Genomic DNA, 57,671 nt, shown 5'->3' on the forward strand with positions numbered 1-57,671 from the left:
TTCAATGCTGAGAGATGGTGTGATGTGGCAAGCGCCAAAAGCTCAAAATTAGCTATTGACGCCATAGTCTCTTGTTATGTAACGGGTTCGCTTGTATCTTTTAGGAAACTACTCTGATATTGACTTAAGAGTATTTTAAGTTCTATCACTCTTAGCTCTGTAATTATGATTCTCAAAATTAAGTTGAGCACGATTGCACCTTGAATTACAGCTATCGTTACATCTGAGGTCAAAGATGAATGGATAGCTAGAGCACCAATTACGGTTGCTAAAATGGGATCTAGAATTTGATTGTAAGAGTAATTTATTCGCTTTCGGCTTAAATCCCAAGACAGACTGAGACTATTCGCGAACCAACCAAGTTTGACTTTTAGTCCATTCTTGGCGACTTCAGACTCATACCCATGATTTTGTAATACTTCCTGTATTTTAGCTCTGTCCATATTCTCTATTCCATAAGTATCAACTTTGAGTGACATAACATTTATATAGTGCGCATGCGCACATAATGGGATTAACGCGCGTGCGCATTAATTTTGAAGATGTTGAAATATGCGCATGGTTAACTGTCTGTATTTCATTAAGTTAACAAAGATTGCACCAATACACCACCTGGTTAAATGCGCAGAGTGTGACAACTTGTAGAATCCAAGTTTTTAGTATTGATTAACGTCGTGGCGTTTTATTAAATAATCATTTTTAAGTTGAACGTCGTGGCGCTTCGCCCACACCCGACGAAAGGGAAACAACAGCATTTCCCTTTTCGATATCCCTTGCCGTTCCCACGAAGTGCTAATCCTCATGCTACAGAGTGAATTCACTAGCGCCTCATAATCGCCATCCATGGCTCATCTGAGGCTATGTCGGCGTCCTGCCTCCATCTCGTGAATTAACTCAACGCATTCGGGCACTTCCAAGGGAATCCGTTGAACCTGTAGGTGCATTGGAACTGTTTTGATGTTTATTCGAATAAGACCGAAACAACCTACAAATGAAGCTAAAAGCTGGATCATTCCCATATGGAAATCTTTCGCTTCTACTTATAATGAGCCTGAAAATTTTGCGATGGTCGGCTGGCCAAATTTTTGCAAAGAACCAAGAGGGTATAGCTGTTGATACTCTCTTGCTCGGGTGTGGGTTGAAAACCCACGACTTTGATGTTTATTGCCAATAGGCCAAACGAAGTTTGGTGTATAGGTTTGTTAAGACACAATCAAATACTGTTTTAAAAACTTATCAGCGATTAGTCGCTGCTGGAAAACCAAAGAAAGTGGCAATAATTGCCTATATTAGAAAGATAGTTGTAACACTGAATTCGATGCTAAGAGATGGTGTGATGTGGGAAGCGCCAAAAACTCAAAACTAGCTATTGACGCCATAGTATCTTGTTATAATCCATTTGTACGCCTTATCCTAACAAAATAAATGAGCTCATATAGTGCAATAACGGAAAAACCCACAAGAATCACATTACCCATTTCTAGCAATTCCGGCCTACCACACATCCCTCCAGGGCCAGCAATACCCTCCCAATACAGTACGTATTGCAGAATAGGAAGATAACCAAATGAGATTCCGAATAGAGTAGGAACCCATAAGCGAGATTTCTGGGCGAAAAACCTAAAAACTAGAGCAAGTAAGAACAGCAAAAAACCTATTCCAACCTTCTGAGAAAATATCAACTCATGACTTTCACCCAAGCCTTCAGGTTGAACAAAGCAGCCAATGGCATTTGAGGAAAACAAAACAGCTAAAAAAATGAATATTATTTTCAAGTTCAATACACCACACTGAATGGGTTATAACAGCGTATTAGCGAGAATGCTGGTTTAAACCATTAACATTTGGCTAAAAACTCATTCTGCTTTGCGATTTTTAATTAATTATTTTAATAACTTACCAGCCTTTCTTAGCTTGTTCAATTATCCATTGGGGTAGGGGAAACCGAGACTGTACTTAACCGAGCTTTTTTGGCTCGTTATGTAAATTTACACGAGAGTCATCCATTTAATAATCAGTAACACAACATTGTACCGAAAAGTAAACCGAGAGTTATTCGTTTTACATAACCAGAACTGAAAAGGGGCAAAAGGCTACATAACCCCAGATCGGTTTAATCCACTATACAACAGTGGTTTTAGCGCTGTTTTTATCATCTATCAGGAAGACACTTGGGCTTAATGCTTTAGTTGCTGAGGCCAGCGTGCTAAATTTGACGGCTTTTTGTTAGAGTTGTAAAGGTGAGTTATGTTTGTCGGGTTTGACTATGGTAGCGCTAATTGCTCTGTAGGGATTGTCATAGATGGCCAGGTTGAGCTATTGCCATTGATGGATAACTCTCACTATATGCCTTCAACACTCTATGCTTATGACAGAGACTTAATCTGTCAAGCTGTGTATCAGCAGTTACCTGTATCTGACCAAGCTGAGTACGCATCTTTGCGTGCTGCGCAATTGTCTCATGCTCAACGAGTGCGCCATGAACTCGACCTTAGTGCAGATGAACAAGCCGTGTTTGTCGGTAAGCAAGCCCAAGAACACTATCTAGACATGCCCGAAGAAGGCTTTTATGTCCGTTCACCGAAATCATTTTTGGGGGCGACTGGGTTACGTCAAGAACAAGTGGCCTTATTTGAAGATATCGTCACGCTAATGATGATGTTTGTAAAAAAACGCATTGATCACATACTGGCAGAGAAAGGTTTAGGTAAAGCGACCCATGCAGTGATAGGCCGACCCGTTAATTTTCAAGGTATTGGTGGTGAGCAAAGCAACTTACAAGCCGAGGCCATATTAACGACTGCGGCAACAAGGGCAGGTTTCGAGTCAGTGTCATTTTTGTTTGAACCGTTGGCTGCAGGAATGGACTTTGAAAGCCAGTTAACTTCGACGCAAACCGTGTTAGTGGTTGACGTTGGTGGTGGTACCACTGACTGCTCAGTCGTCAAGATGGGGCCTAACCAAAGTCAAACTTCAGACAGAAAAGCCGATTGCTTTGGTCATAGTGGTCAACGTATTGGTGGTAACGATTTAGATATCGCACTGGCAATGCAAGGTGTGATGCCGCACTTAGGTTCAACTTGCCAATTAGTGACGGGTAAGCCATTACCAAAACAGCCTTTTTGGAATGCAGTCGCTGTCAACGATATCAGTGCTCAACGTGACTTTGCGAGCTTGAGTACCAAAAAGTTACTCGATGAGTTGGTTAAAGATGCGGTGAAACCTGAACTGATAAAACGCTTACAAAAAGTGCAGCGTGACCAGTTGGGTTATCAAATCGTGCGCCAAGCAGAGTTAGCTAAAATTGCCTTATCTGAGCATGCGTCTACTCAAGCTGATTTGGCGTTTGTTGAAGCCGACTTTACATTAGACATAAGCTTATCTCAATTTGAAACCGCTATTACTACGCCTTTGGCACAAGTGGAAAGCTTAATGCGACAAGCCGTTGATGCCGCAACTGAGTCGATGAGTGGTAGAACTTCGCCAGATGTTGTCTACGTGACTGGCGGAACGGCAAAAAGCCCGGCAATCCATCAGAAAATCTCAGCGGTTTACCCTGAAGCGCAGTTAGTCGTGGGTGATCACTTTGGTTCGGTAACGGCAGGCTTGACTAAGTGGGCACAAAGAGTGTGGTATTAAACATTGCTCATTGCGGTGATGTGAATAGTAATAGAATTAGCTTATTCTTTATTTAAAGCATGCAAATGGCTAGCAAAAAACTTGAATATAAAAAAAAGCTAACAAGCTTTTTATAGGAAACAGATTAAATGAAAACTTCTCAGCGTGTATTACTTGCCTCACTTGTGATTGCCTCTATGGTGACTATTTCAGGCTGTAGTGACGATGTAGGCAAAGTGAGCTTAGGCTTATTTACCACCAAAGACATTAAACTGAATATGATGAATGATCCTATTGTTACTGGTGTGACATGCCATGTTGCTAGCATTGAAGCTGATTTAAGCTTAGCCGACCCATCTGATTCATCTATTTCATGTCGTCAAACAGGTGAAATCACACCGCAGATGATTGCAGAAATTGATAAAAGCCGATCTGGCGATGTGGTGTTTAAAAAGTCGAAAAGTATCTTTTTTAAAAGCATGAAGATCCGTCGTATCTATGATGCAGATAATCAAACCCTGATGTATGTGTCATATTCGACCAAGGAAACATCTGGCAGCTATAAACACAGTTTATCGACAGTGCCATTGTGGGGTACAGCGGCTTACAAAATGCCAGTGACGACTGAAGTTAATTAAGAGGTCAACTAATACCTTTCTGAACAGTAAGTTAAGCCCAATAAACAGCCTTGTTAGATAACAAGGCTTTTTTGTGGTGTTTTTCTTTTAGATTGGATTAGATTAGATGCATTTTGCAGGTTTCGGTAACCCTGCTATCTTAGTGGCTTGCTTTGCAGGCCCCACTGGGAAGAGGGTATAGAGGTACTTTGAGTTACCTTTATCGGGGCCAAGCTTTTGGCCAATGGCTTTTACAAGTACCCGAATGGCTGGACTGGTGTTAAATTCCAAGTAGAAATTACGTACAAAATGAATGACCTCCCAATGGCTATCAGTCAATTCAATGTCTTCGGTAGCCGCAATCACAGGTGCCATGGCTTCTTGCCAGTCAGAGGAATGCTTTAAATAACCTTGATGATCCGTTTCAATCTGCTGGCCATTAAATTTAAAAAAGTTTACCACGTAATCACCTTGTCATGGGTTAAGGTTAGTTGCACAAATTCATTATAATCAATCACCTGAATAGATAAATCAGTGATTGCTGCTAGCTTATCGTTAAGGCCTCTTGCTTGAAGGTCGCTAGTTAACACCCGCACATTTTTGCCCGCAAGCTTTGCCCGCCATTGGCTAGACATAATGGCATTGACCGCATCACCGGCCAGTAAAATGGTGTCGCTAGGGCGGCTGTATTGTAAATACAGGCTAAGTGCATTGTCGCTAAATACTGATGTTTGAAAATGATGTAAATTCAAAATACTAATACCTCATCAGCTGCATCAATATTATTGGCAATCACCTCGGTTGAAACAACTTCACCTAAGGTTAACTCATCCGCTTGAAGTCCAAGTTCTGACAAGGATTGCTGACACACTAAAATAGTGTCGATATCGTAAATGGGCATGGCTTTAAAGGTCGCGGTGTAGTTCTTTGAGCCGCTTAGCAATGGTTGCTGATTAGGCAGAAGGTGCAAAAGGGCTTCGCCGATAAAAATAACACTGACCTGCTGTTCAAAACTGGCGCTCAGTAACGCAAAGTCTAAACCTTCACGGCTAGCAGTCGTGCCGTAAGGGCTATGTCTAAAAATGATGGTAATCTTCTTCATTTTGCGCGCAAGGCTCCTTAAAAACTCACCAAACGGTCAGCTTGCTCAATCCCGGTGACTAACTCACCTAGGCCACCTTGAATGAATTGTTCGTGACAATTCGATTGGCTTAAGCCGTTTTCTTTGGCATCTTGAGTTGACACTACGCCGCGTCTTAGCGCCGCTGAAACGCAATTGGTTAGCGGGAAGTTATGCTGCTTGGCCAGTTCAGTCCATAATTGTTGTACATCAACTTCATCAGAAGCAGGGCAAGCCAATGCATTGGCGTTACTCACACCGTCTTGATAAAAGAAAACGTTTACTATGCTGTGGCCCTGTGAAATGGCTGCCTGAGTAAATTGCAAGGCATGAAAGCTGGCGTTGCTGCCGTAATTCGCCCCATTTACTTGGATGATAAATTTGTTCATTGCAATAAAAATGGCTCCTACTAAGGGAGCCATTTTAGCTTAGATACTTGATCAATCACAGTGTTGTGGAGAATCAAGTGCGCCTAAGTTTAGTCATCACCACCCATACCAAGAAGGTGCAGTAGCGCCATGAATAGGTTGATGAAGTTTAAGAACAGTGAAATCGTTGCGCGGATGTAGTTAGTTTCACCGCCATTAACGATACGGCTTGTATCATAAAGGATTAGACCAACCATAATCATTGCTACTGCAGCTTGTAGTGCCATGAACATTGCGCTGTTTTGCACAAAGAACATGTTGATCAGTGATAGGCCGATAACCACTAAAAGACCAGCAAATAGGAAACCACCCATGAAGCTGAAGTCTTTTTTGGTGCTGATTGCATACATAGATAACGACACGAAAATCACCGAAGTTAAACCAAAGGCTTGCATGATAAGTTCTGGGCCGTTTGCCATGCCGACATAGTGGTTCAAAATGTAGCCAAGTGACGCACCTTGCATACCTGTAAAGGCAAATACCCATGCGATACCTGAAGCATTGTCTGCTTTTTTCAAGGTGACCATCATGACAACAAGGCTACCTAAAGATAAACCGATTGACATGAATGGGCCGATATTCATCGCCATTGCTACACCTGCCATTACGGCAGCGAATGCTAAAGTCATCGACAATAGCATATAGGTGTTTTTAATCAGCTTGTTGGTTTCCATCGTCGTAGCTTGTTGGCTAGACAAAGTGTGTTGATTCATAACTGTCTCCAAGACAAAAGTTTATGTTCGCAGCCCCTGTGGCTGAAACACAAATATTAAGTTGTGCTTAAATCGATGATAACCCAGCTTTGGATTAGCATAAAGTGTTCTAAGTAAAGAATACGTGTTTGCTGATGAAAAGCATTAGTATTTCACTAAGTGGTTAATTTTGTAGCTTGTTTAATTAGTTAGCTAGGATGAGATAGCTAAACAGTCAGCTAAACAGTCAGCTAAACACAACACTGTGACTAGCTAAACACAAAACTGTGACATTACAGTGAGAATATACAGCGTAATCCCAATGCAAAAAAGCGGCTCTGTTATAAAAGCGACTCTGTTATAAAAGCGACTCTGTATAAAAGAGACTGCGCTATATGAGCAACAGCGTAACAAGTTATATGAGCAATAGCGTAACAGCGCTACTTTCAAAAATAGAGTGATTTAACATATGAGCAAATCACGTTTATTTAAATCAATGTGATTTATTGTTATCAAACTAGCTTAAATGAAAATTAAAATGTATAGGCTTTTGGGGTAAATGTGCGGTTAACCTAGCCATTGTTTATGTAATTGTTCAGTATCGCCGAGATAATCCAATACCCATTGCAATGCTGGAGACATCCGCTGTTGATCCCATGCTAAGCAACAAGGGCTGGCAGCTTTCGGGTTCTCAAGGGTTTTCTCTACCAATATGCCTGACATCATAAAGGGCTCAGCCAAGTGTATGGGCATATAACCGACGCCTAACCCAGCTGTGAAACAATTAATGGCACGGATCCAATCAGGTACCACAAGGCGACGCTGATTATCTAATAACCAAGTTGTGCGCTTAGGAATTTCTCTAGCGGTATCTTCTAGGCAAATCGCTGGATACTGGCGTAAATCTTCATCACTAAGTGGCCCTTCGACACTGGCTAGCGGGTGCTTCTTACTTACCAAGAATGCCCATTGAATGTCCTTCATATCACGGTATTGATACACTCCACCGACAGGAATTGCAGTCGTAGCGCCAATGGCAATGTCACTTCGGCCAGTAGACAATGATTCCCAAACACCATTAAACACTTCAATACGGATGATAAGTTCAACATCATCAAACTCACGGTAAAAGTCAGCAATTAATGCGCTGATCCTGTCTGCACGCACAATGTTGTCTAACGCGATTGATAAAGAAGGCTTCCAGCCATTGGCAGCACGTTGGGTTTCTGCTTTGACTTCTTGCATTTGTCTTAGCAACTCTCGTGAGCGTTGTAGGAATAATTTGCCGGGTTCAGTAAGTGTGACTGAGCGGTGATGGCGTTCAAACAGCACCACACCCATATCGGTTTCAATTTGTTTGACTGCGTAGCTTACCGCTGAAGGGACTTTATGTAGTTCATTGGCCGCGGCAGTGAAGCTGCCTAATCGAGCAACGATGTCTATCATATGTAAGGATTGTTCAGAAAGCATGCTTATCCCTTGCTGTGACTAATTTTGAATGCAGTGTGCAAAATATATCGTTTCACGGCCAAGGATAGCATCATTACAATGCCGGCCTGATTGTTAACTGAATAAACGAAACAGTAATGCGCACATCTAAAACTTCATCAATTATAGGCCAATGGGGCTTCTTTCTCTATCTCACAACACTCAGTATGTTGGGATTTATTGCAACAGATATGTATTTGCCTGCATTTAAATCAATTGAAAGCACACTTTCTACAACCACGCCATTAGTGGCAATGTCATTAACCGTATTTTTAGCGGGGTTAGCAGCAGGTCAACTCTTGTATGGCAAGTTAGTTGAATATTGGGGTAACAAACGCTCACTGCAGTTTGGATTAATGATTTTCATTGTCGCCACAGCAATGATTATGCTGGCTGACAATATCGTCATGTTCAATATTGGCAGATTTATGCAAGCGATTGGTGTGTGTAGTGCAGGCGTCATTTGGCAAGCACTGGTTATTGAAAAATATGATGAAAGCCAATCTCAATCTATGCTCTCTAGCATCATGCCGCTGGTCGCTTTATCGCCTGCATTGGCACCGATTTTAGGGGCATTCATTCTTAATGGTTGGGGATGGCAGGCTATTTTTGCTTGTTTGGTGTTGATAGGGCTGTTGTTGATGGTGGCAACGCAAGTGCTTGTTGCTGGAAAGCCGACAGTTCAGCTAGATGTGAACCCATCAGGCAATCAAGTGAATGTTGTAACTAATGAGGTTAAAGCAAAAACGAGTGGAAAAACGGGTTTTGCTACCATGCTTGCGAATCCGTTTTACCTGGGTAACGTGCTGATTTTTGCTGCTTGTTCTGGTGCATTTTTTAGTTATTTGACCTTGTGGCCAGCGGTAATGGGCAAGTTTGGGTTTGACGCCACCGCGATTGGCCTTAGCTTTATTCCGCAAACATTGATGTTTATTGTGGGCGGATATGGCAGTAAGAAGCTCATCAACAAGTATGGTGCGAACAAAACACTGACTATTTTGTTGGGATTATTTTTCAGTTCTACCGCAATGATTGCGATGATCACACTAACGGGTATGACGACGATTTACCCACTATTAGTGGTATTTGCCGTGATGGCCTCTGCTAATGGCGCGATATACCCAATAGTGGTGAATAGTGCTTTGCAAACTTTTAAACAAGATGCGGCGAAAGCGGCAGGCTTACAAAACTTTATTCAAATATCGATTGCCTTTGCTGCTTCGAGCATTGTGGCGTTATTTGCTCATGTATATGAAGTGGCTATTGGGCTGGGTATTGTCGCGAGTGCGCTATTAGTCATGCTGGCATACTGGATCCGTGGTTTGAATAGTTGGCAACAACTAAAAAGTGATTTTGTTATGCCCGATCCTGCTAGGTTAGCGATACATAATAATGAGCGTAGAAAGTAAACCAGTCTTATTAGCTGGCTGGAATATCTAGTCTTGCTTGTGAGGTGTCATTTGCAATAGGTATGCGGCAAGTTAATCAATGATTAAAAACATATATGATGTTTTATTAATTTAAACTTGTTTAATCGCGTTAACGCCCCCATTATACAGTTATAGCTAATAAAACTAAGGCTATAACTGTATGTTTACTGCATTTTTGATTTTCTTAGGTGACTCATTTGCTTAGAAATTGGTTATTAACTTGCTTTATGTTGTTGTCACTGAATATTTTTTCAGTGAGTGCGGCTGAGCGCATGATTAATAATGACAGTTATGCAGTATCAGTGAGTGCATATCAGATCAATGACCGCTCAGTTGAACATCACTTTGTATCAATGACTTGCAGTCAATCTATTGGTAATACTTCAGATACATATGGTATGAATGCTGAGTCAGTTTTAATCTCAAATTTATTACAAAGTAATCCAAAAGCAAAAGAGTCTCCACCCGTGTTTGATGAGATAGCAAAGCAGAATATGCTGTTTGAGCATAGACGCTTTGTTAGCGCTGATCACCGAGCGGGTAATGGTAAGGAGCCTGAATTCTTCTTGCTGATTGCTTTTGCTGAGCCGCAATTAAATAAGCTTGCTTCATCGCCTGTTTTAAGACCTCATTTTAGCCAACATTGGACCAGCCAGTCTGCCTCTGGTGTGTCACGTCTGTCTGGTTGGAAAGACACTAATTCTCTCTATACCCACCTACATCGCCGATTTAGCTAACTTTTTATCTTCAATGCTACACACGTAGCCAATGTGTCAATTTACTATACGGTCAGCTGTAGGTAAGGCCTTTTGCCTGTATCAAAAGCGTTACCGTGTAGGTAATACCAATCGTGATTGGTATAACAATTGACGTCGAAAGTGACAGATAAAGAGAATTTGATTGTGAAAAAATCAACACGACGTTCGAATCCAAATCGGTTGGCGGTTTGGAAATATTTAGTATTACTATTTACCTTAATTATTATGAGTTTAAGTGCCTTACCATCATGGTATGGCGAGCATGGCGCTGTGCATATTAAGCAAGATGCTAACACCAGCATTGATGCAGTCAGTATTTCAGATACCTTATCTCAGGCTGGTATTCCAGTACTGTACGTAAAGCAGCAAGAAGATCACACAGTGGTGGCGCTTGCTGACTCACAACTGCAAAGCCAAGCGCGTGCAGAACTCAGTAAACACTTCCCAGCAGAATCACAATTAACCCTAGCAATGGAGCCTGCTGCACCTGCGTGGCTGACCGACCTTGGCTTTAAGCCAATTAAACAAGGGTTAGATTTACGCGGCGGAGTTCAGTTTTTGTTAGAAGTCGACATGGAGCCTGTTTATCAAGCACATCGGCAATCTGTGATTGATAGTGTGCGAAGTGAATTTCGCACTGTGCGAGGTCAGCAGCAAGACAATGGTGTGCGAATTACTGTCACAGAGTCTAATAGAGCAGATGTCATTAGTTTTATTAAGCAGCAATTCCCAGAGTGGCAATTGCGTCATCAAGGTTCAAGGCTACTGTTGAGTCAAACAGATGAACATATTGACTCATTAAGACAATTAACCGTCACGCAAAACCTACAGATCATGCGCAGTCGTATCGAGCATTTAGGTATCACAGAAGCATCAGTACAACGTCAGGGAGCTAACCGAATTCGGATAGAACTCCCTGGTGTTCAAGATCCCGCAGCGGCAAAAGATGTGATTGGCGCGACAGCTTCTTTGTCATTTCATGGGATGAACAATCGTCAAGGGTTGGGGGCGATAGAATTGCCGTTTCATCAAGAACAAGTGGCGGTTGATAGGCGTGAGGTACTCGGCGGTGAACATATTATTGACGCACGTGCCAGCATAGGTGAAACCAGCATGCCTGAGGTTAATATTGTGCTGGATTCCGCTGGTGGTCGTAAAATGGCGAATTTTTCACGTGATAACGTGGGTCAGCCAATGGCAACTGTGTATCACGAATATGCAACAGCGAATGATGGCAGTAATGTGCAGCAAAGTAGCATCATTAGTATTGCCAATATTGATACTCAACTTGGCAGTCGCTTTCGTATCACTGGCGTGGGGACGTTACCACAAGCACAGGAACTCGCCTTATTACTTCGAGCAGGTTCATTAACCGCCCCAGTGACCATTGTTGAGGAACGCACAATTGGTCCATCTTTGGGTGCCGAAAATGTCAAAAATGGTTTTGCCGCTTTGGGATTAGGGTTAGCAATCACATTTACTTTCATTGGACTGTGGTACCGACGTTTAGGGTGGGTTGCCAACGCTGCATTGTTATTTAATTTGATCAGTTTATTGGGGCTGATTGCACTTATTCCAGGTGCGGTACTGACTTTGCCAGGAATTGCTGGCTTGGTACTCACCGTTGGCATGGCGGTGGATACCAATGTGCTTATCTTTGAGCGAATACGGGAAAAAATGGCAGAAGGACGTAGTTTTGCTCAAGCCATTAATACTGGGTTTGAGAGTGCTTTCTCATCCATTTGGGATGCGAACTTAACTACTATGATTGTTGCTATTGCACTGTACTCCATTGGAAATGGTCCCGTACAAGGCTTCGCTTTGACACTGGGCTTAGGCTTATTAACCAGTATGTTTACAGGCATTTTTGCCTCAAGAGCCATGATTAATTTGATTTGGGGCCGTGATAATCGCCGTGAGGTAAAAATATAATGAACACATTAATTAATAAGTATTTCACGACAGCATTTGGTCGTTTGCGCTTTTTTATGTCGGCAACTTCTCTCGGGTTGGTTTTATTGTCATGTAGTTTTATTGGCTGGCAAGGCTTTAACTTAGGTCAAGATTTTACCGGTGGCGTGGTGGTTGAAGCGCAAGTTGACCCTCAACTTTCCTTAGAAGATCTTAATCGCCATTTAGACACGCAATTGGGGCAAGATGTACAGCTAGTGCAAGGCAGTGAAATGGGACACTGGCAACTTCGATACAACCATCATGGTATTGAGCATATGCCAATTGCTGAGGTATTGGCCACGTTTAGTGATAATGTGCTGATTACCAGTAGTAGCATTGTTGGACCACAAGTAGGGCAAGACATGGTGGAGCAGGGCGGATTAGCCATTATGACTTGTTTGCTATTAACCCTCGCTTATTTGAGCATCCGCTTTGATTGGCGATTAGCCACGGGAGCGTTGGTTGCACTTAGCTGTGACATTATTATTGTACTTGGGGTATTTGCAGCCTTGCAGCTTGAATTCAATTTGACTGTGTTAGCGGCTGTATTAGCTGTGTTAGGTTACTCGTTAAATGATTCGATTATTATTGCAGATAGAGTGCGTGAATTAATGCGAGCCAGAGCGAATGGACAAAGTGAAACGATTATTAATGATGCGGTAAAGTCGACATTTTCGCGCACCATGGTCACGTCAGGGACGACATTAGCAACAGTGACATGCTTATGGTTATTAGGCGGTGACAGTCTACAAGGGTTTGCGATTGCCTTAATGGTTGGCATTGTATGCGGTACTTGGTCATCCATCGCGCTTGGGGTGACATTGCCACAATTACTTAATATTTCACCACAACATTATCAGGTGATTGATTATTCGGATGACGCTTTGAATCCGTAACCCCATTCGTAAATGCTTATAATCAGCTTTAAAGGGATAAATTTGCGCTTTTTTGTTCAAAGTGATCTTAAAGTGAACAATTGAACAGGTGATGTAAAAAATCCCTTTACAGCTAAATTTGGTTAGCATATTATTCGCGGCGTTCGGAGAGATGGCAGAGTGGTCGAATGCACCGGTCTTGAAAACCGGCAGGGGTTTGTAGCCCCTCTAGGGTTCAAATCCCTATCTCTCCGCCATATTTAGAGAAAGCCCGCTGAGAAATCAGCGGGCTTTTTCGTATCTAGGTCTAGAGGTTACTGTTTGTTCAAACTAGCTGCTGATAGTGGCTTTGTGATTGGAACTTGGCAAGGTTCAGAGGCCAGCCAATCCGTCTGCAACAAACAATAACCTTATTGCTGCCTCTGTATCTTTAGATTCCTCAGCTTCACCTTTCATTATCTTCACTTGTTATGCTCATTTAGACTTTAAGTATGAGTCTTAGCATACATCCTCTTACGGTAATTATTTATATATCTGAATTACAAATGATTTTTTGCCTAGCAAGACACATGAAACCTTAAATTGGTTGTTTACCTTCACTGGGAGTGACTTGCTAGCTGGTCCTCATTAAATAGCAATGAATTACCAGATCTTAACCTCATGCGTGACTACCGACATCAAGCCTGAAATTGACACTATAAGTCAAAATCATGTGTGTACCTTTAGGTGTGCTGTTAACTTTTGAATTGTTAGAAATGATAGTTTGAAAGTGATATTTAATCATATTTATCAGAGCTAGAAAGTCTCGACTGTTTGAAATAGTGTTTCGTAATAAGAACAGGCTCGTGCTTTTATTTTTCGTTACTGTTAATTGAATAGCTAAAATCCTTTGATTTTACCCTGCTATGGTTGTTTTGTTACGATTTTACTAATCTTTATTGTTCTTTTCTTAGAACGGGTGGGGCCTTATTTTATTGATCGCTCATTTGTGTTGTTTAATTTTTTATATTTACTTATTTATTATTTAAATAATATGAATCTTTATTTGCATAATGTGGCGATTTATTTGATTAAATAAATATTGGCATTATTTGAATTGTTGTTATATATCAAGCTGCATGTTTTTTGAACAGGTTTTCGTCTGTTTTTAGCTACTTTGACTTCCACTGCCGGCTTTTGTAGTCATATCTGTTGAATAATTAATTTATTTGTGGGTATCTCATTATTTTAAATGGGTTGTTTGTATTGTAACTCCCTAATTAACAATGTTAATTAAAAGTTTATAGTTTGTTTGTGTGATAGTTATCACAATATTTAACTTGCTATGTAACTTTTACTTACATAGCATTGCAGTTGTTAATTAATGGGGTTTTATATAATAAAACATTGGAAAAGTGTTGTGAGCTTGTAATTTCAAGGAAGTTAGTTGTACGTGCTCTACTTTATAGAATGTTAATATTTGCTGTCTGGTGATTTTTTATTTTCTTGTTGAGTAATTATCACCATAACCAGCATGCACTCATACTATTCTTCTATTAAAAATACGCATTGCTTACTCTTTTGTAATTTAAGTGCGCTTATCATGTAGTCACATCGATGAGCTGATTTAGCTCTTCCCTGCCTTTAAAAATTAACATCACTAAATAACGACTTAATTAAAACCATGCCCAACTAAATCTGGGCTGAGTTTACTAAATGGAAATATTTGCGATGCTTAGAAAATCAGCTGTTGCAATCGCCTTAGCTTCTTTGTTTTGTACTGCTGCCGCGAGTGCTGTGACTTTGAAAGAAAGCGATAATGGAGATTACATTCGCCTATATGGTGAAGTGGGTGTTGGTGGTCATTTTGCTACGAGTTCAGACTATAACCATGATGAATTCTATGATGCCAAAGGTTATGTGGATGATAGTTTTGCCACGATGGGCATTAAAGGACAAAGAAGTAATTACATTTACCGTCTAGAGCTGGATTACCAGCGCAGAAACTGGCGTGGTGGTGATGGTGAGTTTGAGTTGGCCATTGACAAAATGTACGTCGGATATCGTTTTGATAACACACATGAAATTCAACTTGGTTTAACTGATACAGCATTTGACCGATACGATCATTATGGTGATTTCACCTTTAATAAATCAGTAGAAACCGGTGAAGCAGGAGATCAGGAAAACACCGTTAAATACGAAGCTAAATTCGACAACCTAGTTTATGGCCTGTCTTATTCCTATGACGGTAAGCACAAGAATGGTTCTGCACAAGGCGATATCGTTAACGGTTATGTCGGCTGGATGAACAGTGTGGTAACCGCAGTTGCTGGTCTTGAAGCAAGAGCGGGTTCAGATGGCGAATCTAAATACGGTGAACAGAAATTGTTTGGCTTTGGTATGCGAGTTCAAGCAATGGAAAAACTGCACTTTGGTTTGAATGGCTTTATTGAGGATGAAGATCTTGCTACTCGTAAGAGTGGTGATATTTACCTTGCCTATGAAACTTTCCGCAATTATGGCATCACGCTAAGTGCCAAATATGAGTTAAACCAGCATTGGGACATCATCGCGTCCGCAAATCACGAACAATATGAAAGTTGGGATGTTGAAGGCCCTAACTTTGATTACTCAGGTTTACCGCCAGCTTACGGTAAAGAACGTCGCTGGGGCAGTTTAGGTGTGGATTATCGTCCTGCAAGAGATATCGAATTGTCGATTGAAGGCAGAGTCGGTGAAGCGCCAGAAGCCGCTTACGCTTATGCACGCATGTACTTTTAGTCCACCGTCAGTTAACTAAATATCGAGTTTACTATGAAGAAAACGTTTATTTCACTGGCCATTGCCAGTTTAATTAGCACGAATGCATATTCAGGTGTTAACGATCTCCTTATCACTGAAATGGTGCAAAAAGACTATGGTGCCGAGTATGGCTCCGTTGAAATTTCTAATACTCATGCTACCGAATCATTTACTTTTACAGATGATACTGCCGCATTTATTTGGGGTAACGGTAAGTATGAAAACCAAATGCTCAATGAGAGCGGAGCACCGATTCTAACCGGTATCACGCTAGAGCCGGGTAAATCTTTAGTTGTGATCAATAAAGATGCAAGTGATGAATATAAGCAAATTATTACCAATAACGGTGGTGCTTATGTTATCGGAACTGGTGACCCTGATACGAGTTACTCAGATTTTTACCTCAGTGGTAATGATGGATTCTACATCAAAGATGGTAGCACCATTATCGATAGAGTGGGTGCTGCAGATAACACAAGTGTTTGGGCGCCTGATACAACACTACGTCGTCGCCAAGACAGTGAAGGCAATGCGCCAGCTCCTTCTGCAACATTTGATGCATCTCAATGGGAAGTCATTAGCCCGTTAGATATGTCTACAGTGGGTACGCCGAATCTAGCTGAATCTTATGAGCCGTTTGTATGTGCTGATCTGAAAATGATCAGTGAAATTCAAGGCACGGGTAGTTCATCTCCGCTGAAAGGCGAAAAGGTTGCGGTTCAAGGTGTTGTCACTGCTTTTGTTGAAATCCCTAAAAAAGGCTTTTATCTACGCGATATCATTGCTGACGGTAACCCTTTGACCTCAGATGGTATTTTTGTAGAAAGTGGTAATGGTTCAAGTTCGCTTATAGGTCAAACTCTGTGTTTGGGTTCAGAGGTGTTTGAATCATATGGCCAGACTCAACTGACTACTGAAAGTTGGGAAGTGTTGGATAGTGGTTATACGCCAACCACTGCAACTAATATTGAAATACTGGATTCTGATGGTGGTTCATTTGAAACCACATTAGAGCGCTACGAAGGGATGTTGGTCAATTTACCTGAAGACCTAAATCCAATGCTGGAAGGCAATCAGGATATGCGCGTGTCGCGTAGCTTTAGCTTCAATTATGATAGCTACAGAAACAATATGACACTGGCATTCATGCGTCCGAACATGCAGCCTAACCAACACAATGTTGCTGGTACACCTGAATCTCAGGCTGCTGCAGATCAAAACAACGATTATCGTTTGATTGTTGAAAGTGCCACTAAAGCGGGTAATGGTGATATTCCATACTACCCTGATTTTGGAGTCGATCCTGCGCAAAACTATATCCGTATTAACGACAGTGTTGTGGGTATGGAAGGTGTGATTAACTACAGCTATGGTGATTACAGCCTGACTGTGACTAATGAGTTAAAGAGTCATAACTTTATTCATAATTACCCAAGAACTGATAGTCCTGACATTGATGAAACGGTAGAAGAACATCACTTCCCAATTCGCATTGCAAGCCAGAACTTATTTAACTATTTCAACTCACCATTTGGTGGTGCGCAGAACCAATTCGGTCAAAGCCGTGGTGCCGACACTCATGATGAGTTTATCCAGCAAAAAACCAAGTTAGTTGAAGCCATTCGTGCGCTTGATGCTGACGTAGTTGGTTTAATGGAAATGGAAAACAATGGCTTTGGCTTGACCAGTGCTATCGCTGATTTAGTTAATGAAGTTAACGTTTACTATAACGATGAGTGGGCTAATAACCATGATAAGCCTTATTCAACTGAAAATCGTTATGTGTTTGTTGGCTTTGACCACAATGGTAACCAAATTCTTGATGATCTAGACGCACTGGGTTCAGACGCGATTGCCACCGGTATTATTTACCGCCCAAGCAAACTGAGTATTGAACGTACTCGAGTTGTGACTATGCCACAGCAAAAAGCGCCGACCATTGTTAATGACAACAACGAAGTGATTAAAGATGGCAGAGATGAAATTCTTGAAAGTGGCCAGAACTATCACCGTGATGCATTGGTAACCACATTCCTAATTAACCAAACTGGTAAGCGATTAACACTGGCTGTTAATCACTTCAAATCGAAAGGTTCTACATGTTGGGAAGACTGGCAAGGCGTTGAATTTGGTGATGCAACAGTATGGACATCTGATGCGCCAGATCTTGACTTCCAAGGTTCTTGTTCAGAGTTCCGTATTTCTGGGGCTGTACAATTAGCTGAAGAATTGAAAACAGTACAAGGTGATAAAATCATCTTGGGTGACCTCAATGCTTACGCTCAAGAAGACCCATTGTTAGTGTTAACTGAAAATCCACGCAACAAAACTCTTGTTACTGCTAGCCACACATTTGTTGGTAGTAAACCACAGTTTAATAGCAGTGGTGCGCCAGTGACGATTACTGAAACCTATGGATATGTCGATATCATTTCTAAAGTGTTTGAGCAAAAGGGTAAATCTGCTTGGAGTTATTCGTATAACGATGAAGTGGGCTCTTTAGACCATATCCTTATCTCTCCTTCGTTAGAAGACCGTGTGATTGATGCAGCTGATTGGCATATCAATGCCGCAGAATCAAACCTGTATGATTACAACATGGAATACAAAGGTGATTACAACAACTTAGTGAATAAGTTCTATGCACCGGATCATTTCCGCTCTTCAGATCATGACCCAGCGTTGTTGACTCTCAGTTATCTTCCAGGCGAAGCCGATGCTGGTCGTTCAATTTATCTGACTAAGTTGAACAAGTTGATCAACGTGCCATATCAAATCCCTCAAGAAGCAGGCGCGCTAGCTGGTGATGTTGCCACCATCAAGCTAAGCCCCAAACCTACAGATGAGCAGTTGGATCTAAGCCAACTTGTTGAGCCAGATATTGTGCTTAAGCAGGATGAGCCTGGCCAAGTGAGCTTCGAAGTATTTGGTGCTCCTTCTGCACACTACACCGCCAAAGTGCAATTACTGCGCAATGGTGAAGTGGTACCTAACTCAACTGTCTCATTTGATTTGCAAGTTGCTAGCAGAGACTCATTAGTCGCTGATATCAAGCAAGAAGAAAAAGATAACACTGGTGGTAGTACAGGTTTCTTTGGCCTGCTATCACTTCTTGGTTTATCACTGCTTCGTCGTCGCAATCAAAAGTAATGGCTTTCAATGACCAAGCGCCTGCTTAAGGGCAGTGCGCTTCTCATTCACAACGAATAAAAGATATGACTATGAATAAAAAAATCAGTGCAGTCGCTTCGGCAATTACCTTATTGCTAGCAACTGTTTCAACTGCTGCTCATGCTAATCTTGTTATTACAGAGTACGTAGAGGGTGGCGGTAACAATAAAGCCGTAGAAATTTCTAACTTAGGCACCAGTGATATTGACCTTGATGCATCACAATATGTCCTAACTTTGTACTCAAATGGGGCAACGACTCCAGGTAACACTGCAACATTAACTGGCACACTAAAACCTGGTGAGTCAGTTGTTTATCACAATGCTGGTGCAGATGATGAGTTTAAAGTTGGCATTGAGTCAACCGTCACTTATTTCAATGGTGATGATGCATTGGTACTCACTCAAGGCGGTACAGTAATTGACCGCGTGGGTAAACGTGGTGAAAGACCTGATGGTGCGTGGACCGATCCCAATGACCCTGACTTTTCGACTAAGGATAAAACCCTTAGACGTAAAGAAAGTGTATTAATTGGTGATACCAATGCAGAAGCAGACTTTCCTGGCACTGACAACCAGTGGGTAGTGTTTGATAAAGACACTAGTGATGGCTTAGGTTGCCCTGGTGTGAGTGCTTGTACTGTTGAACCGGGCGTATTGATTATCAGTGAATACGTAGAAGGTAGTGGCAGTAACAAAGCTATTGAGTTATCAAACGTAGGCGGCAGTACACTTGATTTAGATTCAGCTGAATATAAGCTGGAGCTTTATTTTAATGGTGGTACAGATGCTGGTCGTACAGAAATTCTTTCTGGTCAGCTTGCTGCTGGCGAATCTATCGTATTTCACAACGCTAGTGCAGATGATGAATTTAAAGTCGGTACAGCGTCTGAAATCACTTATTTTAACGGTGATGATGCGTTAGTACTTTACAAAGATAATGTTGCCATTGACCGCTTTGGTAAACTTGGCGAAGATCCCGGTTCTGCTTGGACTGACCCTAATGATCCAGAGTTTTCTACAGCAAACAAAACCTTAAGACGTAAAGCCAGCATCACTGCAGGTGACACAGATCCTTTAGCTGACTTCCCAGGTTCACCAAATCAGTGGCTCACTTTTGATATCGATACGGCTGATGGACTAGGTTGTAATGGTGAAGAAGCTTGTCCAGAAATCCCAGTATGTTCTAACTGCCCAGAGCTTGACCCTGTGGCAGATCCTGACAGCTATAATCGCGAAGTTTATTACTCTGATGTATTGAATGGTTCATTTGAAACTGCAGAAGATATGAAAAATGCGATTTCAGCAGTGATAGCGAATGGTCACAAGCAATTGTCATATAGTGAAGTATGGACTGTCGTGACTTATTCTGATGAAGATCCTGCTGATAGCATGAACATCCTCGAGCTATACACGGGCAACTCAACGGCTAAAAACAGTAATGCTGGTAACGGTGGAAGCTGGAACCGTGAGCACGTTTGGGCGAAAAGTCATGGCTTCCCTAGTGAGTCGCAACTTGGCTATACCGATGCTCACCACTTGCGTCCGACTAATGACCGTATCAACTCAACCAGAAGTAATTACGACTTTGATGAGTGTAGTGATACTGGCGTAGAAGTGGAGGGGGCTCCGGGTAACTACCTTGATACTGCTAAGCGTTGTTTTGAGCCTAGAGATCTAGTTAAAGGTGATGTTGCGCGTATGATCCTGTACATGGATACACGTTATCAAGGTAATGACAGCAATATGCCAGATCTAGTGGCCGTTGACTATATTACGTCTGCTGAGCAAATTGCCAATAATGAGCCACTCATTGGTAAGCTATGTACTATGTACAATTGGCACTTCCAAGACCCAGTCAGTGAAACAGACATGCAACGTAATGATGCTGTTTATACTTATCAAGGTAACCGTAACCCATATGTCGATAACCCAGAATGGGTGAAAGAAGTATACGGTGAACAGTGTGGTCCTAAACTCGATGTTGATGTAATTATTGCAGCACCTGAGCAAGTGAACGAAGGTGAAGCGTTAGTGATTGATGCATCTGACACAGTGGCAGATGACGGTACACCATTAACCTTTAACTGGGTGCAAACGGCCGGTCCTGAAATGAGTTTTGATGCTAGCTCTGCGACATTAAACTTAGTCGCCCCAGAAGTAACTGAAAATACTTCACTGCAGTTTAATCTAACGGTCAGTGACGGTAGCTTAGAAACGTCTGAAGTTGTCAGCGTGACGGTTGTAAATGTACCGTTCGATGTGGACGTGACGTTTGACGGTATGACTGAGTTAAACGAAGGTGAAGTGGCGACTATCACGGCAACGATTGCGGATGAGCCAGCTGGTCTAACTTACAAGTGGAACCAAGTGTCTGGTGAAACAGCAGAGTTTAGTGCAGAAGGTCTCGTGTTAACTGTGACGGCGCCTGATGTCACTGTTGATCAATCGCTAGTGTTTGAATTAGTGATTAATGACGGCACTGAGCAAGTGAGTAAAACTGTCAGCCTGATGGTGATTAATGAGCCTGGCTCAGGTTGGACTAAGCCAGATGGCGCGGGTAGCCTAGGACTGGGTTTACTTATGCTATTACCTTTAGCTTGGCGTCGTCGTCAAAGCTAAAAACAATTTAGTGTAACGGTTATCCAGCAGTATGAAATCATATTTTGTACTGCTGGATTTTTCATATGCAGGACAAGTTACGGATTGTCTTTTATGTTTTGGCTCGAGGCCTAATCGATAAACGGGTATACCATGAACGACTCAATTAACTTTAACTTAGTGACTTCGACTCATCAGGCTGCACGAATAGTATTGCTGGCCGTTGGGTTGACAGCGCTAGCCGGTTGTAACAAAGAGACGGTAGACCCGCAGGCATGTGCTCAAGCGGGTGATGAATGTGTCAAATTGACCGTATTACACACCAATGATCACCATGGCCGATTTTGGGCTAATGACAAAGGTGAGTATGGTATGGCGGCCAGAAAAACCTTAATTGACAATATAAGAGAACAAGTGACATCTGAAGGTGGCCAAGTATTACTGCTTTCGGGCGGTGATATTAACACAGGTGTACCTGAGTCAGACTTACAACAAGCTAAACCAGACTTTCTTGGCATGAATCTGTTGGCTTATGACGCCATGGCTGTGGGTAATCATGAGTTTGATAATCCACTAGATGTTTTAGACGGTCAAAGAGAACTCGCTAATTTTCCAATGTTATCTGCCAACATTTACCGTGAAGTCAATGGCCAATGGCAGTCATATTTTGAGCCTTATAAATTATTTACCGTTGGCGACTTAAAGTTAGCCATCGTGGGGTTAACCACGGAGCAAACTGCACAAATTGGTAATCCCGAATATGTGAAAAAATTACGTTTCACACCGCCTCAGATTGCAATGAAAAATGCCTTGTCGATATTAAAACATACAGAGAAACCAGATATCGTATTTGGTTTAACCCACATGGGCCATTACGAAAATGGTCGACATGGTAGTAATACGCCAGGCGATGTATTACTGGCAAGAAGCTTAAGAAAAGGCCAGTTAGATGCCATTATTGGTGGCCATTCACAAAATCCAGTGTGTATGGCTGATAAAAATCAGTATGCGGTGATTAAACCGGGAGATGAATGTCGTCCAGACAAACAAAATGGCACTTGGATTATGCAAGCTCACGAATGGGGTAAATATGTTGGCCGCGCTGATTTCGAGTATGTTAATGGCAAATTATACCTAGCAAATTACCAACTGATCCCAGTGAATTATGCCGAGGGGAAAACGTTGACGACAGAAAGGATTGCAGAAGATGCTGATATGATTGAACTACTCAGGCCATATCAGCAACAAGGACAAGAAATCCTCAATGAAGTGCTGGGTTATACTCAGTCAAAGCTTGTGGGTGATCGTAAAGTTGTACGTAATCAAATCAATGAATTAGGTGTATTAATTGCACAAGCGCAAAGCCGAGAAGTGGAAGCAGATTTTGGTATTCTCAATTCTGGTGGTATTAGGGCATCCATTGCCCAAGGTCCAATCAGCTATCGCGATGTGTTAACAGTGCAACCGTTTGCTAATCTATTAACGGTCACCAGAATGCAAGGTGCTGAACTGAAAAACTACCTTGCTAGTGTCGCCACACAAACCCGTGGTTCAGGTGGTTTTGCCCATTTCAGTGATATCGAAATGACCGTGGATTGCCGACGCAGCAAAGTCGAAATCGCAAGTGTTAATGGTAAAGCATTCGATATAAATCAATATTATAGCTTTAGTTTACCAAGCTATAATGCATCGGGCGGTAATGGCTATCCCGTGTTAAAAAATGCCAAGGTGACCGATATTGTTGATGCCGATGCTTTAGCGCAATATTTGAAACAACATGATCAAATTAATATTGCTGATGGCACTTATCAGCATAAGGTGACATTTGTTGGGGCTGACACACCTTATGGTTGCGGTGGTTAGTCAGCACCTTAATGTCTAGCAGTTAAGTAATATTTTATGCTCGATTGAATGACCAATTGTTTAGCTTTTAAAGGCTTCTGAATTTATTCAGGAGCCTTTTGTTTTACAGTGAGCTATCAAATTGCTTCTTATTAATGTGCGCTAAGAAAGAAGGCTTAAATTAAATGAGCCTTGTTTCATCTAGGTGCTGATGTTGTCAGTTATTCATTCCAGTATTCATTTTTAATGGTGTTGTATGGAAGGTAGTAACTTTATCTCTTAGGTTCGAGACAGAGCACAGGCATTTAGTCACAGGCATTTAGTCACAGGCATTTAATGACTGTCATTCAATAGACCTGCCTGTGAATTGTGCTAGGTTAGGTAAAAATATATTCATCGAGGGAGCGAATGAAACTACTTAAATCTAGTGGAAAATATCAGCAGGCTTTTGACTCAAAACACAATGATGTGACCGCTTTTCACTCATCACCATCTGATATTAGCTTGTTCGATTACGCGCAAGCACTGTGGTTTAAAGTGCCAGCTTTAGTGCTAGGGCGTAGTTATTATCGAATTGTGCGCCATTTTGATAAAGGCCCGTCAAAGGATTTAGACCCATCTTCTCTTTACCAGTTGATTGTTACTACGGGGTTAGCGAGATATGTTAGGCACGATTTGTTAGACCTTAAGTATTTCGCCAATATCGGGATGCAAACAGCGCAAATTCTCTTAGATCATCAAAAGGCGATTGCGATGCCTGATAAACGCGAAAATGAGGATAGCATGCAAGCAATGGACAGAGCCCAGCGTGCGTGCTTTCTTGCCGTGCCAATACATTATCATTCATTTGTGCATTTCCATGCGCCGACAGCGATGGCGGTATACGCTGCTAATCTCAGTGCGAGTAAATTTAAAACTTTTTTAAGAAGACATAGCCGTTATACGCTGATTTATAACAATGGCGGTATTGATTTAGCCAGTTCAAATTACATGTGTCAGACTTTATTGCCCGATTACAGTAATCATCGTGCCAGTGATTCAATATTGGCGAGAGTACAGCAGTTTTGGAATATTACTGAGCAGACTAATCCGCAAATGCCGTTAGCGCGTACCATAGCTAATCCTGACAATTTTGTGATGGATTGGAGTGTACAAAATGATGCTAGCTTGCCATTTGAGCAGAAAATTCACCAATATTATCCCTATATACACGATTATGTGGCGCGGCAATCTTTCACTACTGAAGAGTTAACTGCCTTTAGCCGCTGGTTTAGTGCGCATATCTATCCAATACCTGAGCAATTACAGGGCACAATCGTGCCACTGACTTATCTTGTATGGAGCAATTCTGTGGTGCATTCGTTGGAACATGCTGAGTACTATAAGTGGAAAGCTTATGCTCGCTATGGTGATAAGCAGGCTGATGACTCATGGTATCGCTACTTCATGAACGCATTTACCAAGCCATATGGTTCATACTTTCGCGATGAGCGGCTAGTTAAATATCTACCAGAAATTGCACATTTAGATGGCGCTGATGATTGCTATGTATCGATACAGTTTTAATTCAATGCTCAATGTTTATCACCATTAGTCATGTGACGAACAAAATTATTTGTCATTGCAGGTGCGTTAATGCTCTTGGCGCTGTAAAGCTGAATCGCCCTCATGTATAATCGCCACCAATTTTGCGTAGCCTTTGAGTGAGCATCCCTGATAAAGCGGGTTACTCACTTCAATCTTGACTATGCTTTAACTTCTCATTCGCTCAGTATTTAGTGTAATTAAAGGAAATTTAAGTGATTTATAGTAACAACATCACCATGCAATTTGGCACAAAGCCGTTATTTGAAAATATTTCGGTGAAATTTGGTGGTGGTAACCGCTACGGTCTGATTGGCGCCAACGGATGTGGTAAATCAACTTTTATGAAGATCCTATCTGGTGAACTTGAGCCGACTAGCGGTAATGTCGCTATTGATCCAGGTGAGCGTATTGGTAAATTGAATCAGGATCAGTTTGCTTACGAAGAATATAGTGTTGTCGATACTGTGATCATGGGTCACAAAGAGCTATGGGAAGTTAAGCAAGAACGTGACCGCATTTATGCTTTACCAGAAATGAGCGAAGAAGAGGGCATTCGTGTTTCAGAGCTTGAAATGGAATTTGCCGAAATGGACGGTTACACCGCTGAATCTCGCGCAGGTGACTTATTAATGGGAGTGGGCATTGGTGTTGAACAACACTTTGGCCTAATGAGTGAAATCGCACCAGGTTTTAAACTTCGTGTTCTGCTTGCTCAAGCACTGTTCTCTGATCCAGATATTTTATTACTAGATGAACCTACCAACAACTTGGATATTGACACTATTCGTTGGTTACAAGAGATGCTTAACACCCGTAATAGCACCATGATTATTATTTCCCATGACCGCTATTTCTTAAACTCAGTTTGTACTCATATGGCTGATATCGATTACGGTGAGCTACGTGTTTATCCAGGTAATTATGATGAGTACATGACGGCTGCGCTTCAAGCTCGTGAGCGTTTGTTATCTGACAACGCTAAGAAGAAAGCGCAAATTGCAGAGCTACAAACGTTCGTATCGCGCTTCTCGGCTAACGCTTCAAAAGCGAAGCAAGCGACTTCGCGTGCGAAGCAAATTGACAAAATTAAACTGGATGAAGTTAAAGCATCAAGCCGCGTCAATCCGTTTATTCGCTTTGAGCAAGAGAAAAAGCTATTCCGTAATGCTTTGGTTGTTGAAAACCTAGCGAAAGGTTTCGATGAAACCCTATTTAAAAACCTAGATATTATCGTTGAAGTGGGTGAGCGTGTTGCAATCTTAGGTGAGAACGGTGTGGGTAAAACAACACTACTTCGTACCCTAGTACATGATTTACCACAAGATGAAGGTACGATTAATTGGTCAGAAAACCATAACATTGGCTACTATGCGCAGGATCATGAAGCGGATTTTGCTAATGATATGAACTTGTTTGACTGGATGAGCCAATGGCGCAAACCTGAGGATGATGATCAAGCTGTACGTGGTATTCTAGGTCGTATGCTGTTTGGTGCCGACGACATTAAAAAGTCAGTGAAAATTCTATCCGGGGGTGAAAAAGGCCGTATGTATTTTGGTAAATTGATTATGCAAAAACCAAACATTTTGCTACTTGATGAACCAACAAACCACATGGATATGGAATCGATTGAATCGTTAAACAATGCGCTTGAACTTTATGAAGGTACATTATTCTTCGTATCCCATGACCGCGCATTTGTTTCATCACTGGCTAATCGGATTATCGAAATTACGCCTAATGGTGTGACTGACTTTAAAGGTACTTATGATGAGTTCCTAGCGAGCAAGGGCATCGAAGCATAATTTAGCTAAAACGCCATATAAAACCGCCTATTTAAATAGGCGGTTTTTTTATGTGTTATTGATAGTAAGAGATATATTGAATAAAAATTAACTCATTAACTGGTTGAAATGTTGTCAATTTTTTCATTAAAGTTCAGAATGGTTCTGCCGATATCTATAATACTTATTAAGGCTTTGTGAGTTATTACAAATTTTCATCAAATAAATACGCCAATAAGTTTTTCTACATTGAATATGGTCTATGATTATATTCAATGGATTGAAGTATTTACTCAAGAAAGAGGTCAACAATGTTCAAGCAATGGATTGGCAAAATATCAATTACCCAAAAACTCGCCCTGTTAATTCTTCCTCCTCTTCTAGCTTTTATCGTTTATGGCAGCCTTTATGTTAATAATCGTGTTGAAAGCAAACAACAATATCAAACTGTACTGCAGTTAAGTGAACTTGCCGTCACTAACAGCGCTTTAGTGCACGAGCTTCAACGTGAGCGTGGTATGAGTGCTGGCTTCATTGGCTCAGGTGGACAATCTTTTACAGATACTTTACCTAAGCAACGACAGCAAACCGATTTACAGTTAGCAAACTACCAAAAGTTTGTCTCTGAACATGAGCTGCCCCAAGAATTTGCTTCGCGATTAGATCAAACCGCTCAGGCCATTTCACAAATCAGACAAATCAGACAGCAAGTAACAGGGCTAACAATTTCAGTGGGCGACAGTGTTAAGTTTTATACTCAACTTAATAAGAATTTACTTTCTTTGGTCGATGATGCTGCAAGAGAAAGTCAAAGTAGCGATATTTCTTTGATGATCAAAGCCTTTAGTGCGTTTATCCAATCTAAAGAGCGTGCTGGCATTGAGCGAGCTGTTCTATCGAGTACTTTTGGCCAGCCAGGTTTTAAGCCAGGTATGTTTCAGCGTTTCATTACGTTAGTGTCAGAGCAAAATACCTATGGTGAACGCTTTGAATCTAGCGCTAGTATGGATTTTATTAACCAGTACCAGCAATTACTAAATCGCCAAGCAACACAAGCAGTACTCGCCAAACGTAAGATTGCACTAAGTCAGGATGCAACTGCTATTGCTAACCAAAGCGCTGAAGAATGGTTCAGAATTTCATCTGCACGAATTAATGAGTTGTCTGAGTTTGAAAAACGCTTAAGCCAAGACTTGATTAATACCACTAAACAAGCCTTGTCGGATGCAAATTTAGTGCTGAACTCATCACTACTATTGTTAGTCTTACTGTCCATTTTTGTTGTGTTGCTGAGCATCACACTGTCTCGTTATTTACATGGCAATTTGATGTATATAAAGGAAAAGGTTCTTTACGCAGGCCAGAATGCTGATATGTCTATAAGATTAACCCAACAATCTTCAGATGAGTTTGGTGAAATTTCAAGCGCGTTTAATCATATGATGGATGATTTTGAATCGATTATTGCTCAGGTTAAATCTACTTCATCTGAGCTTATTCAGGTAGTTGAACAAGTTAATTCCCACACTCGTACTATGAAGTCTGATGTTGAATCTGGTCATATGGAAGTCGATCAAGTTGCTTCAGCAATGACGCAGATGTCTGCTACGGTCACTGAAATTGCTGATAATGCAGTACAGGCATCGGAAGCAACAACAATGGCAAATGAAGAAGCGCAATCTGGCAATTCAGATGTCAGTAAAACCAGCGATGCAATCAAAGTATTGGAAACTGAGATTTCACAATCAGCTAAATCAATACTACAGCTTGATAAAGATATACAAGGCATTGTGACTATTTTGGATGTCATTAGTGCTATTGCTGAACAAACAAACTTATTGGCATTAAATGCCGCAATTGAAGCTGCACGAGCTGGCGAACAAGGCCGTGGTTTTGCGGTTGTTGCTGATGAGGTGCGAACTTTGGCACAGCGTGCACAGTCATCAACAGATGACATCAAAAACATGACCGAGAAATTAAAATCAGGTGCAACCATCGCGGTAAATGCGATGGAGCGAGGGCAAAGTCAGGCACAAATGAGTGTTGATGAAGCATCGCATGCAGGTCAAGAGCTTAAATTGATTGTTGAACATATTGGTACTGTTGATGCGATGAACCAACAGATTGCAGCAGCAACTCATGAACAAACTGCTGTAGCCGAAGAAGTCAGTAAAAACGCATTGAAAATAAGTGACTTATACAGACATACTCATGAACTAGCTGAGGAGATTAGCCAGCTTAATCAGTCATTATTGACGGGGGCCGAATCATTGAATCAACAGGTCAGTAAATTTAAGACGTCATGATGTTTACAAGAGTTGTATTCACTGAATGTTAAGGCTTGAACATGTCTGATAAACAAGATAAAACCAATGAGAATAGCGCAACTGCGTTAAATGCTCAGGACTACTTGGCCATAAATCAACAAGGGTGGGACAGCCGAGTTTCGACCCATGTTGAATCACGTTTTTATGATGTTGTAGGCTTTAAAGCGGGTAACTCTAGTCTTAATGGTATAGAGCTTGAACTATTAGGTGATGTGACAGCGAAACGTATGTTGCATTTACAGTGTCACTTTGGCCTAGATAGCCTTTCTTGGGCTCGGTTAGGGGCAAAGGTCACAGGTGTTGATATTTCACCAGCCGCGATAGCGCAAGCAGAATCACTTAATATTGAATGCCAATTAGATGCAGATTTTATCTGCAGCGATGTTTATCAGAGCGTCAGCTTTGCCAAAGCCGAGTATGATATTGCCTTTACTTCATATGGCGCGCTTTGTTGGCTGCCTAGTATGGAACAATGGGCTCAAACCGTTGCCGCACACCTTAAACCCGGTGGCATAGTTTATTTGGTTGAGTTTCATCCATTGCATGATGTGTTTGATGGTTACCCTTATTTTCATCAACAACAGCCTGATATCGATGTTGAAGGCACTTACACTGAAAATTGTGATGGAAGCGAGGTCACCTTGATGACTTGGGCTCACCCTGTCAGTGACGTGATAAATGCATTAATTAATGCCGGATTGGAAATCATGGCATTTAATGAATATGACTATAGTCCGTATCCTTGTTTTGAAGGTTTAGTCGCCAAAAACCACTCAAATGGCCAAGAAGTGTATCAATATTTCCATCAGCAACAGGCTGTGCCGCTGACTTACAGCATTAAGGCCCGCAAAAAGTGAATATCGCTTTATTAAAAGATATTCATCTATGTTAATCATTGGTTTGTTGTTTGTTTTTAGCAATTGATTGTATTGCAAACTTTGACTTGTTATGCCCCTATTTTAACTCTTATTAAGATTAAATTAAGTTTTGACTCATAGAATCCGCCCTCGCTTATAACAGACTGTGACAATTGTTACAGCTGGCGATATCAAGCTGGCCGTGTAGAGTTAAGTACTGCTAGTGAATTCATTAAGGTTGTTGAGGGGCACCACATGATGAAATTCTTTTCAATTGCAGCTGTGACTGTAATGATGTTTACCACCACGGCTTTTGCTGCTGAAAATTCTGAGAGCAACATCGACATTGAAGTACCGCAACGTTATGAGCGTATGTTTCCCATTTGGGCACAAGATGCCATTGATTTAGGTCATGAATTACCGAAGCCTTTTGGGTTTAATTTTACCCATATGGCGATGGACCAACCATTAGTTATCGACTCAATATCATTAAACGGTTTAGGCCCAGTCTTAGATGATTTAATTCAAATCGAAGGCAATGATGCCGTTCAAGATTCTGAAACCGTCACATTCAGAGCTGACATGTGGTTATTGCCTTTTATGAATGTGTATGGCGTTTTAGGTTATACCGAAGGTAATAGTAAAGCTTGGGTCGACTTAACCATTGGTGATAGTCAAACTATTGCAGTGCCTTTTGACTTAGAATTTGAAGGGCTTACCTATGGCGGCGGTGTCACTTTAGTGGGGGGCATTGGCAATTGGTTTGCCATGGTTGATACTAATTATACTTTGACAGACTTAGATATTTTAGATGGTGAGATCAGCTCACTAGTTATTTCACCTCGAACTGGTATTCGCACCCAAATTTTCGGTAATGAAGCACAAATGTGGGTGGGGGCTATGTACCAACGTGTGCAACAAACGTTTGGTGGATATTTAGGTGATATCATTCCAGCTTTAGGGAATCTAAGACCTGAAGCGCGATTTGAAGTAGAGCAGCACTTAGAAGATCAATGGAATGGCTTAATCGGTGGTCAAGTCGCACTGGGTAATGGGTTTGATTTACTTGTCGAGGGCGGTTTTGGCACCCGCAAAAGCCTGATGATTGCACTTGGCTATAGGTTCTAATTTATGCGCTTAATTGTTGTCTGCATATTGAGTATATTTCTGTCGGGCTGCTCAGTAGTAAAAATGGTTGAAGATGGGCAGCGTAAGCAGCTTATTAATCAAGGGTTTAAGACTGACATATTAGCCTTAGAGCATGGTGGTGAGTTAAGCTACATCCACAGTGACGATAAGTCTAAACCTGCACTTATTCTACTTCATGGTATAGGTGGCACGGCGCTCAATACTTGGTTTGATGTGATTGAGCTACTTCAAGATGACTTTTATATCATCGCACCTGATTTAGTATGGTTTGGCCAATCATATAGTGCTAAACCAGCAACGCTTCAAGCGCAAACTCAGGCTATTTCTGAACTGATACAACACCTTGAGTTACCTCAGACATTTATTGCAGGTTTGTCCTATGGTGGATTTGTGACATTTGATTTAATGATCAATGAACCGCATATTGCTAAAGCGGTGATGCTTGCAAGTCCTGGGGTATTTATTACAGATGACGATTTATCACAATTAACCCTGCAATTTGGCCAAACAGACATTGCAGATGTTTTTGTGCCTCAAGACCGTCAAGATACACGATTACTGCTCGAACATTCTTTTGCCAATTACCCTTGGTATCCTTGGTTTATTGATGAGCAAATACATCAATTATACTTTGCACCAAATGCTGATGAAAAACGTAATCTAATTGACTCCTTACCTGAGTATCGTGATGAATTGTTGAGCCTTAATATTACTGATGACTTACCGCCATCCATGTTGATTTGGGGAGAGAGTGACAACATATTTACTTTGGCTCAAGGACGTGATTTTGCACAATACTTAGACAGTGAAATATTGGTGATTGCTAAGGGTTCACATACCTTATCCAATGACTTCCCTGAACAGGTGAGTGAGGCTATAAGGAAGTATTTTTTAGATGAATAATGCTGCTGTCGCTAAATTTGCCATCATAATCATAATGGGGCTGTTTTTCGCTGCTTGTTCTAATAATGACTGGCGTGTACAAGCAACGCCAACTGAAGCAGCCGTTGCCACAGCATTAGATGATGTGCCAGATCCTGCTGTGCTTACTCAAGTCGATTTACCACATCAGCCTTTGATGAGTTTACCCAAAAAAGTACGCCCTTGTTGTGCGTTTGGTTATAACCAAAAAGTGAATATGGCAAACTTGCCCGTGCCATTTGTGCGTATTGCTAATACAGTAGCATTGCAAGATATTGGCGCACATGCATACGAGGCTGGCACCTTCAGTTTTCAACGTCCTGCGCCAGATGCAAGTCGTCGTACGGAAGCTAATGGACTCATATACACCCTACGTGGGGGCTTTATTGATTTAGCTCACGTAAGAGACACGGCAGATAATACCGTTGCGCTGTTTTATCATATTCACCCTAGGCTTGGCCAAGCACAAACCATTAAGTTGCCGTATGAAATTGGCGAGCGATATATCGAATTATCGGCATTTGATGTCAGTGGTTTGACTGCTGAGCAAAAGTGGCAGTTAGCTGCCAATATGGGCGCAAGGTTGGCTTATTTCATGGCTGAAGCCCATGAACTAGCACAATGGCATGGTTATCGAACATATGCGCCTTGGAGTGAAGACGTGTCTGCATACTCTCCCGAGGATATTTATTCAAATATGTTGGGGGCTAAAATAGCCCTAGCCGTTATCGTCAATAATCAAGCCATGACTCGCCAGCAATTTAACTTTCATATGACCTCATGGTTAGAATCTTCTTTGACTTGGCTACAGCCTGTGTCAAAATCGCACACCAATGCTTTGCTGGATGTTGTCGATGGCATGTGGTGGGATTCAAAAGCTCGTTTACCCAACAAGTTTTTTGTCTTGCTGCGTCATTATCAACTTGGTGATCAACAGCAGCCATACCTTGTACCAGAACAACTTGCTAGCCAAAGTGAGCAATGGTCACTGGTTGCAGATTTATACCAAAATGCTAAACCGCAACATGATCTGTCATTGGCCAGTTCACTGTTTGGTATTGATTTTGACGAAGTTGCAAAGCAATGGCTGTTTGTCGATGACAAATTTGCCAGCAGTTTTGAACATGTACCAGAGACATTATGGCAGCAAGGATTCACGCAGACTCAGTTTCGTATGATTAGTCAGTTTAATGCCAAGGAAGACCAACGCCAGTTACAAGAGTGGTTAACAAATCGTCCTTACCTGATTGGCCCTGAAGCATTTCAGCGCTTGCCTAAGCCATTACCTGCACATAAATTAAATCCATAGGGCGTTTATATGAAATGGCTTTTCCAGCTAAGCATTCTCGTGTTAGCTGTATTTACTTGTAAGACATCTGCAAATGAAACCCAGAGTCAATCACATGATGCTAATGCCGAGGATACGGCAGTAATACAGGTTGATAGTTGGTTTGAGGATTTTTTAGAAAAATTGGGTGCTGATGGTGAATTCGATCCAACTAAACCAATCGATTTTAGCTATTTACCTGGACCATTTTACAATCCTGAATATGAATTAGGTCTAGGTTTATCGGCGGTGGGCTTATATCAAGTTGGTGAGCCTGGTGAATCAAACCCAATGTCATCGTTAGTCATTAACGGTTTAGTATCAACGACTGGCGCCTTTGGTGTCAGTGTCACAAATAACACCCATTATGATAATGACAATCAAAGGTTTTATGCCAGATTAGAGCTGTTTAATATCCCAGAGGTGTATTATGGCGTGGGTTATGAGCTAAACCGAGATGACGACAATAAAGTTGACTATGATAGCCGTCAGTTTCGTATTACTCCTATGTGGCAAAAGCGTATTTTGCCTAACAGCTTTGCCGGAATAGGGCTTGATTATAGCTATGTTGATACTCGAAATATTGATATAAACGAGTCAGACATTGATGTAGAAGATTTGTCAGAATCTAGTCGTAATATGGGGATCAATGCCATGATTAATTACGACACTCGTGACAGTACCCTTAGAGCGGAGAACGGCGTTTTAGCTCAAATTGATCTTGGCGTGTATCGCAAATCATTCGGCAGTAAAACCAATTTTGAAGTACTTGATATGTTATATAGTCAGTACATGCCAATCATGCAAGATGACGTGCTAGCTTGGCAAGTACGTGGCCGTTTTACTCACGGCGATGTACCTTGGGATAGACTCTCTCGCATTGGTGGAGATGATTTAATTCGTGGTTATACCTCTGGTCGGTACCGTGATGAACAAATGTTGTTAGCGCAAGTGGAATACAGACAAAACCTGACAGGGCGGCATGGTATGGTGTACTGGGCTGGTGCGGGGGTATTATCTGATGAAGTGAATGAATTACTGAACAGTGATATTTTGCCTACAGTGGGGTTAGGCTATCGCTTTGAAGTGAAACCCAAAGTAAATTTACGCCTAGATCTAGCATTTGGTGATGGTGAAACTGGCTTTTACTTTAACGTCAATGAAGCCTTTTAAAAGCCACATTTTGGCATGGTATCAATGATGAACCATGCCTAAGACAATTATTTTCTCGACGCGCACTGCTGTAATAGTTTGATAAAAAAATCACTGCCTTTGCGCTCTGCAAAGGCGATGTTGCGTTCAGGTATGGACTCTGGGTCATCATAATTAGCTAAAGCTTGTTCCATGCTTGCTTCACGAATGATGTGTATTGTTGGGTAAGGGGAGCGATTGGTGTAATTTGCAGCACTGTCTTGTGCTTCACCTTCAAAGCAATAGTCTGGATGAAAGCTAGCCAATTGATAAATGCCTTCATAACCCTGTTCAATTAACAAATCTGTGGCAATATCGACCAAATCTAAATAAGCATAAAACCCTTCAAAACCACGTGGCAGGATCACTAAGGTGGTTTCAATTTGCGGCTGTTCATCAAGCAGTAAACATTCATTGATTAACGATTTTAATACCATCTTCAATTGGGTGTGCTCAATGACGCTATAACGAATGGACTGTCTTTCTATTTCACGCCTAGCAAAGGGACAAATGTTGTATTTCATGATGACATTTTTAACCCAGTTCTGTGTAGCTAATAGACTAGGGTGCTGATCATTAACAGAATTTGACAACAGAAGACTCCTTATTGAGGTAATACCATAGGGATAATGGAAAGCACGAGTAATAACGCCATAGTGATATTAAATATGCGTTGCTGTTTATCATTTTTAAGTAGCTTTTTAAGGGCGACACCAAAGCCTAACCATACAATGCCGCAAGGCAATGCAATACAAAAAAAGATACAAGCAATCATGACAACTTGCATTGTTAATGGCTGCGTCATGGAGGTAAAGGTTGCAATGGCGCCAATCGCCATAATCCAACCTTTAGGGTTTACCCACTGGAAAGCCGCCGCCTGCCAAAAGCTAAAGGGTTTACTGGTTGTTTTTCCTTCCAGTTTGCTGTGGTTATTGGCAATCAGCCAGGCTAGATACAAAAGATAAACAATGCCAACGACTTTAATGAGTGTATGTATTGCGGGAAAGGCCTGAAACAGCGCACTTAACCCGAGTCCTACAGCAAGCACCATTGAGGGGAACCCAACACAAATGCCACTCAAATGCGGCAAGCTAGACTTTATGCCAAAATTGACCCCCGAACTCATTAACATAATGTTGTTTGGTCCAGGAGTGATCCCTGCTGAAAATGCAAATAGTGCGATAGCCGCAATCAGTTCCATTGTTGATTTATATGTCTTGAAAAACACTGGACAACATTCTACAAGCTTAGCGGGATGACAGCTATTTAATTTAATTCAGTGTTACAAATGTAAGTTAATTGGCTTATCTCCATTTGTTTTTCGGTTTCAGTCAGGTTAGGTTAGGGTAAGCGACGTTATACTGTCTTACATTACAAACTTAATAGGTTGTTTTATGACAAATATTTTGGCTAAAAGCCTAGCAGTGCTCGTTACTGTATTGACTATGGGATGTGCTCAAACAACTGAGACTGACACTGCACAATCGCGGTTAACCATGGTGATATCTGGTGATGCAGCCATATTAAGCAATGATAATGCACTGCTTGGCTGGCACCCGACAATGTTTACTATCCACACCGATAGCGAGCAAGAGGAAGCCGAAATACAGCGGCATATGCGTGCATCACTAACCAAAATAATGCAACAAAAGGGCTACCGTTTTGCTAACAGCAATGAATCTGCCAATGTGCTAATTGGCTTTGGTTTAGCCTTAGAATCACAAATGAGTGATGCGGAAATATTAGAGCGAGCAGGATTAGTTGCAGGGTTATCTACTCATGGCGTTGATGATAAATTTGAAAAAGGGTCTGTAATGGTCGCGCTGTTTAGTCCTATGCAGCAGCAACCTGTTTGGCGTGTACTTGCCCAAGGCTTTACTAACCCTAATGCGAAACTGACTGATAGAGAGCAACGCTTTGATGAATTAGCCTTAAAAATGCTACATAACATCCCAGTGAAATAACATTGTTTGTATTGTCGATATCGATTCGATAGTCAATGGTGCTATAGAACATAAAAAACCACCTTATGAAAGGTGGTTTTTTATTGATGGTCGTTAATCAGTGAGAAAGCAAAAGCGGTTCATGCTGCTTAGTAAGATACTTCTACTTCATAAGATCCAAATTTACGAATGTTGATGACGCCAGTATCAAAAATAAGGTACTGTCCTTTGATACCTTGCAACACACCTGTGACTTGAGCAACTTTATCAAAGTTATGTGACTTAACCTTGGTTGGGAATTCAGTAATAGGGTATTGAATTGCTTGTATATTGTTATCTAAGCGCTCTATTTTTAAATCACCATACTCGTCTGCAAGAGATTGAAGTTTATCCTCTATCAATGGGATAAGTTCTGCCGCTTTTTTGGTTAAATCAACATCATCATTGTGACCTTTTAACATTGCTTGCCAATGAGTTTTGTCATTAATGAATTTGGCTAATTCGATTTCAATTAAACCTGATAACTTACGGGTGGCGACTTTGAAAATGGGTAAGCCCTGCGTGGCTCCTTGATCAATCCAACGAGTGGGAATTTGAGTATGACGAGTAATGCCTACTTTAATGCCTGATGTATTGGAAAGGTATACATAGTGGGGCACAAAACAGTGTGACTCAGCCCAACCGGGTTCGCGACAGGTGCCCTGATCAAAATGGCAAGTTTCGGGTTTCATGATACACATGTCGCAGCTTGCCAGCTTTTGCATGCAGACGTAACAATGACCTTGGGAGTAGCTCTTTTTGGTTTTCTTACCACAACTACAACAATAAATGTTACCAGTGTGGCTGAGTGATAATGTTTGGCCGATTAGTGGATTAAGATCAACTAACTGTTCGCCAACGGGTAATTGATATTGTACTTGTTGTTGCTCATCAAGGCGGGTTTTTAATTTTGATAATGTGCCGATCATGCTAGTTCCATATCGATTTGAGGCAATGATAATGAGGGGCAGTGTACCGTGTTAAGCATCAAAAATGAATCAACACGGCTACCACTTATCTCGTTCATGCTAATCGAGTTTATCTATGACTACATCATCGCCAAGGGTAAACAATGCTTGCTCGATCTGCTCTTCATCAATGACGTCATCCATACCTAACACGACACTTGCCTTGAATAACGGAATACCAGAATGGCTAGCACTTTCAAACTGACTACTAAATTGTTCTATGTTAATGCCAATTTTATTAAGTTGATTAGATATTTGTAGCACGAGGCCAGGGCGGTCATTGGCGACAATTTGATAACGTAAACTGTGACTTGGAGATTCAGGTTTGGTGGACTTTGCATGGGTTAAATGTAGGTCCTCAATGCATTCTAAGGATTCGATAAGTTCGTCACATTTATGGGCAGGGACTTCAATTTGTAATATAGCTGCAAAAATCCCATCGAAGTGGCGCATTTCTGAGTCGAGCCAGTTACCATTATGACGGCTTATCACATTGGCAATGTGCTCAACTAATCCTTTTCTATCAGGAGCTTGCAGGGTAATCACGTAACGCATCATAGAATACTTCTCCTTTGTCATAAAATCACGCTTTGTAACACTACTGTCATCTTTACGTCATATAATCTCAACCACTAAAAAGAGTGCTAATCATGTAATTGACGAAAAAGTGTAATAATTACTTATTGTTAGCACAGTAAACTACACTTTCAAAGCGCTTATTTTGCAAATGAATAATTATAGAGGTTCTTAATGGAAAGTCAGGTAACACAGCCTGGTTCGGCGACAAATAGCTTACTAAAGGATGGCTATGCAGGTCGAAGAGCATTTAAGGATAAAGCAGCTGAAGTCGGAGTAACAGTGGGTGGCACTATGGTGTTTGTCGCCTTATTGTTGATCTTCTTTTACCTACTTTATGTTATCAAACCTATTTTTGACGGTGCTGATGTAGAAGTCGTCAATCAAATTGAATTAGTTGATAGTGAATCATCAGTACTGCAAGTGGGTAGTGATGAGCAAAATGAAGTGTTATTCAGAGTGTCGCAGCAGGGCGTTGTCGAGTTTTACTCCTCAATGTCTGGCCAGCTAATGTCTCGCCATGAGCCTAAGTTGCCACAAGGTGCAACAGTCACATCCAGTGCGATGTCTGAGCCGAGTGAACAACGGTTTGCACTCGGTTTAAGTAATGGTCAGGTACAAGTGTACGGCATTGAATTTGCGGTTAGTTACCCTGATAACCAACGCTTAATTACACCAAGAATGAAGACTTTAGTGGGCGATACACCATTTTCAGTTAATGAAAATGGTGGCGTACATAATCTGGTATTTGATTACAGCGATGACAAAATGAGTTTCGCTTATCAAGATGATGCAGGTGTTTGGCGTTTAAATCGTCTTGAAGGCGAAGAAAACATGATGACAGAAGAAGTTGAGTGGACCTCGATTGAAACTGTGATACCTAAAGTGCCAAATCATGCAAAACACGTATTGATTACGCCTGATCATCGCCAATTAATTTTCTCTGCTCGCAATAACTTATTCGTATTCGATGTTCGTTACGCTGATGAAGTAGAACTGCTTCAAGTTGTTGATGTAACGGAACCTAATGCCAAAGTAACCGCAATTGATTTACTTGCTGGGGCAAGCTCAATTTTAGTGAGTTATGACAATGGTTATATCAGTCAGTATTTTCAGGTAAATGGTGAAAGAGGCCGTGTTTATCAGAAGATTAGGGACTTTGAACGCATTACGCCTTCGAGTGTGTTGTCGACAGAATTTTACCGTAAAAGCTTTGCTGTGATGAGCGAAGAAGGTGAACTAACCCTGTTGTACACCACCAGTCAGCGCAAGTTACTTGCTGAAAAGTTTGACATGGCTAACCCACTATCGATGGGCTTTAGTCCTCGCTCTAATGCACTAGTAGTGGAAGCTGGCAATAAGTTGCACTTATTACGAGTAGACAACAGTCACCCTGAAGTATCGTGGAGTGCACTGTGGCAGAAAGTCTGGTACGAAGGTTACCCTGAGCCGCAGTTTGTATGGCAATCAACTTCAGGTTCAGATGACTTTGAAGCAAAATTGAGTCTGATGCCATTAGCATTCGGTACCATGAAAGCCGCATTCTATGCCATGTTATTTGCTGTACCTCTAGCGATTTCTGGTGCGATTTATACCGCTTACTTCATGACACCTAAAGTGCGTAACATTGTTAAGCCAACGATTGAAATTATGGAGGCATTGCCGACGGTAATTTTAGGTTTCTTAGCGGGACTTTGGTTAGCACCATTGGTGGAAGACCACCTACCAGGCATCTTTATGCTATTGCTCATGTTGCCTATTGGTATTTTGACGACGGCGTTTGCATGGCACTTGATGCCAGGTTCATGGAAACAACGCTTACCTGAGACTTACCAAGAATTGATGCTTATCCCTGTGATTTTATTTGTAGGCTGGTTAGCATTTGAGTTAAGCCCCATTGTTGAAGTGGCCTTCTTTGGTGGTAACACCCGCCAATTTATTACAAACGACCTAGGCATTACCTTTGACCAACGTAACGCGCTGGTTGTCGGTATCGCGATGGGGTTTGCGGTCATTCCAACTATCTTCTCGATTGCTGAAGATGCGATTTTCTCTGTACCGCGTCACTTATCTAACGGCAGTTTGGCACTCGGTGCAACAAACTGGCAAACCTTGACTCGCGTGGTGTTATTGACCGCAAGTCCGGGAATTTTCTCAGCCGTTATGATGGGGCTTGGTCGTGCAGTTGGTGAAACCATGATTGTATTAATGGCGACAGGTAACACGGCAATCCTAGAGTGGAGCGTGTTCGAAGGTATGCGTACCTTAGCCGCTAACATTGCGGTTGAAATGCCTGAGTCAGCCATTGGTAGTTCGCACTACCGAGTATTGTTCTTGGCCGCCTTCGTACTGTTTATATTTACCTTCTTTTTCAACACCATTGCCGAAGTTGTCCGTCAACGTTTGCGCGATCGTTATAGCTCACTTTAAGGAAGAATGATGACTTTACTTTTTAACATTTCGCCTTTGGTATTGAGAGGTTTGTGCAATGGGTAAGTGGTTTAAATCAGGCTCACCTTGGATTTGGATGACAGGTGGCGCGGTCAGTTTAAGCTTGATTGCTGTATTAGGCTTATTGCTGCTGATTGCATGGCGTGGCCTTAGCTATTTCTGGCCTGCAGATATCTATCAATGGGAGATGCTAGACCAGAACGGTGAAAAGAGCACTCTGATTGGTGAAATCTATGACAGAGAAGAAGTGCCAACTGAGCGATTAATTTCAGCAGGTCACAAGTTCAATGAACATCCCGGCGAGTTTGTTACGCGCTACCTAGTAAAAACAGGTAACCGTGAGTTTGTTGGGTTAGATTTTCGTTGGATATATGAAACGAACATCGTTAGTCGCAGCGTGCCTGAAGATGTCGCCAAATTTGAGCGAACTAAAAATGGTAACTTCTATGGTTATCCCATCGCTGTTATTGAAGATGGCAAGCGCCTTAATTTAGAAGGTGAAGCGCTAGAGGTTAAATTAGGCGAGCAAATTGCACGAGCAGTTGCCATTACAGATGAAGCCTTAACATTACAGAAAAGTGATATTGGTGCTATTAACTACAGCTTAGAGCGTTTACGTTTGAAAGAACGTAAGTTTGAACTTAATGGTAACCTGACACCAGAGCGTAAATCTGAAATTGACGGTCAAGTTAAAGCGCTAAACGATGATTACCTTGTGCTAGAAAAGCAGCTGTTTGCGATGCGAGATGATGCTGCACGTGACTCGGTTATTATTCGCGATATGCGTGGTGAAGAGGTGACTTTACGCCTTGATACCGTGATTGATGTAAGCTACGTCAACCACATGTCTTTGCTTGGCAAAGTTAGCCATTGGTTTGTTGGCTTAGGTCGGTTTGTCAGTGATGACCCACGTGAAGCCAATACTGAAGGTGGTGTGTTCCCCGCTATTTTTGGTACGGTATTCATGGTGATGTTAATGGCCGTGATTGTGACGCCATTTGGTGTGATTGCAGCGATTTACTTACATGAATATGCCAAGAAAGGCCCAATTACTAAGATGATCCGCATTGCAGTGATTAACTTAGCCGGTGTACCTTCCATTGTTTACGGTGTTTTCGGCTTAGGCTTCTTTGTTTACATGTTAGGTGGTTCAATTGACCAACTGTTTTACCCTGAAGCGTTACCGTCACCCACCTTTGGCTCTCCAGGTGTTATCTGGTCTGCATTAACCTTAGCGATTTTGACATTACCGGTAGTGATTGTGTCCACCGAAGAAGGCTTGAGCCGTATCCCTAGCTCAGTCAGGCAAGGTAGTTTAGCGTTAGGCGCTACCAAAGCAGAGACACTGTGGCGAATTGTGATCCCAATGGCGAGCCCAGCAATTATGACGGGTCTTATCTTAGCGGTTGCACGTGCAGCGGGTGAGGTAGCACCATTAATGCTAGTTGGTGTGGTAAAACTTGCACCAACATTGCCAATCGATATGAACTTCCCGTTTGTACATTTAGAGCGTAAGTTTATGCACTTAGGCTTCCATATTTATGACGTAGGCTTCCAAAGCCCTAACGTTGAAGCAGCAAGACCTTTGGTATATGCCACTTCTTTCTTGCTTGTTTCGGTGATTGTCACGCTTAACTTAACTGCCATCAGCGTGCGCAACCATTTACGTGAAAAATTCCGTTCGCTAGAACACTAATTAGCGATATCCTGAGGATAAGAAAACATGATTTCAATAGATAGAACCGCAATGCAAAATGAAACCGTTGACCTGGCTAACTTGCCAGAACAGGATACCGCATTAGAGATCCGTAACTTAAACTTACGTTATGCAGACAAACAGGCGCTTTTCGATGTATCGATGAAGATCCCTAAAAAGCAGGTGACTGCATTTATTGGTCCATCGGGTTGTGGTAAGTCGACGTTACTACGTTGCATTAACCGTATGAATGACTTAGTTGATACTTGTAAGATTGATGGTGAAATTCTGCTTCATGGGCAGAATATTTATCACAAGAACGTTGATGTCGCGAGCTTGCGTCGTAATGTTGGTATGGTATTCCAGCGTCCAAATCCATTCCCAAAATCAATCTATGAGAATGTAGTTTATGGTTTGCGCCTGCAAGGTGTCAATAACCGTCGCGAACTTGATGAAGCCGCTGAACGTTCTTTACGCGGTGCAGCAATTTGGGATGAAGTGAAAGATCGTCTACACGATAATGCATTCGGTCTTTCGGGCGGTCAGCAACAGCGTCTAGTGATTGCACGTGCGATTGCGATTGAGCCAGAAGTCTTATTGCTTGATGAACCAACATCAGCTCTGGATCCAATCTCAACATTAACCATCGAAGAATTGATAACCGATCTTAAAAAACAATATACGGTTGTGATTGTTACTCATAACATGCAACAGGCTGCACGTGTGTCAGACCAAACAGCCTTCATGTATATGGGTGAGCTAATTGAATATGCTGACACCAATACTATCTTTACTACGCCTAAAAAGCGTAAAACCGAAGATTATATTACTGGTCGTTACGGGTAATCGCTCAGCACTTACTTCAGCCGTATTAAGCGGCTGAAAATTTCATAGAATTGAAGGTTAAACAAATGGAAAATAAAAGCTTAAACAAGCATATTTCAGGTCAGTTTAATGCTGAGCTAGAAGATATTCGTAATCGCGTTCTGAGCATGGGTGGCCTTGTTGAACGTCAATTAGAGCAGGCGTTAGATGCACTAGCGGGCTTAGATGCAGAACTGGCTAAGGCAGTGATCGCCGGCGACCATAAGGTCAATGGCATGGAAGTGGCCATTGATGAAGAATGCACCCGAATCATTGCTAAGCGTCAACCTGCAGCAAGTGATTTGCGGTTAATCATTACCATTTCTAAAACGATTACAGACCTTGAGCGTATTGGTGATGCCTGTGTACGTATTGCAAAAGCTGCAGTCGAGAAGCGTACCAAAAGCCAAGAGCCGTTATTAGTTAGCATTGAAAGCATGGGACGTCACGCCACTCGTACATTACATGCAACCCTTGATGCATTAGCGCGTATGGATGCTGAAAAAGCGTTAGAACTCCATAAAGAAGATGCCAAACTTGATAAAGAATATGAAGGTATCATTCGTCAGTTAATGACTTATATGATGGAAGATCCGCGTTCAATTCCAGGTGTGCTAGACGTCTTATGGGCAGCGCGAGCAGTTGAACGGGTTGGTGACCGTTGTAAGAATATCTGTGAGTACGTAATTTACTTTGTAAAAGGTAAAGATGTACGTCATACCACATATGAAGAAATGGAAAAAGACGTAATTCGTTAACCTGCTTTTGGTGTAGCGTATCGTTAAATTTTTTTTATATCAAAAAGCCACAGATTACTCTGTGGCTTTTTAGTTTTACTCGTTGTTAACTTCTTACTCTGAATCAAATAAAAAGATTAGCTTCGCGTAAGGTGGTAAGTTTCTACAGGCTGCGTCATATCTGCAATAAAGGTTCTGAAAGTAACTTGATTGACAGTGTTGAAGGTTAACTAGAACGATTACAGGTCGAGTTACTGTGTGACGGCGACTTATTTATCTGTAATTCAAGCAATTAATGATGCTGATGATTTGTTGGTTTTGTTACGTTTTTACTGTTGAGTTGTCATTGTTGATAACTTATGGCTGATTAAGTCATGTTATTTGGTATTTATCGCATCGCAATGATGGCTGATGTGCTAGTATTTTCTGTTCTGATTTAAATCGATAACGAAAAATTTCTTTAATAATCAGCTCATATTCTAAATGCATCTCCAACCTAGGAGTAATGATGTTCCGTAGGGCACGTATTAACCCGCCTGTATTTTTCTCTTCTGTCACACTGATTGTATTAATGGTACTTGTTTGTGCTATTTGGCCAGATCAATCTGGCAATATCTTTAAATCTGTTCAATCCTGGTTTGAGGAAACGGCAGGTTGGTTCTATATTCTTAGTGTCGCCATCTTTATGATTTTTATCATGTTTGTGATGGTTAGCCGTTTCGGTGATATTAAATTAGGCCCTGATCATTCTGTACCTGATTACAGCTATAAAAGCTGGATAGCCATGCTGTTTTCAGCGGGTATGGGTATTGGTTTGATGTTTTTTGGTGTGGCAGAACCTGTCATGCACTATCTTGCGCCACCAGACACAACACCTGAAACAATAGCAGCGGCCAAAGAAGCCATGAAAATTACCTTTTTCCATTGGGGTATTCATGCTTGGGCTATCTATGCTGTAGTGGCACTGAGTCTGGCGTATTTTAGTTACCGTCATAAATTGCCTTTGTTGCCTCGTTCAGCATTGTACCCATTAATTGGCGATAGAATTTATGGGCCAATTGGTCATGCTGTAGATACCTTTGCGGTATTAGGCACCATGTTTGGTGTTGCGACCTCGCTTGGCTTTGGTGTGTTCCAGGTTAACGCTGGATTAAGTTACATGTTTGAAGGCATTCCTAATAATGTCACTGTGCAGGTTACCCTGATTGCGGTTATTTCATCCATTGCGACTATTTCTGTATTTTCTGGGTTAGATAAGGGCGTAAAACGATTAAGTGAATTTAACTTATTCTTTGCCATTTTGTTGATGTTGCTGGTGCTTTTACTTGGTCCAACTGTTGTGCTGTTGCAAGCATTTGTACAAAACACCGGTGGTTACCTGAGTGATATTGTGGGCAAAACATTTAACTTATATGCCTACGAACAAAAAGAAGATTGGATTGGTGGTTGGACACTCTTGTATTGGGGCTGGTGGGTTTCATGGTCGCCATTCGTTGGTACCTTTATTGCTCGCGTATCGCGCGGTAGAACCATCCGTGAATTCTTAGTTGGTGTATTGTTTGTACCTGCAGGGATAACCTTCTTATGGATGACCGTGTTCGGTAACTCAGCCATTGACGCCATAATGAATCATGGTGCTGATTACCTTTCGCAAGCGGTGTCTACCGATGTGTCTGTGGCCTTGTTCAAGTTTTTTGAACACTTACCTATGACTAATGTGCTGTCAATTATTGCACTATGTTTAGTGGTGACATTCTTTGTGACCTCTTCTGACTCTGGCTCGTTAGTGATAGATAATCTCACCTCGGGTGGCGATCCAAAATCTCCTGTATGGCAGCGTGTATTTTGGGCGGTACTGCAAGGTGCTGTCGCCGCGGTGTTACTATTAGCGGGTGGTTTACAAGCGTTGCAGACAGCTGCTATTGCCAGTGCTTTGCCATTCTTAATTGTCATGTTACTGATGTGTTTTGGCTTATTCAGAGCATTACAAGATGACTGGTTAAAGCTAAACAATGTGCAATCACACAATACCAGCGTGCAATTTGCTAAAACCAACATGAGTTGGAAAGATAGAATTGATGTATTAGTGTCAATGCCAAGTCATGATGAAGCACAAGACTTTTTAGACAAAGTGGCTAAGCCTGCACTTGAGCAAGTAAGACAAAGTTTTGCTGAAAAGCGTGTTCCGGCAAGCATTAATACCATTGATGAACGTATCCGTTTAGTCATTGGTAATGATGAGACGTTACCGTTTGTGTATGGTTTGCGGATCCGTGAATTTTCTATGACGGGAACTGACGTTGAAGTGTTTGATTCTGAACAGTATTTCCGAGTCGAAGTGTTCTTAGAGCACGGCGGTCAAGAATACGATGTGATGGGGTATACCGAAGAGCAAATTATTGCAGATATTGTCAATCAATATGAGCGTTATTTGCACTATGTCCACTTAACTAACTCAGAATTGGTCACAGATTAGCAGTGTTATCACCCCAAGTATTCACAGTGAACGAACTTGGGGTTATATTGCATCATCAATGCTGAAGTTAGGAACTGATATGTCCACTGGTCAAAGTAAATTAGATAAAGTGCTCGCTGAAGCACGGGAATATAAATCCAATCGCGAGAAAGGTTATCGTGAACAGGCGTTAAAGCTATATCCATGGATTTGTGGACGCTGCACTCGTGAGTTTACCCATAAGAACCTCAGTGAACTGACTGTGCACCATGTGGACCATAATCATGATAATAACCCGTCTGATGGCAGTAACTGGGAATTATTATGCTTGTATTGCCATGATAATGAGCATTCTAAATATGAAGATTTGATCCGTTATGGCAGTACCACAGAGACCAAACAAGAAGCGGCAACTTATAACCCATTTGCTGATTTAAAAAGCATGATGAAAAAGTAATCTATAGGTTTGACCATCAATATAAAAGCCAGCTTCTTGCTGGCTTTTTTGTTTTCAGTCACTAAACCATCTACTTCAATAGGTGGATTCTTTACATACGATTAGCTGCTCACAGAATTATGGCTTACTCACCTAATTGATGATGGTTGCAGAAATATCATTCTTATTAGAGCTTTCGGCCAAGTCGTTTTTCTACTTGTTTTCTTTCCCAATTAGCATCATGAAAACTAAACAGTTCAAATACTAAAGCGCCGTGAATGACAATGCCAATCCCCCAGCCAATTAATGCCCACCACGCCCAGTAATACTGAGGTGAAATCATGTAATTCAAAATAAATATAAATGGAATAAAAATGGCAAAGGCTGTCAGTGAACCATAAAAACCTTTTAGGTCTTTGACATACTCTATTGCCTGCTGTTCTTCGATAGTTAAATTTTTGCTGTCTAGGTGTTTTTGTTGCTCGCGAATATCATCTGTCATGTCATTTGCCTCAGTAAAGGTCGAAAGTTCAACTTCAAATACAGCAGAAAGAGCATTGGATGATTCTAAACTCGGCTTTTGCCCACGCTCAAGGCGTTGAATTGTGCGAATACTTAACCCGCTTAGTTGCGCCAATTGCTCCTGTGACCAACCTCGTTGTAATCTGAGTTTTCGAATAATCATGAATCAATTCCTTTTGTTGCTGTGAGCCCAATCATGCAAATAAAACGGTAATAAAAACACGACTTGAACCTGACATACATATGACACTACTTCTAAAACAATAACTTAATGAAAGATAAATGATGTGATAGTTAGCAATATGATTTTAGCATGATGAACACGAAGGGTAAAAAGGCTGCATAATGCAGCCTTTTTAGGAGCAGAAATCTCAAGTGGCTTAGTCAGTTTCGAGTAATTTACGTAGCTTTTGTTTCTGCTCGTCTGATAAATCATGGTGTTCAATCAGGCGCTCAATTTGCTCACTGGCGTTGTCGCCATCATGGTGGATTATCATCACTTTATGTTCGCCTTCACCGAGTAACTGTGTATCAACTTCTAACCCTTGGGTTTCAATTTCAACAATTTGCTCAACGATGGCTTCAAGACCATCTGCCAATTGGTGGATTTCTACATCCACTTCTGCAGACTCAGCATCAAACATTACCTGATAATCTTCACCAAGCTTTGCCATCTCTTTGGCTAATGTTTCCATTTCTAATTGTTTATCAGCCATATCTTCAGATTTAATCGCGAATACACGCACTTTCTTTTCTATGTCAGCTTGCTTTGAGGCTAATTTTTCGTGCAGTTCTGCCAGCTTTTGTTGATCTTCTGCTGACAGTTTTTGTTTTTTAATAATAGCCATTTTGTGTTTGCCATCGAGCGAAGTAAGGGCTGCAATGACAGACTGCTGTACTTTCTCTGGTAAAACTGCCAGTGTTTCTTGTAGCGCTTGGTTATCCTTAAGTTCATCTTGAGTGAAATTAAATTCATGCTCATCACCATCAACACTCACTTTGGCCTGTGTGATGTCATTACTGTCTTGTTGAATTTGCATCGCTACTGAATAGCTTTGGCTGGCAGTTTGTTCTGCTTTCTCAATGTCGACGGTAGCAGCGTGCGATGTTAATGGCGCTATCAACAACATGCTGCTGACAGCCATTGCCAGCATTTGTTGGTTAAACTTGTGAAAAAGAGCTGTATGAGCCATTACGTTTACTGATTTCATTGGTTCACGTCCTATTGGTTATTTCAAAAGTCAGCATGGGCTTTCCCTGCTAAGTGATGTCACTGTATGACTAAAGTTAGTTGGCTACAGTTAATTAAGTGTTGCCAGTAGCGTGCCAATCCTACTTAATTACGTATTTTCAGTTAGTTAAGCGGGAACTACTTGAGCTGACTATTGAATCATCATCATAAAACTTCCTTATTTAAGACATCAATTTCCTCATATGAGGAAATGTCATTAAGTCGATGACAGTGAAATGGACAAGTTTAGCCAATTGGATTTAGCTTATATGTTTGATTTTATGTATTTTTCTAGGGTTATTGGTTTTTAATGATAGATGCTCTAACTTGGTATAAATATTGATAGATAGTTGTAGGCTCAGTTTATGCAGCTTCAACAACATCATTTTATGGAGAAACTATGTCAATCCGCTTTTACTTGTTCATGTTATTCGGTCTGTTGATCACGGCATTAGGATTAAGCCAGCTCTTGTTAATGAACTATGTAAAAACTGAGTTGCAAGCACAGTTGCAGCAGAGTTCTAAAACGTTATCTCAAGATGTAATAAGACTTGCGTTTGAACAACTGTCAGACGCTGGTCAACAATTTATTACTGTTGATGTGCAAAACCATGATGTTCAAAAGCTTGGTGTACAAAATGATGATGTACATCAGCATGATGAGCCAGAAAGCGTTCAACGAGTGCGTGAGCAGGTTGAGCATGAGTTGCAATCTGTTGAGCAAGCATTTGATGATATAGAACTTGATATTATTTTTATGGATCAGGAGGAACTAGCTGCAGAGGATGCTGAGCGAGCGAGATTGCAAGCAAAAATTGAAGCACTTTCTGAGCAATATGTTCGACTATCCACGCAATCGGACCGAAAATTTGACGAAGTTCAAAGGCAACAAGATTTAGTACAATTAAATCAACAGATTAATGAATATATTTCGCAACTTGTCGAGCAACAAACACAGCAGAAATCACAGCAGTTGCAACAGCAACAACAAGCATTGGTAACCAAGCAAGTATTAATACAAAAAGACGCTGTTGCGGCATATGAAGCCAGAGTAAAACAATTAGTAGATAACTTAGATATTGATACTGATAACTGGCTAAATGAAGGTCAAGTAGTGATAAAACATTTTGATGATGGCACTGTGATTAACTCTCGCCAATTTAACGTGCCAAGCAACGAGTCTAAGCATACCCTTGAAAAGTTTAGCGAGTCATTAATATGGATGGTGATCATTTCATGTCTGCTAACCTTATGCATTGCATTTTGGCTTACGACAAGATTTACTCGGCCATTGAGTGCTTTGCATCAAGGGCATACGGCACTTGGTAAGGGGGAGTTTGGCGTGACGGTGCCTGAACAAGGTGTCAAAGAGCTGCAGCAGATCATGCAAGGGTTTAACCGTATGAGCAAACAGCTTATGCACTGGAATGAAAAAGAACAATCCATGGCGGCGCAGCAGCACCTTGCTGACTTAGGTCAAATGGCTAAAAGTATTGCTCATAGTCTACGTAATCCATTGCATACTATTGGTTTATTAGCTGATCAGGCTAGCATCCAAGATGATCAGCAACAACGTCTTCGCCTCTATGACAAAATTCGGCAAAAGATGATGGTAATGGATAAAAACATTCAAGCATTACTTGCGCTCGGCAACACTGATATTGATAGGCAGCAAAGCATCAACATTGACACCGTTGTGCAAGATATTTTACTGGAAATGAAAATGAGCCCTAAAGTGGCCGCTATTCAAGTCGTGCAACTACTTGATATGCCGATTAAGGGCAGTGAAACGGAAATTCGAACCATCTTACATTCTGTCATCACCAACGCTGTTGAAGCATCAACCGAGCATCAAACGATTGAAGTTACTACATCTGAATCCGATGAGTCATATCATGTTACTGTGACAGATAGCGGCGTAGGCATAGAAAACACTATCAAAGATAAGCTCTTTGAAGCCCATATAAGTAGTAAAGCCGAAGGCTCTGGAATGGGGCTCTATTTAGCGAAAAAAATAATCACCAGCCACTACCAAGGTGATATTGCTGTGACTGATAACCCACAAGGCGGCACTATTGTTGAGTTGAGCTTTAAAAAATAGCTTCATGCTGGCTAGACCAATCCGCTTAACTAAGAAATTAAACAATTAAGTGAAAAATGAAATGGAAAAATTACGGATTTTAGTTGTAGAAGATGATCATGAACAAAGGGGGTTGATTGTTCAAATTTTGTCTTCTGAATCATTTGTCATCGATAGTGCTGATTGTGTAGAAGCCGCAATTGTCCGCATTAAACAATCACCACCGGATATTGTGTTTTCTGATTGGAAACTAGGTCAGTTAACAGGCATGGATTTATTGAATTATGTGCAAAGAGAGTATCCAGATACTGGGTTTATCATCGCCACGGCCTACGGCACCATTAGTCATGCTGTGGATGCGATGCAACTGGGAGCCGATGACTATTTAACTAAGCCTTATCAGCGACAGGCGTTAATGTTATCGATAAATAAGGTTGCTCAAGCATTAAGCTTAAAGCGCCAGAATAAACGGTTAACCGATGAGTTATCAGAGCAAAAAGCGTTAGTTGGTCTAGTTGGAAAAGCCCCTTGTATGCAACAGGTTTATGACCGCTTAACCCGTATTGGCTCAACCGATGTGACCGTATTAATTGGCGGGGAAAGCGGCACAGGTAAAGAATTAGCGGCAAGGGCATTACATCAACTATCGCCAAGGCAACATCAAGCCTTCATTGCTATCAATTGCGGCGCAATACCGGAATCACTCGCGGAAGCAGAATTATTTGGCGCTGAAAAGGGCGCGTTTACTGGTGCCAATACCGATAAAGTAGGCAAAATCGAAGCGTCTAACCAAGGTACCTTGTTTCTGGATGAAATTGGTGAGCTGCCCTTATTGCAACAGAGTAAATTATTACGATTCTTACAAGAAGGCACAATTAACCGTTTAGGTAGCCACAAAGATATTCAACTTGATGTACGAGTCATCGCAGCAACCCATAAAGATTTAGCCGAAGAAGTTGCCCAAGGGCGTTTTAGAGAAGATTTGTATTATCGTCTTAATGTTGTACCTATCAATATGCCTGCTTTAAGAGAGCGTCAGGAAGATATAGGCCAATTGATTGAGCATTTCACCCGTTTACACAGTAAAAACTATCAATTACCTGCGCCGACATTATCGACACAAGCCAAAAAGCGGATGTTGGATTATGCATGGCCGGGCAATGTGCGCGAGTTAGCTAATCGAATTGAACGCTTTGTACTATTGGGTGATGAGCAAGAATTGTGTGAAGGGTTACAACCAATGGCCTCTTCAAATGCAGACTTTATGTTTAACTTACCCGAACAAGGTATTCAATGGGAAAGCATAGAGAAGAGCTGTTTAATGCAGGCCTTGTCAAAATTCAATGGTAATAAAACCAAAGCAGCGCAATTCCTTGGCCTCAGCTACAAGGCATTTTTGTATCGGCTTGAAAAATACCAAGTTCAGTAAAAGTCACATAGCATAACAGCAGTAAGTGAATGAGTGATTTGGCTTTTACAGTTTATCGCTGCATTAATCGCACTGCTTTAACCTTGCCTCTGTCTCTAGCCATTTATCACGGCTAAGCCCTTGGCTATTTTGTTCACCCGCAAATTGCTGCTTACGTTGCGCTAGTCGTTGCCAAATTTGTTGTTTTTGTGCATCCGTTGCTTGTGACCACGTGACAATTTCATCAATATGACGGAAACACCCCATACAGTAGTCATCATCATTCAAACCACATCGTGCGACACAAGGTGACTGCATTTACACTCCTTTCTTTTTAGTTTTTTGACACACACAACCACAAGCCGCATCGGTTACATAAACCTCAACAATTTATTTCTTTCTCGTATACAGCCATTTTTTAAGGTGTAATTTACGAACAAAAGATATGATATAAGTCATACATATCAAATGGTTAACGTTATTGTGTAAGTGTTTTTATTTTGCTTTTAATTTGTATTAATGGCGAATCACTTGTCAAAAATAAGTGTCAAATTGCTTATGGTGAGTTGCCAGTTTGTTATTAATGTTTTGCTTTGTTAAGAGGGTAGCATTATGGCTGTAGTCATAAACAGGTTATTACAGCGTTCAACGTCATTTTTTCTCACGATTGTTTTTATGGTGACCAGTTTAACGGGTTGTTCATTATTAGAAGTCACTTTTGAAAATAACGCTGAGCCATTGAGTAAAGAACAGTTGAATATGCGCATATTTAGCCGTGAATTCAGTTACCGCTTCTATAATGATGTGGAGCGGATTGCTGATGAAATTGCTGCCAATACGGACGACCCGCAAATCATTGCAAATACTCTATTATGGAAAATTCATTCACAGCAGAGTTTACAGCAAGCAATATTTCAGGCTTCACCTGTGGCAGCGATGATTGACACTTGGGTGTTCACCGAGCAAATGCATCAGTTTTTTGAAACTGGAGCGGGGCAAAACGTATTTGCCGAGCAGCAAACTGCCGCAATTGAAGTGTCTAAACAGTTATCAATTTACTTTACCGCAACGGCTAAACGGTTTTCACGTAATGGTGACTATGAGCGGGATGTCGCTTTTGTTGAGCAATTTGCAGCTCATCATCCTTTAGCCAATTTAAGCTTCTACAGAACACCATCATTTCAAGAATGGTTAGTTTATACAGGCCTCTCAGAGACTGAAGTTATTACCACTTTTGGTACTATGCCTGAAGTCTTGAGCGATATTTCAGATAGAATGGCCATGACGACTGAGCAAATGCCCAAAACTCTGGGCTGGAAAGCAGAGTTGTACAGCCTTCAAGCTTCTATTGGCCCACAAGAAATTCAGCAAGCATTGCAAAACCTTGCAACGACCAGCAAACAGTTTCAGCAGCTCATGCAGCAGTCACCTGAGTTGATTCAGCAGCTAACAGTTGAGTTGCGTCATGAATTGATGCCACTGGTTAATGAGATGAGCCTGATTGCAGACGACAAATTGCTGCAGTTATCTAAAGAACGCGAGGCGTTATCTTTATTGATCATGAGTGAGCGTCAGCATATTTCACAATTAATCAGTGATGAACGAGATGCAGCAATGTTGCAATTAGATCAAATGACCCAAAATACGGTCAACTTGGTGTTTGATAAGGTGCTTGAAACCATCAAAAGTGTGATTGTGTATTTCATCTTATTCTTGGTCATGATATTTTTCGCGCCTCTGTTAATGGGCGTCTGGTTGGGTAAACGCATGGCGACTAAAGTAGCGGCTAAAGCGACTTAGTCATACACTCATTAACAGTTAACCAATAGGTGCGGCAAGTATTGTTGCACCTTTTTTGATTTTGCGTCTAAATGGGAACAATACAAGGTAATGAATAGCAGGCCGAGTGTGGATTTACATCAACAAATGACGCAATTATCAGCGTGTTTAGCTGCATATCGGGCCCTATGGCAAGTAAAAGCATTTGATTGTGATGAATTGCCTTGGCAGGCACAGTTTCCTATGCTGGCAGATAGTGTGTGGCAAGTTGCAGACAGTGAGATAGATGCACTCGATGCTGATCAATCTTTACTGGTTGAGCGTTTTTTACCTGTGATAGCTCAAGACATGCAGCTCAGTGATCTTGAGTCGCAACAATTACAAAGCCTATTAACTGATGTCATCGATAACAGCGTTCAAGTACAAGCAGGTGTTAATGATAAGCAACTGCCAGAAGCGATTAAAAGCCACTTCTCAGCACATATCAAAGGCCGAAAATGGCAACAAATAGAACGGTTTTCTAACTACATTACCCCGCAAACACCCATACTGGAGTGGTGTGCAGGTAAAGGGCACTTAGGCCGCTATCTAGCAAAGCTTCATGATACGCCGGTACACAGTGTTGAATGGCAGCAAGCATTATGTGATGAAGGACAAGCCTTTGCGCAGCGATGGCAACTACCGCAACAATTCCAATGTGCTGATGTGTTCAACATTGCCAATAAAGATCATCAAGCGACTAGTGCTGGAGGTGAAGCTGCAATTACTGTGGCTATTTCAACTCCTGTCACTACTTCAAAAGCAATTGCTACTTCAACCCCTAAAACTATCGCTTCGCCATTACGACAAGAGCAATACGCAGTCGCGCTGCATGCTTGTGGTGATTTACATGTCAAATTACTCAACCTAGCCACGCAAGCCCAAACTCAATCTATTGCGATATCACCTTGTTGTTATCACTTGATACAGACACCTCAGTATCAAGCTTTATCAAGTGTTGCTAAACAAGCTTCTTTCAGCTTATCCCGTCATGATTTACAACTACCTTTGCAACAAAGCGTGATAGCCAGTGATAGTCAAAAACAATTACGCTTGAAAGAGATTGCTTGGCGATTAGGTTTTGATTGTTTACAAAGACAGCAGCGTAATATTAATGAGTACTTGCCGATTCCGAGTATTAAACGCAGTCAATTAAGTGGACAGTTCGCCAACTTTTGTCAATGGGCAGCGAATGCCAAACAGCTGACGTTAACTGAAGATATTGACTTTGATTATTATCTTAAGCTTGGGACTGAACGCCAAAGACTGACGCAGCGGATTGACTTGATTGCGCACCTATTTAGACGTGCGTTAGAAAAATGGTTAGTTATCGATAGAGCCTGTTACTTAGTTGAAAATAATTATCAGGTTGAAGTGTTTGAATTCTGTGTAAGCAGTATTACACCAAGAAATTGTCTGATTAGGGCACATAAAGCCAATTAGTGCTTCAGTTTGTTTTAATTTTGTTATTAAACCATTGTTTCAGTTATTCTATTTGAGTTTATTATGAATAAATCAATGATATAACTTTGTGAGAAAACCCTTGTTCAAAGAAAAAATATGCTAAATAAAGCCAGCTTTATGCGGTTTTTGATTGAATATTGGGGCTAATCTTGTTCAAATGGCGGGTTATTGAAATACCTCATTATAGGGTTGCTGCTTTAGTGACCAACAGCTAAGCGAAAAATACGATTTAATGAAATACTCCCGCGTCTTTATTAATAGTCTGGCTTACGAGCTAGCACCTCAAGTTGTGTCGAGCACAGATCTAGAAAATCGTCTTGCTCCATTGTATCAAAAGTTTCGTATTCCTATGGGGCAGTTGACTGCTTTAACAGGGATTAAGGAACGTCGCTGGTGGCCAAAAGGGCATCGTTTATCTGATGGTGCGATTGCTGCTGCAAATAAAGCGGTGAAAGAAACTGGCATTGATGTTAGCGAACTGGGTGCCGTGGTTTACACCGGGGTATGTCGCGATCAACATGAACCAGCTACCGCATGTCGTATTGCTGCTGAATTAGGTGTATCGAAAGACACAGCCATCTATGACATCAGTAATGCATGCTTAGGTGTGTTATCTGGCATTTTAGATATTGCTAACCGTATTGAACTTGGCCAAATAAAAGCCGGTATGGTGGTGTCTTGTGAATCTGCGCGCGATATTGTCGATGCAACGATTGATCACATGCTTGCCGAACCGACAATGCAAAACTTTGCCCAATCACTGGCAACATTGACTGGTGGTTCTGGTGCAATTGCGGTGATTTTAACGGATGGTAGTTTACCGTTAACGACAGATAGACAGCATCAGCTATTAGGCGCGAGTCATTTATCTGCTCCTGAACATCATCAGCTTTGCCAATGGGGTCTGCAAGAAGCGGGTCACATGCTTTACCGTGAATTTATGCGTACAGATGCTGTTACCTTATTAAAAGAAGGCGTTGAGCTGGCTAAGCATACTTGGGAGCACTTCTTGTCACAACGTGACTGGGTTGTTGAGCAAGTAGACAAAGTGATTTGCCATCAGGTGGGTGCATCTAACCGTAGGCAGGTACTGAATGCATTGAGTATTCCTCACGAAAAAGAATACCCAACCTATGAATCACTGGGCAATATGGGCACCGTTTCTTTGCCAGTGACAGCGGCTATCGCTCATGATAATGGTTTTATCCGTCGTGGCGATCAGGTAAGTTTTTTAGGCATAGGCAGTGGTTTGAACTGCATGATGCTAGGTATTAAGTGGTAATTGAGTGATAACAACATCACTGTAAACCCTTACCCGACACGATAATCATTATAAGAATTAGGTACATCATGTTAGAAAACTTAATGCCTTTTAAACAAAACTTTTTAGATCTGAATGGCAATAAACTGCATTACCTGAATGAAGGTGAGGGCGAGCCAGTGGTCATGGTGCATGGCAATCCAAGCTGGAGCTACTATTACCGTAATCTTGTGAGCGCATTAGCTGAAAATCATCAATGTATTGTGCCTGACCATATGGGCTGCGGCTTGTCAGATAAGCCAGATGATACCCAATATGACTATACGTTAGAGCAGCGTATTGATGATCTAGAAGCGTTACTGGACAGTCTTGAAGTAAAGCAAAATATCACGCTAGTTGTGCACGACTGGGGTGGGATGATTGGTACGGGTTACGCTGCACGTCATCCAGATCGCATTAAACGTCTCGTGTATTTGAATACTGCCGCGTTTCACCTACCTGAATCAAAGCCGTTTCCTTGGGCGCTATGGGTTTGTCGTGAAACCTTAATAGGTACCGCTTTAGTTCGTGGCTTTAATGCGTTTTCATCTGCTGCATCTTATGTTGGTGTGAAACGTAAGCCAATGGATAAAGCTGTGCGCCAAGCTTATGTTGCGCCATTTAATAATTGGAAAAATCGCATTTCGACTTTGCGTTTTGTTCAAGATATCCCGTTGAAACCGACGGATAGAAATTATCAGTTAGTGACAGATATTGGTGACAGCCTTAAGCATTTCCAGCAAACACCCACGTTGATTTGTTTTGGTCTACAAGATTTTGTCTTTGATGCACACTTCCTTGCGGAGTGGAAACAACGCATGCCATATGCAGAGTTTCATGAGTTTGACGATTGCGGGCATTACATCCTAGAAGATGCCAGCCAAGAAGTGATAGGCTTAATCACAGACTTTATTGCAAAGCACCCTTAATAAAAGGGACTGCAACTAACAAAGGCTCTTAGGAGCCTTTTTATTTGTTTTTTATACGCGTACCTTTTTAAACAAAACAGTTACCTAATAATCGTTACTCATAACTCGTTATCCATAAATTGTGAAATATTGCCAATGACTCAACAACATAGTGCTCAAACATCTGTTGCAGATGCCAATATCTGCCGTCATTTAGCGCATGCGGCTAAAGAGACGCCAACCGCTTTGGCTGTTG

The 57,671-nt window shown here is 41.4% G+C and carries 46 protein-coding genes, 1 tRNA gene and 1 pseudogene (1 of these 48 running past the window's edge); 34 read left to right on the top strand and 14 right to left on the bottom strand.

The window, feature by feature from the left end; genetic code table 11:
- Positions 1–1,210 precede the first annotated feature (1,210 nt).
- A pseudogene (locus ACHUGF_RS16895) lies at positions 1,211–1,366 on the top strand (IS110 family transposase); the annotation flags it as partial.
- Positions 1,367–1,388: 22 nt separating this feature from the next.
- Here ACHUGF_RS16895 and ACHUGF_RS16900 read toward each other — a convergent pair.
- Positions 1,389–1,775, bottom strand: coding sequence for a hypothetical protein (locus ACHUGF_RS16900; RefSeq protein ID WP_394132969.1), 387 nt, complete (start codon positions 1,773–1,775; stop codon positions 1,389–1,391).
- A gap of 472 nt (positions 1,776–2,247) precedes the next feature.
- Here ACHUGF_RS16900 and yegD point away from each other — a divergent pair, with 472 nt between their 5' ends.
- Together yegD and ACHUGF_RS16910 are read left to right on the top strand one after the other, a co-directional pair.
- The gene (gene yegD, locus ACHUGF_RS16905; RefSeq protein WP_394132970.1) at positions 2,248–3,639 is read left to right on the top strand and encodes a molecular chaperone; all 1,392 of its coding nucleotides are present in this window, start codon (positions 2,248–2,250) and stop codon (positions 3,637–3,639) included.
- Between the two features lie 176 nt (positions 3,640–3,815).
- Complete coding sequence (locus tag ACHUGF_RS16910) at positions 3,816–4,256, top strand: CreA family protein (RefSeq protein WP_394133045.1); 441 nt, start codon at positions 3,816–3,818, stop codon at positions 4,254–4,256.
- Positions 4,257–4,358: 102 nt separating this feature from the next.
- Here the strand turns inward: ACHUGF_RS16910 and ACHUGF_RS16915 are convergent, their stop codons facing one another.
- The 6 genes from ACHUGF_RS16915 to punR all read right to left on the bottom strand — a co-directional run bounded on the left by ACHUGF_RS16915 (position 4,359) and on the right by punR (position 7,945).
- Positions 4,359–4,697: a TusE/DsrC/DsvC family sulfur relay protein gene (locus ACHUGF_RS16915; protein WP_394132972.1), complete on the bottom strand. Its 339-nt coding sequence runs from the start codon at positions 4,695–4,697 to the stop codon at positions 4,359–4,361.
- A complete protein-coding gene (gene tusB / locus ACHUGF_RS16920) occupies positions 4,691–4,987 on the bottom strand; it encodes a sulfurtransferase complex subunit TusB (protein WP_394132973.1) in 297 nt (98 codons plus the stop codon). Before tusB ends, ACHUGF_RS16915 begins: the two co-directional genes overlap by 7 nt.
- Positions 4,984–5,337, bottom strand: a complete 354-nt coding sequence (gene tusC, locus ACHUGF_RS16925; RefSeq protein WP_394132975.1) for a sulfurtransferase complex subunit TusC — start codon at positions 5,335–5,337, stop codon at positions 4,984–4,986. The genes tusB and tusC overlap by 4 nt, the downstream gene beginning before the upstream one ends.
- A 17-nt stretch (positions 5,338–5,354) precedes the next feature.
- Positions 5,355–5,744, bottom strand: a complete 390-nt coding sequence (gene tusD, locus ACHUGF_RS16930; protein ID WP_394132977.1) for a sulfurtransferase complex subunit TusD — start codon at positions 5,742–5,744, stop codon at positions 5,355–5,357.
- An 89-nt stretch (positions 5,745–5,833) separates the two neighbouring features.
- Positions 5,834–6,496 carry a Bax inhibitor-1 family protein gene (locus tag ACHUGF_RS16935; RefSeq protein ID WP_394132978.1) on the bottom strand — a complete coding sequence of 221 codons (663 nt, stop codon included), beginning with the start codon at positions 6,494–6,496 and terminating at the stop codon, positions 5,834–5,836.
- Positions 6,497–7,042: 546 nt separating this feature from the next.
- Entirely contained in the window at positions 7,043–7,945 is a 903-nt protein-coding gene (gene punR / locus ACHUGF_RS16940; protein WP_394132980.1) for a DNA-binding transcriptional activator PunR, read from the bottom strand.
- A 116-nt stretch (positions 7,946–8,061) separates the two neighbouring features.
- On the opposite strand from punR, the gene punC reads away from it, so the two are divergent.
- From punC to ACHUGF_RS17025, 17 genes are all read left to right on the top strand, one after another.
- Positions 8,062–9,372 (top strand): purine nucleoside transporter PunC, encoded by a 1,311-nt coding sequence (gene punC / locus ACHUGF_RS16945; RefSeq protein ID WP_394132982.1) that lies wholly within the window; start codon positions 8,062–8,064, stop codon positions 9,370–9,372.
- Positions 9,373–9,590: 218 nt separating this feature from the next.
- On the top strand, positions 9,591–10,130 hold the full coding sequence (locus ACHUGF_RS16950; RefSeq protein ID WP_394132984.1) for a hypothetical protein: 540 nt from the start codon (positions 9,591–9,593) through the stop codon (positions 10,128–10,130).
- Between the two features lie 165 nt (positions 10,131–10,295).
- A complete protein-coding gene (secD, locus tag ACHUGF_RS16955; protein ID WP_394132985.1) occupies positions 10,296–12,083 on the top strand; it encodes a protein translocase subunit SecD in 1,788 nt (595 codons plus the stop codon).
- On the top strand, positions 12,083–13,000 hold the full coding sequence (secF, locus tag ACHUGF_RS16960) for a protein translocase subunit SecF (protein WP_394132986.1): 918 nt from the start codon (positions 12,083–12,085) through the stop codon (positions 12,998–13,000). Before secD ends, secF begins: the two co-directional genes overlap by 1 nt.
- 145 nt (positions 13,001–13,145) lie before the next feature.
- A tRNA-Ser gene (locus tag ACHUGF_RS16965) sits at positions 13,146–13,236 on the top strand.
- Between the two features lie 1,453 nt (positions 13,237–14,689).
- Complete coding sequence (locus tag ACHUGF_RS16970; RefSeq protein WP_394132988.1) at positions 14,690–15,742, top strand: porin; 1,053 nt, start codon at positions 14,690–14,692, stop codon at positions 15,740–15,742.
- A gap of 33 nt (positions 15,743–15,775) precedes the next feature.
- Entirely contained in the window at positions 15,776–18,913 is a 3,138-nt protein-coding gene (locus tag ACHUGF_RS16975) for an ExeM/NucH family extracellular endonuclease (protein WP_394132990.1), read from the top strand.
- Between the two features lie 71 nt (positions 18,914–18,984).
- The gene (locus ACHUGF_RS16980) at positions 18,985–21,555 is read left to right on the top strand and encodes an endonuclease (RefSeq protein ID WP_394132992.1); all 2,571 of its coding nucleotides are present in this window, start codon (positions 18,985–18,987) and stop codon (positions 21,553–21,555) included.
- Between the two features lie 132 nt (positions 21,556–21,687).
- Positions 21,688–23,397, top strand: coding sequence for a bifunctional UDP-sugar hydrolase/5'-nucleotidase UshA (gene ushA, locus ACHUGF_RS16985; protein WP_394132994.1), 1,710 nt, complete (start codon positions 21,688–21,690; stop codon positions 23,395–23,397).
- A 387-nt stretch (positions 23,398–23,784) separates the two neighbouring features.
- On the top strand, positions 23,785–24,942 hold the full coding sequence (locus ACHUGF_RS16990) for a hypothetical protein (RefSeq protein WP_394132995.1): 1,158 nt from the start codon (positions 23,785–23,787) through the stop codon (positions 24,940–24,942).
- A 233-nt stretch (positions 24,943–25,175) separates the two neighbouring features.
- Entirely contained in the window at positions 25,176–26,768 is a 1,593-nt protein-coding gene (locus tag ACHUGF_RS16995; RefSeq protein ID WP_394132997.1) for an ABC-F family ATPase, read from the top strand.
- A 290-nt stretch (positions 26,769–27,058) separates the two neighbouring features.
- Positions 27,059–29,053, top strand: coding sequence for a methyl-accepting chemotaxis protein (locus tag ACHUGF_RS17000; protein ID WP_394132999.1), 1,995 nt, complete (start codon positions 27,059–27,061; stop codon positions 29,051–29,053).
- Between the two features lie 41 nt (positions 29,054–29,094).
- Complete coding sequence (locus ACHUGF_RS17005; protein ID WP_394133001.1) at positions 29,095–29,931, top strand: class I SAM-dependent methyltransferase; 837 nt, start codon at positions 29,095–29,097, stop codon at positions 29,929–29,931.
- A gap of 255 nt (positions 29,932–30,186) precedes the next feature.
- Entirely contained in the window at positions 30,187–31,059 is an 873-nt protein-coding gene (locus tag ACHUGF_RS17010) for a virulence protein (protein WP_394133002.1), read from the top strand.
- Positions 31,060–31,122: 63 nt separating this feature from the next.
- Positions 31,123–31,983 (top strand): alpha/beta fold hydrolase, encoded by an 861-nt coding sequence (locus tag ACHUGF_RS17015; protein ID WP_394133003.1) that lies wholly within the window; start codon positions 31,123–31,125, stop codon positions 31,981–31,983.
- Positions 31,976–33,310 carry a DUF4056 domain-containing protein gene (locus ACHUGF_RS17020; RefSeq protein WP_394133005.1) on the top strand — a complete coding sequence of 445 codons (1,335 nt, stop codon included), beginning with the start codon at positions 31,976–31,978 and terminating at the stop codon, positions 33,308–33,310. The genes ACHUGF_RS17015 and ACHUGF_RS17020 overlap by 8 nt, the downstream gene beginning before the upstream one ends.
- A 9-nt stretch (positions 33,311–33,319) precedes the next feature.
- Complete coding sequence (locus ACHUGF_RS17025) at positions 33,320–34,501, top strand: BamA/TamA family outer membrane protein (protein WP_394133007.1); 1,182 nt, start codon at positions 33,320–33,322, stop codon at positions 34,499–34,501.
- A gap of 47 nt (positions 34,502–34,548) precedes the next feature.
- On the opposite strand, the gene ACHUGF_RS17030 is transcribed toward ACHUGF_RS17025, so the two are convergent.
- Both ACHUGF_RS17030 and ACHUGF_RS17035 read right to left on the bottom strand, forming a co-directional pair.
- Positions 34,549–35,112 carry a DUF1415 domain-containing protein gene (locus tag ACHUGF_RS17030; RefSeq protein ID WP_394133008.1) on the bottom strand — a complete coding sequence of 188 codons (564 nt, stop codon included), beginning with the start codon at positions 35,110–35,112 and terminating at the stop codon, positions 34,549–34,551.
- Between the two features lie 11 nt (positions 35,113–35,123).
- Entirely contained in the window at positions 35,124–35,720 is a 597-nt protein-coding gene (locus tag ACHUGF_RS17035) for a LysE family translocator (RefSeq protein ID WP_394133010.1), read from the bottom strand.
- A gap of 193 nt (positions 35,721–35,913) precedes the next feature.
- Between ACHUGF_RS17035 and ACHUGF_RS17040 the strand changes: the two genes are divergently transcribed.
- On the top strand, positions 35,914–36,483 hold the full coding sequence (locus ACHUGF_RS17040) for a DUF4136 domain-containing protein (RefSeq protein WP_394133011.1): 570 nt from the start codon (positions 35,914–35,916) through the stop codon (positions 36,481–36,483).
- A 128-nt stretch (positions 36,484–36,611) separates the two neighbouring features.
- Here ACHUGF_RS17040 and ACHUGF_RS17045 read toward each other — a convergent pair whose 3' ends face one another.
- Both ACHUGF_RS17045 and ACHUGF_RS17050 read right to left on the bottom strand, forming a co-directional pair.
- Positions 36,612–37,430: a DUF2797 domain-containing protein gene (locus ACHUGF_RS17045; RefSeq protein ID WP_394133013.1), complete on the bottom strand. Its 819-nt coding sequence runs from the start codon at positions 37,428–37,430 to the stop codon at positions 36,612–36,614.
- A 99-nt stretch (positions 37,431–37,529) separates the two neighbouring features.
- Positions 37,530–38,027, bottom strand: a complete 498-nt coding sequence (locus ACHUGF_RS17050; protein ID WP_394133015.1) for a glycine cleavage system transcriptional repressor — start codon at positions 38,025–38,027, stop codon at positions 37,530–37,532.
- A gap of 192 nt (positions 38,028–38,219) precedes the next feature.
- Here ACHUGF_RS17050 and ACHUGF_RS17055 point away from each other — a divergent pair, with 192 nt between their 5' ends.
- The 6 genes from ACHUGF_RS17055 to ACHUGF_RS17080 all read left to right on the top strand — a co-directional run bounded on the left by ACHUGF_RS17055 (position 38,220) and on the right by ACHUGF_RS17080 (position 46,705).
- Positions 38,220–40,475, top strand: coding sequence for an ABC transporter permease subunit (locus tag ACHUGF_RS17055; RefSeq protein ID WP_394133017.1), 2,256 nt, complete (start codon positions 38,220–38,222; stop codon positions 40,473–40,475).
- A 58-nt stretch (positions 40,476–40,533) separates the two neighbouring features.
- On the top strand, positions 40,534–42,192 hold the full coding sequence (pstA, locus tag ACHUGF_RS17060) for a phosphate ABC transporter permease PstA (RefSeq protein ID WP_394133019.1): 1,659 nt from the start codon (positions 40,534–40,536) through the stop codon (positions 42,190–42,192).
- A gap of 27 nt (positions 42,193–42,219) precedes the next feature.
- A complete protein-coding gene (gene pstB, locus ACHUGF_RS17065; protein WP_394133021.1) occupies positions 42,220–43,038 on the top strand; it encodes a phosphate ABC transporter ATP-binding protein PstB in 819 nt (272 codons plus the stop codon).
- Positions 43,039–43,103: 65 nt separating this feature from the next.
- Positions 43,104–43,814, top strand: coding sequence for a phosphate signaling complex protein PhoU (phoU, locus tag ACHUGF_RS17070; RefSeq protein ID WP_394133023.1), 711 nt, complete (start codon positions 43,104–43,106; stop codon positions 43,812–43,814).
- Positions 43,815–44,301: 487 nt separating this feature from the next.
- Positions 44,302–46,269 carry a BCCT family transporter gene (locus tag ACHUGF_RS17075; RefSeq protein WP_394133024.1) on the top strand — a complete coding sequence of 656 codons (1,968 nt, stop codon included), beginning with the start codon at positions 44,302–44,304 and terminating at the stop codon, positions 46,267–46,269.
- Positions 46,270–46,348: 79 nt separating this feature from the next.
- Complete coding sequence (locus tag ACHUGF_RS17080) at positions 46,349–46,705, top strand: YajD family HNH nuclease (protein WP_394133026.1); 357 nt, start codon at positions 46,349–46,351, stop codon at positions 46,703–46,705.
- Positions 46,706–46,871: 166 nt separating this feature from the next.
- Here the strand turns inward: ACHUGF_RS17080 and ACHUGF_RS17085 are convergent, their stop codons facing one another.
- Both ACHUGF_RS17085 and ACHUGF_RS17090 read right to left on the bottom strand, forming a co-directional pair.
- Positions 46,872–47,369: a 2TM domain-containing protein gene (locus ACHUGF_RS17085; protein WP_394133028.1), complete on the bottom strand. Its 498-nt coding sequence runs from the start codon at positions 47,367–47,369 to the stop codon at positions 46,872–46,874.
- A gap of 217 nt (positions 47,370–47,586) precedes the next feature.
- Positions 47,587–48,417, bottom strand: a complete 831-nt coding sequence (locus tag ACHUGF_RS17090; protein ID WP_394133030.1) for a hypothetical protein — start codon at positions 48,415–48,417, stop codon at positions 47,587–47,589.
- 420 nt (positions 48,418–48,837) lie between these two features.
- Between ACHUGF_RS17090 and ACHUGF_RS17095 the strand changes: the two genes are divergently transcribed.
- On the top strand, positions 48,838–50,538 hold the full coding sequence (locus ACHUGF_RS17095; protein WP_394133032.1) for a sensor histidine kinase: 1,701 nt from the start codon (positions 48,838–48,840) through the stop codon (positions 50,536–50,538).
- Between the two features lie 61 nt (positions 50,539–50,599).
- Complete coding sequence (locus ACHUGF_RS17100; RefSeq protein WP_394133034.1) at positions 50,600–51,946, top strand: sigma-54-dependent transcriptional regulator; 1,347 nt, start codon at positions 50,600–50,602, stop codon at positions 51,944–51,946.
- Between the two features lie 63 nt (positions 51,947–52,009).
- Here the strand turns inward: ACHUGF_RS17100 and ACHUGF_RS17105 are convergent, their stop codons facing one another.
- Positions 52,010–52,243 carry a DUF1289 domain-containing protein gene (locus ACHUGF_RS17105; RefSeq protein WP_394133035.1) on the bottom strand — a complete coding sequence of 78 codons (234 nt, stop codon included), beginning with the start codon at positions 52,241–52,243 and terminating at the stop codon, positions 52,010–52,012.
- 294 nt (positions 52,244–52,537) lie between these two features.
- Between ACHUGF_RS17105 and ACHUGF_RS17110 the strand changes: the two genes are divergently transcribed.
- From ACHUGF_RS17110 to oleC, 5 genes are all read left to right on the top strand, one after another.
- Positions 52,538–53,725 (top strand): chemotaxis protein, encoded by a 1,188-nt coding sequence (locus tag ACHUGF_RS17110; RefSeq protein ID WP_394133036.1) that lies wholly within the window; start codon positions 52,538–52,540, stop codon positions 53,723–53,725.
- A 90-nt stretch (positions 53,726–53,815) separates the two neighbouring features.
- Positions 53,816–55,186, top strand: coding sequence for a methyltransferase (locus ACHUGF_RS17115; protein ID WP_394133037.1), 1,371 nt, complete (start codon positions 53,816–53,818; stop codon positions 55,184–55,186).
- A 253-nt stretch (positions 55,187–55,439) separates the two neighbouring features.
- Entirely contained in the window at positions 55,440–56,489 is a 1,050-nt protein-coding gene (locus ACHUGF_RS17120) for a 3-oxoacyl-ACP synthase III (protein WP_394133039.1), read from the top strand.
- Between the two features lie 68 nt (positions 56,490–56,557).
- Positions 56,558–57,436, top strand: coding sequence for an alpha/beta fold hydrolase (locus ACHUGF_RS17125; protein WP_394133041.1), 879 nt, complete (start codon positions 56,558–56,560; stop codon positions 57,434–57,436).
- 135 nt (positions 57,437–57,571) lie between these two features.
- A protein-coding gene (gene oleC / locus ACHUGF_RS17130; protein WP_394133043.1) for an olefin beta-lactone synthetase crosses the window boundary here: on the top strand, positions 57,572–57,671 show its beginning. The gene runs 1,637 nt beyond the window's last position; only the first 100 of its 1,737 coding nucleotides appear in the window; the start codon lies at positions 57,572–57,574; its stop codon lies off the right edge, out of view.

The organism is Shewanella maritima (genome assembly GCF_043643735.1).
Taxonomy (GTDB): domain Bacteria; phylum Pseudomonadota; class Gammaproteobacteria; order Enterobacterales; family Shewanellaceae; genus Shewanella; species Shewanella maritima_A.

Excerpts from the sequence above, each read along its gene's own strand:
- yegD (WP_394132970.1), top strand. The coding sequence starts at position 2,248 with ATGTTTGTCGGGTTTGACTATGGTAGCGCTAATTGCTCTGTAGGGATT.
- ACHUGF_RS16910 (WP_394133045.1), top strand. The coding sequence starts at position 3,816 with ATGGTGACTATTTCAGGCTGTAGTGACGATGTAGGCAAAGTGAGCTTA.
- tusC (WP_394132975.1), bottom strand. The coding sequence starts at position 5,337 with ATGAAGAAGATTACCATCATTTTTAGACATAGCCCTTACGGCACGACT.
- tusD (WP_394132977.1), bottom strand. The coding sequence starts at position 5,744 with ATGAACAAATTTATCATCCAAGTAAATGGGGCGAATTACGGCAGCAAC.
- ACHUGF_RS16935 (WP_394132978.1), bottom strand. The coding sequence starts at position 6,496 with ATGAATCAACACACTTTGTCTAGCCAACAAGCTACGACGATGGAAACC.
- punR (WP_394132980.1), bottom strand. The coding sequence starts at position 7,945 with ATGCTTTCTGAACAATCCTTACATATGATAGACATCGTTGCTCGATTA.
- punC (WP_394132982.1), top strand. The coding sequence starts at position 8,062 with ATGCGCACATCTAAAACTTCATCAATTATAGGCCAATGGGGCTTCTTT.
- secF (WP_394132986.1), top strand. The coding sequence starts at position 12,083 with ATGAACACATTAATTAATAAGTATTTCACGACAGCATTTGGTCGTTTG.
- ACHUGF_RS16970 (WP_394132988.1), top strand. The coding sequence starts at position 14,690 with ATGCTTAGAAAATCAGCTGTTGCAATCGCCTTAGCTTCTTTGTTTTGT.
- ACHUGF_RS16975 (WP_394132990.1), top strand. The coding sequence starts at position 15,776 with ATGAAGAAAACGTTTATTTCACTGGCCATTGCCAGTTTAATTAGCACG.
- ACHUGF_RS16980 (WP_394132992.1), top strand. The coding sequence starts at position 18,985 with ATGAATAAAAAAATCAGTGCAGTCGCTTCGGCAATTACCTTATTGCTA.
- ushA (WP_394132994.1), top strand. The coding sequence starts at position 21,688 with ATGAACGACTCAATTAACTTTAACTTAGTGACTTCGACTCATCAGGCT.
- ACHUGF_RS16990 (WP_394132995.1), top strand. The coding sequence starts at position 23,785 with ATGAAACTACTTAAATCTAGTGGAAAATATCAGCAGGCTTTTGACTCA.
- ACHUGF_RS17000 (WP_394132999.1), top strand. The coding sequence starts at position 27,059 with ATGTTCAAGCAATGGATTGGCAAAATATCAATTACCCAAAAACTCGCC.
- ACHUGF_RS17005 (WP_394133001.1), top strand. The coding sequence starts at position 29,095 with ATGTCTGATAAACAAGATAAAACCAATGAGAATAGCGCAACTGCGTTA.
- ACHUGF_RS17010 (WP_394133002.1), top strand. The coding sequence starts at position 30,187 with ATGATGAAATTCTTTTCAATTGCAGCTGTGACTGTAATGATGTTTACC.
- ACHUGF_RS17015 (WP_394133003.1), top strand. The coding sequence starts at position 31,123 with ATGGTTGAAGATGGGCAGCGTAAGCAGCTTATTAATCAAGGGTTTAAG.
- ACHUGF_RS17020 (WP_394133005.1), top strand. The coding sequence starts at position 31,976 with ATGAATAATGCTGCTGTCGCTAAATTTGCCATCATAATCATAATGGGG.
- ACHUGF_RS17025 (WP_394133007.1), top strand. The coding sequence starts at position 33,320 with ATGAAATGGCTTTTCCAGCTAAGCATTCTCGTGTTAGCTGTATTTACT.
- ACHUGF_RS17035 (WP_394133010.1), bottom strand. The coding sequence starts at position 35,720 with ATGGAACTGATTGCGGCTATCGCACTATTTGCATTTTCAGCAGGGATC.
- ACHUGF_RS17040 (WP_394133011.1), top strand. The coding sequence starts at position 35,914 with ATGACAAATATTTTGGCTAAAAGCCTAGCAGTGCTCGTTACTGTATTG.
- ACHUGF_RS17045 (WP_394133013.1), bottom strand. The coding sequence starts at position 37,430 with ATGATCGGCACATTATCAAAATTAAAAACCCGCCTTGATGAGCAACAA.
- ACHUGF_RS17050 (WP_394133015.1), bottom strand. The coding sequence starts at position 38,027 with ATGATGCGTTACGTGATTACCCTGCAAGCTCCTGATAGAAAAGGATTA.
- ACHUGF_RS17055 (WP_394133017.1), top strand. The coding sequence starts at position 38,220 with ATGGAAAGTCAGGTAACACAGCCTGGTTCGGCGACAAATAGCTTACTA.
- pstA (WP_394133019.1), top strand. The coding sequence starts at position 40,534 with ATGGGTAAGTGGTTTAAATCAGGCTCACCTTGGATTTGGATGACAGGT.
- pstB (WP_394133021.1), top strand. The coding sequence starts at position 42,220 with ATGATTTCAATAGATAGAACCGCAATGCAAAATGAAACCGTTGACCTG.
- phoU (WP_394133023.1), top strand. The coding sequence starts at position 43,104 with ATGGAAAATAAAAGCTTAAACAAGCATATTTCAGGTCAGTTTAATGCT.
- ACHUGF_RS17075 (WP_394133024.1), top strand. The coding sequence starts at position 44,302 with ATGTTCCGTAGGGCACGTATTAACCCGCCTGTATTTTTCTCTTCTGTC.
- ACHUGF_RS17080 (WP_394133026.1), top strand. The coding sequence starts at position 46,349 with ATGTCCACTGGTCAAAGTAAATTAGATAAAGTGCTCGCTGAAGCACGG.
- ACHUGF_RS17085 (WP_394133028.1), bottom strand. The coding sequence starts at position 47,369 with ATGATTATTCGAAAACTCAGATTACAACGAGGTTGGTCACAGGAGCAA.
- ACHUGF_RS17090 (WP_394133030.1), bottom strand. The coding sequence starts at position 48,417 with ATGAAATCAGTAAACGTAATGGCTCATACAGCTCTTTTTCACAAGTTT.
- ACHUGF_RS17095 (WP_394133032.1), top strand. The coding sequence starts at position 48,838 with ATGTCAATCCGCTTTTACTTGTTCATGTTATTCGGTCTGTTGATCACG.
- ACHUGF_RS17100 (WP_394133034.1), top strand. The coding sequence starts at position 50,600 with ATGGAAAAATTACGGATTTTAGTTGTAGAAGATGATCATGAACAAAGG.
- ACHUGF_RS17105 (WP_394133035.1), bottom strand. The coding sequence starts at position 52,243 with ATGCAGTCACCTTGTGTCGCACGATGTGGTTTGAATGATGATGACTAC.
- ACHUGF_RS17110 (WP_394133036.1), top strand. The coding sequence starts at position 52,538 with ATGGCTGTAGTCATAAACAGGTTATTACAGCGTTCAACGTCATTTTTT.
- ACHUGF_RS17115 (WP_394133037.1), top strand. The coding sequence starts at position 53,816 with ATGAATAGCAGGCCGAGTGTGGATTTACATCAACAAATGACGCAATTA.
- ACHUGF_RS17120 (WP_394133039.1), top strand. The coding sequence starts at position 55,440 with ATGAAATACTCCCGCGTCTTTATTAATAGTCTGGCTTACGAGCTAGCA.
- ACHUGF_RS17125 (WP_394133041.1), top strand. The coding sequence starts at position 56,558 with ATGTTAGAAAACTTAATGCCTTTTAAACAAAACTTTTTAGATCTGAAT.